Raw genomic sequence first — 56,571 nt, 5'->3', positions numbered from 1 at the left:
AGGATACCGGCAGCCTGGGCCATCGCTTCAATGATCAGCACACCCGGCATGATTGGATGCGCGGGAAAGTGACCATTGAAGAATGGTTCGTTGATGCTGACATTCTTGTAGGCACGAATGCGCTTTTCCTCGACATTGAGCTCCACTACACGGTCCACCAGCAGGAACGGGTAACGGTGAGGCAGGTATTCGCGAATCTCGTTGATGTCCATCATTTCGGGGGGAAGCCTGTAATAAAGATTGGAAGCGCGCGGACTAACGAGCGCCCCTCTAGCAAATCAAGAAGGCAGTCTAGCTGCTGCGTACACTTGATATGGAAATGGTATCAGCCATCTGATGAAACATTACTGCCAGGGGTCACGTCCCCAACACGCTTTTCCAGATGTTTCAGGCGCCGAGCCATGTCGTCGAGTTGCCTCAGACGCGCCGCGCTCTTGCGCCATTCGGCCGCAGGCTGCATCGCCGTGCCGGATGAATAGGCCCCGGATTCGGTAATCGAATGGGTGACCATGGTCATGCCGGTAATGAATACGTTGTCGCAAATCTCGATATGACCGACCAACCCGACACCGCCTGCAAGCATGCAATGCTTGCCGATCTTGGTGCTGCCGGAGATGCCGACACACGCCGCCATGGCCGTGTGATCGCCAATCTGCACGTTGTGGGCGATCTGAATCTGGTTGTCCAGCTTCACACCATTGCCAATCACCGTGTCGGCCAAGGCGCCGCGATCCACAGCGGTATTGACGCCAATTTCCACGTCATCGCCGATCGACACACCACCGACCTGGGCAATCTTCTGCCAGATGCCTTTTTCATTGGCGAAGCCGAAGCCTTCGCCGCCGATTACCGCACCTGACTGAATCACTACACGCTGCCCGATCCGCACATCGTGGTACAGGGTTACGCGTGGGGCGAGCCAGCCACCCGCGCCAATCTCACTGCGGGCACCGATAAAGCAATGGGCACCGATGGTCACGCCGGCGCCAATGCGCGCGCCACTTTCGATCACCACAAAAGCACCGATGCTTGCCGCAGGGTCTACCTGGGCGTCATCGGCAATCACCGCTGAGGGGTGAATACCTGCAGCGGCCTTCGGCTTCGGATCGAACAGATGGGACACTCGCGCATACGCCGCATAAGGATCGGCAACAATCAGCACATCCCCGACAAACATCTCGGCGTCAGCGGCCTTCAGCAATAAGGCTGCGGCCTGGCTTTCGCCCAGATATTTACGATATTGGGGATTTGCGAGGAAGCTCAACTGAGCTGGGCCAGCCTCCTGCAAGGTGGCTAGCCCAGTAATTTCTTTCTCCGGGGAGCCGCGCAAGGTGGCTCCCAGGAACTCGGCCAACTGGCCGAGCTTGATAGTCGCGGTCATGGTTTACTTCAGCTGATTCATGCGCTCGATCACCTGGCGGGTGATGTCGTACTGAGGTTTCACGTCAATCACGGCGCCGCGCTCGAAGACCAGGTCAAAAGCACCTTTCTTGATGACGGCTTCCACAGCGCTGTCGAGTTTCGGCTTCAACTGCTTGAGCATTTCGCGGTCGGCTACGGCCTTGGCTTCGTTCAGCTCCTTGGACTGGAACTGATAGTCACGGGCCTTTTGCTTGAATTCAAGCTCCAGACGCTCGCGCTCGCCTTGCTGCATTTTGTCGCCGCCGGCTACCAGACGATCCTGGATACCCTTGGCACTGCTTTCCAGGGTCTTGAGCTTGGTCAGTTGCGGACCAAACTTCTTCTCGGCATCCACCGCGTATTTCTTGGCCGCGTCGGATTCCAGCAGGGCCATTTGATAGTTCAGAACGGCAATCTTCATTTCGGCAAACGCCGGGGTCGCTACCAGCACAGTTGCCAGGAGAACCAATTGAGTCAACTTACGCACGATGCACTCCTACAGAATCCGTTGTCGTTATCTTGGGTCAGACGCTTAGAACGTCTGGCCGAGGGAGAATTGGAAAATCTGGGTTTCAGCATTATCCGGTTTCTTGATCGGCATCGCCAAGGCGAAGCTCAATGGACCCAGGGCAGTGATCCAGGTCACGCCAACACCCACGGAACTGGCCAGGTTGCTCAGACTTACGTCGTTGCACTGGGTATTGGACTTCAAGCCGGTAGGGTTACGGATCTGCTCGCATTTGGAGTCGAACACGTTACCCACGTCCCAGAAGACCGACGTACGCAGCGAGCGTTGATCCTTGACGAATGGCAGCGGGAACAGGATTTCCGCGCCACCCTGGATCAGCACGTTACCACCAAATGGCAGCGGATCATCGTCGGTATCGGCAATCGTGCCTTGGTTACCGGTCTTGGCGAAGCCACGGCTCGGCGTACCACGCGGACCCAAAGTGCTGTCCTTGAAGCCACGTACCGAGTTGAAGCCACCGGCGTAGTAGTTCTCGTAGAACGGCAGGCCATCGGTCGAACCATAACCATCACCATAGCCCAGTTCGGTGTGCAGGCGCATGGTGTAGTTATCGCTCAACGGCGTGAACAACTGGCCACGGTAGTCGAGTTTGAAGAACGACAGGTCGCTGCCTGGCGTGGTGGCTTCCAGGGTCAAGCTCTGGGAGTGCCCACGGGTCGCCAGCACACCTTTGTTCAGCGTCGATTCGGACCAGCCGGCCGACGCCTTGAAGTTCAGGAACTTGTCACCTTCACGACGGGTGAAGTCGAAAATTTCATCCACGGTGTAGACACCGGTCTTGATCTCGTCCTGCTGCGCGGTCAGGCCGAAGGTCAGGCGCGAGGTCTCACTAATCGGGTAACCGACGTTGACACCCGCACCCAGGCTATCGATCGCATAGCTGGCCACGTCGACATCGAGGTCGTCGTAGTCAGTGGTGCGATAGAAAGCGTTGTAGCCCAGGCTCACGCCATCGGCAGTCCAGTAGGGGTCGACGTAACCAAAGTTATAGCGGCTCTGGTATTCGCTGCGGGTCAGGCCGATGGAAACCTTGTTACCGGTACCCAGGAAGTTGTTCTGGGTGATCGAGCCACCGAGGATCAGGCCGGCGCTCTGCGCAAAACCGACGCTGGCGGTGATGGAGCCGGACGCCTGTTCCTCAACGGAGTAGTTCACGTCAACCTGGTCATCGACACCCGGCACGGCCGGTGTCTCGACGTTGACTTCCTTGAAGAAGCCCAGGCGCTCAAGACGGGTCTTGGATTGGTCGATCAGGTAGGTCGAAGCCCAGCCGCCTTCCATCTGACGCATTTCACGACGCAGCACCTCGTCCTCGGACTTGGTGTTGCCACGGAAGTTGATACGGTTTACGTAGGCACGCTTGCCTGGATCGACGACAAAGGTGATGTCCACGGTGTGATCATCATCGTGCGGTGTCGGCACGCCATTGACGTTGGCGAAGGTGTAACCCTCGTTGCCCAGGCGGCGAGTGATCAGTTCGGACGTGGTGGTCATCAGCTTGCGCGAGAACACTTGGTCTTTCTGTACCAGCAGCAGGGACTTGACCTGGTCTTCAGGCACTTTCAAGTCGCCGCTCAGCTTCACGTCGCGAACACGGTACTTCTCGCCTTCGTTGACGTTGACGGTGATATAGACGTGTTTCTTGTCCGGAGTGATCGACACCTGGGTCGAAGCGATATCCATGTTGATATAGCCACGATCCAGGTAATAGGAACGCAGGCGCTCCAGGTCACCGGAGAGTTTTTCCCGGGCATACTTGTCATCGTTCTTGAAGAACGACAGCCAGTTGGTGGTCTTGAGTTCGAACAGGTCGATCAGGTCTTCATCAGCGAACTTGGTGTTGCCCACCACGTTGATATGCTGGATGGCCGCCACGGTGCCTTCATTGATGTTGACCTTCAGCGCCACGCGGTTGCGCGGCTGCGGTACCACTTCAGTCTCGACCGAAGCGGAATAACGACCTTGGGCAACGTATTGACGTTGCAGCTCGTTACGCACACCTTCAAGGGTGGCACGCTGGAAGATCTCGCCTTCGGCCAGACCGGATTGCTTCAGACCTTTCATCAAGTCTTCAGTGGAGATCGCCTTGTTGCCTTCGATCTCGATACTGGCGACGGACGGTCGTTCGACGACCGTGATGACCAGGACGTTACCTTCACGCCCCAGCTGGATGTCTTGAAAGAAACCGGTTTTGAACAGCGCACGAGTGGATTCCACCAGGCGACGGTCGTCAGCCTGTTCCCCAACGTTCAACGGCAAGGCACCAAAGACGCTACCTGCGGAAACCCGCTGGAGGCCGTTGACGCGAATATCGGAGATGGTGAAGGACTCGGCGTGAACTTCGGCGATCATCAATACGGTGAGAACCGCAGTTAGCAGCAGACGTTTCATGAAGTCCTTTCTTATTCCAACTGGCAATAAACAAACTGCCGCAAAATGCGGCAGATTCGCAATTCAGCGAAGCGTTACAGACGTCCCAGATCGTTGACCAGGGCTAACAACATGACCCCGACCACCAAACTGATACCGATCTGTATCCCCCAACCCTGCACCCGATCCGACAGGGGGCGACCACGCACCCACTCGACCAGATAAAACAACAGATGCCCCCCATCCAACACTGGAATGGGCAACAAATTCAGAACCCCAAGGCTAATACTCAGATAAGCCAGGAAATTCAGGAAATCAGCAACGCCCGACTGGGCAGAAGCGCCCGCCACTTTAGCAATGGTTATCGGTCCACTCAAGTTTTTTACCGAGAGCTCGCCGAACAACATTTTCTTCAGTGAATCGAGGGTCAGCAGACTCATGGTCCAAGTGCGTCGCGCGCCCTCGCCAATCGCAGCCAAAGGCCCGAAACTGACCTCGCGCACCATCGATGGCGGCCAATCGACACCTTTTACGCCAGCGCCCAGGTAGCCGCCGGCCGCCTTGGCCTCCCCGCGCACCGCCAGCGTCACCGGAACGTCGATTTGAGCACCGTCGCGCTCAACTTTCAGCACAATTTTGGTATCCGGACGTACACGAACCAGATCGACTACCTGCTGCCAGTCATTGAGCGACTGACCATCAAGCGCCAGCAACCGGTCGCCGGCTTTCAGTCCGGCGGCCTGCGCCGGCCCCTTCGGATCCAGCTCGGCCAGGACCGGCGGCAACGATGGACGCCATGGCCGGATACCCAGGGATTTGATCGGATCAGGCTCATCGGCGCCCTTGAGCCAATCATTCAAGGCCAGTTCCCGCGGGGTTTCGGCAGTGGAATCCTGCTCGCGCACCATCACGCTCACAGTACCGCTTTCACCCAGGCGGCGGACCAGCTGTAAATTGACCGCGCCCCAACCGGTGGTTGGCTCACCATCAATGGCAACAATTTCCTGCCCGGCTACCAGCCCGCCCTTGGCCGCAATACTGCCGGCCTCGACCGCACCGATAACTGGCCGCACCTGCTGGCTGCCGAGCATGGCCAGGACCCAGAAAAACACCATGGCCAGTAGAAAGTTGGCGATGGGCCCGGCGGCCACAATGGCGATACGCTGACGAACGGTCTTGCGGTTAAACGATTGCTCCAACTGATCAGCCGGCACTTCGCCTTCGCGCTCGTCGAGCATCTTGACGTAGCCACCCAGGGGAATGGCCGCAATCACGAACTCGGTGCCATGGCGGTCATGCCACCGCACCAGCGGCATGCCAAAACCGACGGAAAAACGCAGGACCTTGACGCCACAACGGCGTGCGACCCAAAAATGGCCGAATTCATGGAAAGTGACCAGCACACCCAGAGCAACCAGGGTGCCGACAATCATGTAGAGCGCACTCATCTAATTTCTCCGCATTCCAATCCAGTGCCTACAGGCTAACGTGCGTGGCGCTGCAACCATTGCTCAGCCAAGCCCCGGGCCTTTGCATCGGCCTCGAATACAGCACCTAAATCATTCACTGCGACCACCGGCTCGAGATTCAGGACGTCTTCGATGATACTCGCGATTTGCGGAAAACGAATCCGCCGTTCAAGAAACGCTGCCACCGCGACTTCATTGGCCGCGTTAAGCATCGCCGGCGCACTGCTGCCCACCTCGGCAGCTTCACGCGCCAGACGCAGGCACGGGAAACGCTGCTCGTCAGGTGCTTCGAAATCCAGGCGCGCAATGGCAAACAGATCCAGCGGCGCGACACCGGAGTCAATGCGCTCAGGCCATGCCAAGGCATTGGCAATCGGCGTGCGCATATCCGGATTGCCCAATTGGGCCAGGACCGAGCCGTCCACATAGTCGACAAGGGAATGAATCACACTCTGCGGATGAATCACCACCTCGACCTGTTCGGGTCGCGCATCAAACAACCAGCACGCCTCGATCAGCTCCAGGCCCTTGTTCATCATACTGGCCGAATCCACCGAAATCTTGCGCCCCATCGACCAGTTGGGATGGGCACAGGCCTGATCCGGAGAAACGTGCTCCAACTCGGCCAGCGGCGTTTGTCGGAACGGGCCACCCGAGGCGGTCAGCAAGATACGGCGCACACCCACCGCACTCAAGCCACGGGCAAAATCCCCCGGCATGCACTGGAAGATTGCATTGTGCTCGCTGTCCAGCGGCAACAACACCGCACCGCTTTTGCGTACCGCCTGCATAAAGAGCGTCCCGGACATGACCAGGGCTTCTTTGTTCGCCAACAGGATCTTCTTCCCGGCATCGACAGCCGCCAGGGTCGGACGCAAGCCTGCCGCACCGACAATGGCGGCAACCACCGTGTCGACAGCTGGATCGGCGGACACCTGACACAAGCCTTGTTCGCCCACCAGCACCTGGGTCGATAGCCCGGCAGCCCGCAGATCATCCTGCAGGCCTCGCGCCGCGACCGCATCCGGCACGACCGCAAACTGCGGCACATGACGCACACACAAGGCCAGCAATTCGCTCAAGCGACTGAAACCGGTCAACGCAAACACCTGGTAGCGCTCGGGATGACGGGCAATCACATCCAGCGTACTCAACCCGATCGAGCCGGTAGCGCCGAGCACAGTAACCTGTTGCAGCCGGCTCACGAAGCCGCCATCCACAACAATACGGCAAACACCGGGATCGCCGCCGTCAGGCTATCGATCCGGTCCAGCACGCCGCCATGCCCCGGCAGCAGATTACTGCTGTCCTTGATCCCGGCCTGACGCTTGAACATGCTTTCGGTCAAGTCCCCGACCACCGAGATCAGCACCACCACCGCGGCACCGATCAGCGCCACAAGCACCTGCTTGATGCTCCAGTCACGCACCAACCCCACGACAGCGGTAATCACCAGGGTCAGTGCCAGTCCGCCATACACCCCTTCCCAGCTCTTCCCGGGACTGACCGCAGGCGCCAGCTTGCGCTTGCCGAACGCTCGACCGGAAAAGTACGCACCGATATCCGCGCCCCAGACCAGTACCATCACCGCCATGATCAGCCAGTTGCCCAACGCCATATGCTTGATGTAAACCAGGCCTTGCCAGGCCGGCAACAGAATCAACAGACCAATCACCAGCTTGCAGGCAACGCTGGACCAATGACCACTGGTACGCGGATAGGTCAGCACCAGGAATGTCGCCAGCGCCCACCAGAGTACGGCGGCCCCCAACACCCAAGGCGCCACGTACGGCAGGATGTACATCAGAAACAGCAGCAGCGCCACGACAGCGGCATACACCACGCGAGGCAGCTGCGTAGTGAACCCGGCCAGCCGCGCCCATTCCCAGGCGCCCAGGCTCACGACCACACCGATGAACAGCGCGAAACCGGAACCTTCCAGCAGGAAAAAACCGCACAAGGCAATCGGCAGCAGGATCAGTGCCGTGATGATTCGTTGTTTAAGCATTAAACCCGGGCCCCAGCTTCGATCTGCTCGCTCGTTTTACCGAAGCGACGCTGACGGGAAGCAAAATCGGCCAGCGCGCTGCGCATGGCATCGTGTTTGAAGTCCGGCCAGAACAGGTCGGAAAAGTACAGTTCGGTATAGGCCAACTGCCACAACAGGAAGTTGCTGATGCGATGTTCGCCACCGGTACGGATGCACAAGTCCGGCAACGGCAGATCGCCGGTCACCAGGCAGGTTTGCAACAGTTCAGGCGTGATGTCTTCCGCTTGCAAGTGGCCGGCCTGTACTTCGCGAGCCAGCCGCTGCGCGGCCTGGGCAATATCCCACTGGCCGCCATAGTTGGCTGCGATTTGCAGTACAAAGCGATTGCTGCCGGCGGTGATCGCCTCGGCCTCACGCATGGCCGTTTGCAGCTCCGGACGGAACCGCGAGCGGTCGCCGATGATGCGCAGAGTGATGTTGTTGTCGTTCAGGCGCTTGGCCTCACGACGCAAGGCCTTGAAGAACAGATCCATCAAGGCACTGACTTCCTCGGCTGGCCGCTGCCAGTTTTCACTGGAGAAGGCAAACAAGGTCAATACTTCGACCTTGGCCTCGGCACACACCTCGATAACCGCCCTTACCGCATCGACACCCGCCTTATGCCCGGCAACACCCGGCATAAAGCGTTTTTTCGCCCAGCGATTATTCCCGTCCATGATGATCGCGACATGGCGCGGCACCGCGACGGGTACAGTCTGCTTGGTCTTTTCCATGAAAGCGCCCTGACCCTTATACGGCCATCAGGTCCTTTTCTTTATCTTCGGTAGCCTTGGTGATCTGGGCCTCGGAATCCTTGGTCAGCTTGTCGATATCGGCGACGGCGCGGCGCTCTTCGTCTTCGCTGATTTCCTTGTCCTTGACCAGTTTCTTCAGCTCGCCCAAGGCATCGCGACGAATGTTGCGCACTGCGACACGGGCGTCTTCGGCGGCACTGCGCGCCTGCTTGGTGAAGCCCTTGCGGGTTTCTTCGGTCAGGGCAGGCATGGAGATCAGCAACAACTCGCCGAGGTTAGTCGGGTTGAGGTTCAAGCCGGCGCTCTGGATCGCCTTGTCGACTGCCGCGAGCATGTTGCGCTCGAAAGCCACCACTTGCAGGGTGCGGGAATCCTTTACGGTAACGTTGGCAACACTGCTCAACGGAGTGTCCGCGCCGTAATACGGCACCATCACGCTGCCGAGGATGCTCGGGTGCGCCTTGCCGGTACGAATCTGGCCGAACGCGTGGCTCAGAGACTCCAGGGATTTTTGCATACGCGCTTGGGCGTCTTTCTTGATTTCATTGATCATTGCTGGCCTTCCTCGATCAGAGTCCCTTCCGCGCCGCCATGTACGATATTCAGCAAGGCGCCGGGCTTGTTCATGTTAAATACGCGTAGCGGCATCTTATGGTCGCGGCACAGGCAGATAGCCGTCAGGTCCATCACGCCCAGCTTGCGATCCAGCACTTCATCATAAGTCAGATGATCGAACTTCTCGGCATGCGGGTCTTTGAATGGATCGGCGGTGTATACACCATCCACCTTGGTGGCCTTGAGCACCACGTCCGCATCGATCTCGATCGCACGCAGGCAGGCTGCCGAGTCGGTGGTGAAGAACGGGTTGCCGGTGCCGGCGGCAAAGATCACCACCTCCTTGGCGTTCAGGTGGCGCATGGCTTTGCGACGATCATAGTGATCGGTCACGCCAACCATGGAGATGGCCGACATCACGATAGCCGAGATATTGGCACGCTCCAGGGCGTCGCGCATGGCCAGGGCGTTCATTACAGTGGCCAGCATGCCCATGTGGTCGCCGGTAACCCGATCCATGCCGGCCGCACTGAGTGCAGCACCGCGGAACAGGTTGCCGCCACCGATCACCAGCCCGACCTGGACGCCGATGCCCACCAGTTGGCCGACTTCCAGCGCCATGCGGTCGAGTACCTTGGGATCGATCCCGAACTCTTCCGAGCCCATCAGGGCCTCGCCGCTAAGCTTGAGTAGAATGCGTTTATAGCGAGCCTGATAACCACTGCCCTGCTGAGCCATTGCGAATCTCTCCTGCGGCGTATTTTTAAAAATTCTTGGCGAGCCGTTTACGGCTTGCGTTCACTCTAGCTGGACGCTGCTACAGCGCCATCGGAACACGACTTTGTAAGCCAGTTCCGAAGGGAAACCAAATAAATTGGTCATCCCATTTGAAAAGAGGCTGCGCGCGTAAGCGGGCAGCCTCTTTCGGGCGACAGTTGAAAACTGTCTTATTGCTTGGCGGCAGCCAGCTGGGCAGCAACTTCTTCAGCGAAGTTGTCGACCGGCTTCTCGATGCCTTCGCCTACTTTGAAGTAGGTGAAGGAAACGATTTCAGCACCGGCTTTCTTGGCCAGTTCGCCGACCTTGACCTCAGGGTTCTTGACGAACGCCTGCTCAACCAGGCTCGCTTCAGCCAGGAACTTGCTGATACGGCCCTTGATCATGTTTTCAACGATGTTTTCCGGCTTGCCGGCGATCTTGTCGGCGTTGAGGCTCAGGAACACGGCTTTCTCGCGTTCGATTGCATCAGCGGAGACTTCCGATGGCAGCAGGAATTCAGGGTTGCTGGCCGCCACGTGCATAGCGATGTCCTTGGCCAGTTCAACGTTGCCGCCTTTCAGAACAACGGCAACACCGATCTTGTTGCCGTGCAGGTAACCACCAACCACGTCACCTTCAACACGTACCAGGCGACGGATGTTGACGTTTTCGCCAACCTTGCCGACCAGTACCAGGCGATCAGCTTCTTGAGCTTCGATCAGCGGAGCAACGTCAGTCAGTTTGTCGGCGAACGCTTTTTCAACGCTTGCAGCAACAAATGCCTTGAAGTCGTCCTGCAGGGCCAGGAAGTCGGTCTGCGAGTTCACTTCCAGCAGAACAGCGGACTTACCGTCTTCTTTCAGGGCGATAGCGCCTTCAGCGGCCACGTTGCCGGCTTTCTTGGCAGCCTTGATGGCGCCCGAAGCACGCATGTCATCAATGGCTTTTTCGATGTCGCCGCCGGCCTTGGTCAAGGCCTTTTTGCAATCCATCATGCCTTCGCCAGTACGCTCACGCAGTTCTTTGACCAACGCTGCAGTAATCTCTGCCATTTCAAAATCCTCTTGGATAGGTTTTCAACCATTCCACCCGAGCAAACGGGCGATCAATTCTTCCCGAATCACCCTTGTAGGCCGCTGCACGTTACAGATGATGGTGCCGCACAGCCAACAAATGGTTTTCGAGGTGGCAAAAAGGGGGCCAAGCCCCCTTTTTGCTTACTGAGTCAACGCCAGGGCGTCAATTACTCAGCTGCGGCTACCGGAGCTTCTTCAACGAACTGCTCGGTACCACCAGCAACGTGGTTGCGGCCACGGATAACAGCGTCAGCCATCGAACCCATGTACAACTGGATGGCGCGGATTGCGTCATCGTTGCCTGGGATGATGTAGTCAACGCCTTCCGGGCTGCTGTTGGTATCGACTACGCCGATAACCGGGATGCCCAGCTTGTTGGCTTCGGTGATCGCGATGCGCTCGTGATCAACGTCGATAACGAACAGTGCGTCTGGCAGACCGCCCATGTCCTTGATACCACCCAGGGAGCGGTCCAGCTTCTCAAGATCGCGGGAGCGCATCAGCGCTTCTTTCTTGGTCAGCTTGGCGAAAGTACCGTCTTCGGCTTGCACTTCAAGGTCACGCAGACGCTTGATGGAAGCACGGATGGTCTTGAAGTTGGTGAGCATGCCGCCCAACCAGCGGTGATCGACGTACGGCGAGCCGCAACGTGCTGCTTCTTCAGCAACGATCTTGCCAGCGGAACGCTTGGTGCCGACGAACAGAATCTTGTTTTTGCCCTGGGCCAGACGCTCTACGAAAGTCAGTGCTTCGTTGAACATTGGCAGGGTTTTTTCAAGGTTGATAATGTGAATCTTGTTACGCGCGCCGAAAATGTACTTACCCATTTTCGGGTTCCAGTAACGGGTCTGGTGACCGAAGTGCACACCGGCCTTCAGCATATCGCGCATGTTGACTTGGGACATGATAGTTCCTTGATAAGTCGGGTTTGGCCTCCACGTATCCCAATGACCAACCAGCGGCTTCAAAGCCTCCGGCACCCAGGTCATCGTGTCGACACGTGTGTGGATTTAAGCTTTGCGGGGCATCCCCGGAAAGCGGCGCATTTTATACCACAAGAAGCACGAAAACGAAACACGCAATCGCATCTGCTCGCCCGCACTGTCACCCAAGCTGTTGAATCCGGTAAAAATACCCGCACCTTACAGACCCGAGCAGATCGGGCTGCCGTGGCGAGCGGGCTTGCCCCGCGTAGGACTGCGAAGCAGTCCCAGCAAGCCGAATGCGGTGCATCAGATACTTCGTAGCGGCTGGTTTTGGGGCTGCGAAGCAGCCCAGCGCGGGGCAAGCCCGCTCGCTACAGGGGAATTCGTCAGTTTCTGAAAGTCGTATAGATACCTATTTTATAGCGCTTATAGACCCGAGGCATCTAAACAATTTTGCCTCAACGCTTAAATCCAAGCAGATCGGGCTGCTGTGGCGAGCGGGCTTGCCCCGCGTTGGACTGCGAAGCAGTCCCAGCAAGCCGAATGCGGTGCATCAGATACTTCGTAGCGACTGGTTTTGGGGCTGCGAAGCAGCCCAGCGCGGGGCAAGCCCGCTCGCTACAGGGAATTCGTAGTTTCTGAGAGTTGTATAGATACCTATTTTATAGCGCTTATAGACCCGAGGTATCTAAACAATTTTGCCTCAACGCTTAAATCCAAGCAGATCGGGCTGCTGTGGCGAGCGGGCTTGCCCCGCGTTGGACTGCGAAGCAGTCCCAGCAAGCCGAATGCGGTGTATCAGATACTTCGTAGCGGCTGGTTTTGGGGCTGCGAAGCAGCCCAGCGCGGGGCAAGCCCGCTCGCCACAGGGAAACTCGTCAGTTTCTGAGAGTTGTGTAGAGCTTATAGATAGAAGCGATCGCCAGACGCTCATGGTTTGCCCGCCGCGTCTGTTAGAATCGCGTTTTTTTGGGGCGCGTGCACATTTTGCATCTTTTTGTTGCTCGCCCGTAAACCGTATTGATTTCAGCGCGTCGCGCTAGAGAGAGCCTGTATGACCGTTACCCTTAAAACCGCCGAAGACATCGCCGGCATGCGCGTTGCCGGCAAACTGGCCGCCGAAGTGCTGGAAATGATTGCCGGGCACGTCAAGCCAGGCGTCACGACTGAAGAACTGGACCGCATCTGCCACGATTATATCGTCAACGTGCAAGAGGCTATCCCTGCCCCGTTGAATTACAAGGGCTTCCCCAAGTCGATCTGCACCTCGATCAACCACGTGGTGTGCCACGGCATTCCGGGTGACAAACCGCTGAAGGACGGCGACACCCTGAACATCGACGTCACCGTCATCAAGGACGGCTACCACGGCGACACCAGCCGCATGTTCCACGTCGGTACGGTTCCGGTCTGGGCCGAGCGTCTGTCCCAGGTGACCCAGGAATGCATGTACAAGGCTATTGAATTGGTCAAGCCCGGCTGCCGCCTTGGTGACATTGGCGAAGTCATCCAGAAGCACGCCGAAAAGAACGGTTTTTCGGTGGTCCGCGAGTTCTGCGGCCATGGCATCGGCAAAGTATTCCACGAAGAACCGCAGATCCTGCACTACGGTCGCGCGGGCACCGGCATGGAACTCAAGGCCGGCATGACGTTCACCATCGAGCCGATGATCAATCAGGGCAAGGCCGATACCAAGGTGCTGGGCGACGGCTGGACCGCCATCACCAAGGATCGCAAGCTCTCCGCGCAGTGGGAACACACCCTGCTGGTCACCGAGACCGGCTACGAGATCTTCACCCTGCGCGCCGACGACACGATTCCCCGCGTTTCGGCCTGATGCTTGCAACGCGCTTTCCAGATAGCCCTGTTGTGACCTCCAGATAGATAGAAAGGAAAGCCGATCGATGCCCCAGGTGGATCCCGAACTCTTCGACCGCGGCCAGTTCCAGGCCGAACTCGCACTGAAGGCCAGCCCCATCGCTGCCTTCAAGAAGGCCATCCGCCAGGCCCGCGAAGTGCTGGATGCACGCTTTCGCAGCGGCCGGGACATTCGGCGACTGATTGAGGACCGCGCCTGGTTCGTCGATAACATCCTGCAAAAGGCCTGGGAACAGTTCACCTGGTGCGAAGACGCCGATATTGCCCTGGTGGCGGTCGGCGGCTACGGCCGGGGCGAACTGCATCCCTACTCCGACATTGACCTGCTGATCCTGCTGGACAGCGCTGATCATGAAATATTTCGCGATTCCATAGAGCGTTTTCTGACGCTGTTGTGGGATATCGGCCTGGAAGTTGGCCAGAGCGTGCGCTCGGTGGATGAATGCGCCGAAGAAGCCCGCGCGGACCTGACGGTGGTCACCAACCTGATGGAAAGCCGCACCATCTGCGGTCCGGAACGCTTGCGCCAACGCATGCTGGAAGTCACCAGCACCGCGCATATGTGGCCGAGCAAGGATTTCTTCCTGGCCAAGCGCGCCGAACAGAAAGCGCGGCACCACAAGTACAACGACACGGAATACAACCTTGAGCCCAACGTCAAAGGTTCGCCGGGCGGGCTGCGGGATATCCAGACCATCCTGTGGGTTGCGCGGCGCCAATATGGCACGCTGAATCTGCGCGCCCTCGCGGGTGAAGGGTTCCTGGTGGAAAGCGAAAACGCGTTGCTCGCTTCCTCCCAGGAATTTTTGTGGAAGGTGCGCTACGCCCTGCACATGCTGGCCGGTCGCTCCGAGGATCGTTTGCTGTTCGATCACCAGCGCTCCATCGCCGTCCTCCTCGGGTTCGAGGGCGAAGACGCGAAGACCAGCATTGAAAGCTTCATGCAGCAGTATTACCGGGTAGTGATGAGCATCGCCCAGCTCAGCGACCTGATCATCCAGCACTTCGAAGAAGTGATCCTGGCCCCGGAAGACGAAGCACCGCCACACCCCATCAACGCGCGTTTCCAACTGCACGACGGCTATATCGAGGCGCGCCACGATAACGTGTTCACCCGCACCCCCTTCGCCATGCTGGAAATCTTCGTGCTGATGGCCCAGCAACCGGAAATCAAGGGCGTGCGGGCCGATACTATTCGCTTGTTGCGGGAAAACCGTCACCTGATTGACAACGAGTTTCGCACCGACCTCCGCAACACCAGCCTGTTTATCGAGCTGTTCAAGTGCAAGATCGGCATCCATCGCAACCTGCGTCGCATGAACCGCTACGGCATCCTTGGACGCTACCTGCCGGAGTTCGGCTTTATCGTCGGGCAAATGCAGCACGACCTGTTCCATATCTACACGGTCGACGCCCACACCCTGAACCTGATCAAACACTTGCGCAAAGTGCAGTACACCCAGGTATCAGAGAAATTCCCGCTGGCAAGCAAGCTGATGGCCAAGCTGCCCAAGCCCGAGTTGATCTACCTTGCCGGGCTGTACCACGACATCGGCAAGGGTCGACATGGCGATCATTCGGAAATCGGTGCGGTGGACGCCGAAGCGTTCTGCCAGCGTCATCAGTTGCCACTCTGGGACAGCCGCCTGATCGTCTGGCTGGTGCAAAACCACCTGGTGATGTCCACCACGGCCCAGCGCAAGGACTTGTCCGACCCGCAAGTGATCCATGACTTCGCGCAGATCGTGGAAAACGAAACCCGCCTCGATTACCTGTACGTGCTGACGGTATCCGACATCAACGCCACCAACCCGACGCTGTGGAACTCCTGGCGCGCCAGCTTGTTGCGCCAACTCTACACCGAGACCAAGCGCGCGCTGCGTCGCGGCCTGGAGAATCCGGTCGACCGCGAAGAGCAGATCCGGCGCACCCAAAGCGCGGCGCTGGATATCCTGGTACGCGGCGGCAACGACCCGGACGATGTCGAGCAGCTCTGGTCGCAACTGGGCGATGACTACTTCCTGCGCCACACCGCAGGCGACGTGGCCTGGCACACCGATGCGATCCTCCAGCAACCGGCCGATGGCGGCCCGCTGGTGCTGATCAAGGAAACCACCCAGCGTGAATTCGAGGGCGGTACGCAAATCTTCATCTACGCCCCGGACCAACATGACTTTTTCGCGGTCACCGTGGCGGCAATGGACCAGCTCAACCTGAACATTCACGACGCCCGCGTCATTACCTCCAGCAGCCAGTTCACCCTGGATACCTATATCGTGCTGGACACCGAAGGCGAATCCATCGGTGACAACCCGGAACGGGTGAAAAAGATCCGTGAAGGCCTCACCGAAGCCCTGCGCAACCCTGACGACTACCCGACCATCATCCAGCGCCGGGTACCGCGCCAGCTCAAGCACTTTGCCTTCGCGCCCCAGGTCACCATTCACAACGATGCCCAGCGTCCGGTCACGGTGCTGGAACTCAGCGCACCGGATCGTCCAGGCCTGTTGGCGCGAATCGGCACGATCTTCCTGGAGTTCGACCTGTCGCTGCAGAACGCCAAAATTGCAACCCTCGGCGAGCGCGTCGAAGACGTGTTTTTCATTACCGATGCAGACAACCAGCCGCTTTCCGACCCTGAGTTATGCCGCCGCCTGCAGGATGAAATCGTCCAGCAACTAAGCGTGAACCAGGAGCCCGTGGGCGGTTCAATGCGACTGTCCATATGAACCTATAGCCTCCCTTGTGGGAGCAGGCTTGCTTGCTCCCACATTAAGTTCTGCTGCGCCCGGCAGACTGCATGCTTACAACCGAATTGAACGAGACTTGCGATGAACAACGCCCTGAACCAGCTGCAGCCCTACCCGTTCGAGAAATTGCGCGCCTTGCTGGGCAGCGTCACACCCAACCCCGACAAGCGGCCGATTGCGCTGTCCATTGGCGAACCCAAGCACAAGTCTCCGGACTTTGTCGCCCAGGCCCTGGCCGAGAATCTGCAGCAGATGGCGGTGTACCCGACCACGCTGGGCATTCCCGCCCTGCGCGAGGCCATTGGCCATTGGTGCGAACGGCGTTTCAACGTGCCCCAAGGCTGGCTGGACCCGGCGCGGCATATCCTGCCGGTCAACGGCACCCGTGAAGCGCTGTTTGCCTTCACCCAGACCGTGGTCAACCGGGGCGATGATGCGCTGGTGATCAGCCCGAACCCGTTCTACCAGATCTACGAAGGCGCAGCGTTTCTCGCCGGGGCCACGCCGCACTACCTGCCCTGCCTGGACGAAAACGGCTTCAACCCGGATTTCGCTGCCGTCTCGCCGGACATCTGGAAACGCTGCCAGATTCTGTTCCTGTGCTCCCCGGGCAACCCGACCGGCGCGCTGATTCCCGTCGACACCTTGAAAACACTGATCGCCCTGGCCGACGAACATGACTTCGTGATCGCTGCCGACGAGTGCTACAGCGAGCTGTACTTCGACGAACAGACCCCGCCGCCGGGTTTGCTCAGCGCCTGTGTCGAACTGGGTCGCGAGGATTTCAAGCGTTGCGTGGTGTTCCACAGCCTGTCCAAACGCTCCAACCTGCCAGGCCTGCGCTCCGGTTTCGTGGCCGGTGATGCCGAGATTCTCAAGGCGTTCCTGCTGTATCGCACCTACCACGGTTGCGCGATGCCGGTTCAAACCCAACTGGCAAGTATCGCCGCCTGGCAAGACGAGGCACACGTACGGGCCAACCGTGATCTGTACCGGGAAAAGTTCGACGCCGTGCTGGCGATACTCAAACCGGTGCTGGACGTGCAAAACCCCGACGGCGGCTTCTATCTGTGGCCGAACATAAAAGGTGACGACGCCGCGTTCTGCCGCGAGCTGTTCGCGCAAGAACACGTGACCGTGGTACCCGGCTCGTACCTGTCGCGGGAAGTCGATGGCTTCAATCCCGGCGCCGGCCGCGTGCGCCTGGCACTGGTTGCGCCGCTGGCCGAATGTGTGGAAGCGGCCGAGCGGATTCGCGACTTCATCCAGCGTCGCGGGTAAGTGCGTCAGGGGTCACTTCAAGTGACCCAGATTCGCCTCACTCATATCCAGGTCCGCCAACACCTCACGCAATACGTCATCGCCGATCTGGTGCTGACGGCTGAGGCGGTACAGTTCAAGACGCTGCGCGCGCAGGGCCTTGAGGCGTAACTTGCGCTCCAGTTGATCCATCTGCAATGCCAACGCCTGCGCTTCGGCGGAATCATTGAACACCTCCAGTTGATGGCGATATTCAGCCATGAGCCGCGCCTTGAGTTCCGTCGCCAACGCGGCCTGCGCGGCCTCCTGGGGCGCGACATCCGCCGGATCCTCAGTCTCGAGGGCATGAATCGCCGCTTCGGCGGTTTTCCTCCAGGCATCGCGCACTTCAGCATGGCGCTTGTCGTCCGGACTTTTTTCGATCCCGCGCAGCAGCAGCGGCAAGGCGATACAGGCGGCCACCAGAGATAACAGAATCACCCCGGCGGCGATGAAAATCAGCAGGTCCCGCTCCGGGAACGCTACGCCGGGCGCCAGCAGCAACGGCACCGACATCACACCCGCCAGGGTCACCGCCCCGCGCACGCCGCCCACGGTCAACAACCAGCAGGAGCGCGCCGTCGGCACCAGGGTCAGCTGGCTTTTCCCGCGCAGGCGCCGCAACAGGCCAGACAGGCGCCAGATGCTTTGCACCCAGATAAAACGCAGGACCAACAACACCAGGAAGATCGCGACCACCTCCAGGCAGCGGTAAAACAAGGAGGGCCACAACGTCACTTCATGACTGGTCACAGCCTTGACGATGTCCGGCAGTTGCAAGCCGAGCAGCAAGAAAATCAGGCCATTAAAGGCAAATTCCAGCAATGACCAGACACTGCGATTAAGCAAGCGCGTGCTGGTCTGGCGCGGCAGCAGGTCCAGCCAGCTTTGCATCATCCCCGCCGCCACCGCGGACAAAATGCCCGAAGCGCCCAGCCGTTCGGCCAGTACATAAGCGGCGAAAGGCAGCAGCAACATGAACACCACGTGGGTCGCCGGGTCATCCCAGCCCCGGGCGATCATCCACGCCCGCAGGCGCCCCACCAACCAGCTCAACCCCACGCCGACGGCCAAACCGCCGACCGCCACCAGCACAAAGGTGAGACTGGCATCGGCCAGGGAAAACACCCCGGTCAATGCCGCCGCGAGGGCGAACTTGAAGGTCACCAGACCCGAGGCATCATTCATCAAGGCTTCGCCCTGGAGCATATGCATCAAGGGTGTGGGCAAGCGGTTCTGGGAAATCGCCGACACCGCCACCGCATCCGTCGGCGACAACACAGCCGCCAGGGCGAACGCCACCGGCAACGGAATACTCGGCAGCAACCAGTGAATGAAATAACCGGCCCCCACCACGGTGAACAACACCAGCCCCACCGCCAAGGTCAGGATCGGCCCGCGCAAGCGCCAGAAAGCGCGCTTGGGCATGCGCCAACCGTCCGAGAACAGCAACGGCGGCAGAAACAGAAACAGAAACAATTCAGGGTCCAGCGCCACATGCAGCCCCAGAGTAGGCCAGGCCAGCAAGGCGCCGGCGGCAATCTGCAGCAACGGCAGCGGCAACGGAATAACACGCCCGACCAGGCGCGACATGCTGACCAGCATCAGCAGGATAAGAACGGTGTAGGCGGTTTGCATAACGCAGGATTCCCGGACAATCGACTTGCAACGACACACATCAGGCAACAATTCGCCGTCGTAGTGCCATATTAGCCGCCTATGCTGCTGGCTGGCTTTTGCACATAAGTCGCACGCACCTGAACCAAAGGGGTGACGAGCGGCGCCGAATCCTTCCGGTCGTGGCATAATCCTGGGTCTTTCGTTTCCAACAGCGCTTTCCAGTCACCCAAAGGGGGGCAATTCCTTGACCGTTTCAAGCAAACCATTGCGCCTTTTCGGCATCAAAGCGTGCGACACCATGAAAAAGGCGCGCACCTGGCTCGAAGAGCATGGCGTCAATTATGAGTTTCATGACTACAAAACGGCCGGTATCGACCGCGAACACTTGACCCAATGGTGCGACGAGCACGGTTGGCAGGTGGTTTTGAACCGTGCGGGCACCACCTTTCGCAAACTCGAAGACGAACGCAAAGCCGATCTCGATCAGTCGAAAGCCATTGAATTGATGCTCGCGCAACCCTCGATGATCAAGCGCCCGGTGCTTGATCTCGGTGACAGAACCCTGATTGGCTTCAAGCCAGATAGTTATTCGGCGGCCCTCAAGTAGGCCAGCCCATTTCATTTTTAGAGGTAACAGCATGTCCAATTCCCTGTTCAGCCTGGGCTTCGGCGTCGGCACTCAGAACCGCCAAGGTGCTTGGCTGGAAGTGTTTTACGCGCAACCGCTGCTCAATCCGGCGCCTGAAATCGTTGCCGCCATCGCGCCGATCCTCGGTTACAGCGAAGGTAACCAGGCAATCACGTTTACCGTCACCCAGGCCCTGCAAATGGCTGACGCGCTCAAAGGCGTCGATGCCACACAGGCCGCCCTGCTGAGCCGCCTGGCTGAAAGCCATACCCCGCTGGTCGCCACGCTGCTGGCCGAAGACGCCGCGCTGACCTCCACGCCCGAGGCCTACCTCAAACTGCATCTGCTGTCTCACCGCCTGGTCAAGCCTCACGGCCTGAACCTGGCCGGTGTGTTCCCGCAGTTGCCAAACGTGGCCTGGACCAGCCAAGGCGCAATCGATATCGGTGAACTGGCCGAACGCCAACTGGAAGCGCGTCTGCGTGGCGACCTGCTGGAAGTGTTCTCGGTGGATAAATTCCCGAAAATGACCGACTACGTCGTACCGGCCGGCGTGCGTATCGCTGATGCCGCACGTCTGCGCCTGGGTGCCTACGTGGGCGAAGGCACTACCGTGATGCACGAAGGTTTCGTCAACTTCAACGCGGGCACCGAAGGCCCGGGCATGATCGAAGGTCGTGTATCGGCCGGTGTGTTCGTCGGCAAGGGTTCGGACCTCGGCGGCGGTTGCTCCACCATGGGCACCCTGTCGGGCGGCGGCAACATTGTGATCAAGGTCGGCGAAGGCTGCCTGATCGGTGCCAACGCCGGTATCGGCATCCCGCTGGGCGACCGCAACACCGTGGAGTCGGGCCTGTACGTGACCGCCGGGACCAAAGTGGCGTTGCTCGATGAGCAGAACCAACTGGTCAAGGTGGTCAAGGCCCGTGAACTGGCGGGTCAACCGGACCTGCTGTTCCGCCGCAACTCCGAGACCGGTGCAGTGGAGTGCAAAACCCACAAATCGGCCATCGAACTGAACGCAGCGCTGCACGCTCACAACTAAGCAGCGACTCGATGCCCCTAGCGGGCCGCGCCTTCACCGGGCGGCCCGCTTATACGAGTCTTGATCACCATGCTTGTGCCCTCTCCCTGGCGCGCCGACTTTCCGGCCATTGCCACCCTGCAGCGGCAGGACCAGACCTATCTGGATAACGCCGCGACCACGCAAAAACCTCAAGCCCTGCTGGATGCCATCAGCCATTACTACGCCAATGGCGCCGCCAACGTGCACCGTGCCCAGCATTTGCCGGGGGCTCATGCGACCCAGGCCTTTGAGGACAGTCGCAGCAAAGTGGCGCAGTGGCTCAACGTCGGTGACAACGGGCACATCATCTTCACCCATGGCGCGACATCCGCGCTGAACCTCCTGGCCTACGGCCTCGAGCACTTATTCAACCCGGGCGACGAGATTGTCATCAGCGCCCTGGAACATCACGCCAACCTGCTGCCCTGGCAGCAATTGGCCAAACGCCGCGAGCTTGAACTGGTGGTGCTGCCACTCGATCCCGGCGGTTTCATCGATCTTGAAGTCGCTGCCCGACTGATCGGCCCACGCACTCGCATGCTGGCCGTCAGCCAATTGTCCAACGTGCTCGGCGTCTGGCAGCCGCTGTCGCCCTTGCTCGCGATGGCCAAGGCCCACGGCGCCCTGACGGTGGTTGATGGCGCCCAGGGGATCGTCCATGGTCGGCATGATATACATGCGCTGGGCTGCGACTTTTATGTGTTCTCCAGCCATAAACTCTATGGCCCGGACGGCGTTGGCGTGCTGTATGGCAGCGCCGAGGCCCTGCACCCTATGCGCCATTGGCAATTTGGCGGCGAAATGGTGCAACAGGCTGATTATCAAAGCGCCAGCTTTCGCCCGGCGCCCTTGGGTTTCGAGGCCGGCACACCGCCGATTGCCGGAGTGATTGGCCTGGGCGCCACACTGGATTACCTGAGTTCACTGGATCAAGCGACGGTAGACGCCCACGAGGCGGCGCTGCACGACTATCTGTTGCGGGGCTTGCAGTCACGCAACGGTGTGCGTCTGCTGGGTTCCCCGCAGGTGGCGCTGGCCAGCTTCGTGGTGGACGGCGTGCACAACGCCGACCTCGCCCACCTGCTGACCGAGCAGGGCATTGCCGTACGCGCCGGCCATCACTGCGCGATGCCCTTGCTGAAAAACCTGCAGCTTTCGGGCGCGATCCGGGTTTCGCTGGCGCTGTACAACGACTCGGATGATCTGGAGCGGTTTTTTGAAGCGCTGGATCAGGCACTGGATATGTTGCGATGAGTCTGCCAGCTGATGCCGTGACGGCGCTGCAGGCCTTTCAGGCCATAGGCGGTTGGGAGCAACGTGCCCGCCTGCTGATGCAATGGGGTGAGCGCCTGTCGGCATTGCCCGAGGCGGACAAGGTCGACGCCAATCTGGTGCAGGGTTGCGAAAGTCTGGTGTGGCTGGTCGGACATTTGCAGGACGGGCATTGGCAATTTGCCGCTAGCAGCGAGGCGCGGCTGATCCGCGGGCTGGTGGCGTTACTGCTGGCGCGGGTGAACGGGCTGTCGACGGCTGAGCTGCAGGCTGTTGATTTGCCGGATTGGTTCAATCAACTGGGGCTTTCGCGTCAGTTATCGCCGTCGCGCAGCAATGGCTTGAATGCGGTCCTGCAGCGCATGCGGGCATTGAGCCAGATACAAAACTGAATGTGGGGCAGTGAGATTCAGGCAGGCTTGACCCGCTCCGAAGGCCTGCGCACCCCCGCCACAATCTTGTCCACCGCCTTGGTCGCCGCCACCATGCCGAAGGTCGCGGTGACCATCATCACCGCGCCAAACCCGCCGGCGCAATCCAGCTTTACGCCGTCACCGACGAAACTCTTCTGCAAGCAGATGCTGCCATCGGGCTTGGGGTAACGCAGTTGCTCGGTGGAAAACACGCAAGGCACGCTGTAATGCCGGGTCACGGTACGCGAAAAGCCATAATCGCGACGCAGGGTGGAGCGCACTTTTGACGCCAGCGGGTCGTTGAAGGTGCGGTTCAGGTCACACACCTGAATCAACGTCGGATCAATCTGCCCGCCTGCGCCGCCGGTGGTGATGATCTGGATCTTGCGCCGCTTGCACCAGGCAATCAGCGCTGCCTTGGCGTTGACGCTGTCGATGCAGTCGATCACGCAATCAATCTCAGGGGTGATGTACTCGGCCATGGTCTCGCGGGTGACGAAATCCGCCACCGCGTGCACCTTGCAGTCCGGATTGATCCCACGTAAACGCTCGGCCATCACCTCGACCTTGGGCTTGCCGACGGTGCTGTCCAGGGCGTGCAACTGGCGATTGCTGTTACTGACACAGACATCATCCAGATCGAACAGCGACATTTCGCCGACGCCACACCGGGCGATGGCTTCCGCCGCCCAGGAACCGACACCGCCCACGCCGACGATAGCCACATGGGCCGCTTTCAAGCGCTCCAGGCCGTCAATGCCATATAACCGGGCGACGCCAGCAAATCGTGGATCTTCTGTACTCATGACCATTACCCCAAAAACCGGCGCGCATTATGGACTACAAGAGCGACAAGTTCGAAGCTTGCAGCTACAAGTAAAGAACTTAGGTGTAGTTTCGCGGCCCAATGTCCGGTTTTTCCCGGCTTGCTGTACGGTCAGGGAAAGGCCAGTGTAGGATGCGCGCCGTCCGGCGTAGGCCGACACCTCTTATCGTTCCACACCCTTTGGAACCCGAAATAGCTATGTCTTCGCGTAAATTTGGTCTCAACCTGGTGGTGGTGCTGGCGATTGCCGCGCTGTTCACCGGCTTCTGGGCGCTCATCAATCGCCCGGTCACTACTCCCAACTGGCCCCAGCAAATCTCCGGTTTCTCCTACTCGCCCTTCCAACAGGGCCAGTATCCACAGAAAGGCCAATACCCGACCGACGCACAAATGCACCAGGACCTGGAGATCATCAGTCATCTGACGGACAGCATTCGCACCTACTCGGTGGACGGTCCGCTGGGCAACATTCCCAAGCTGGCGGAAGAGTTCGGGCTGCGTGTCACGCTGGGAATCTGGATCAGCCCGGACCTTGAGCGCAATGAACGCGAAATCCAGCGCGCCATCGAAATCGCCAATACCTCGCGCAGCGTGGTGCGTGTGGTGGTCGGCAACGAAGCCCTGTTTCGTGAAGAAATCACCCCCGAAGCACTGATTGTCTTGCTGGACCGTGTACGTGCGGCGGTCAAGGTGCCGGTGACCACCTCCGAGCAGTGGCATATCTGGGAGCACAACCCGCAACTGGGCAAGCACGTCGACCTGATCGCCGCGCACGTTCTGCCGTATTGGGAACATATCCCGGTGGATCAGGCCGGGCAGTTCGTCCTCGACCGCGCCAAGGATCTGAAGAAGACCTTCCCGAAAAAACCGCTGCTGCTGTCGGAAGTCGGCTGGCCGAGCAACGGACGGATGCGTGGCGGCTCGGATGCGTCCCCGGCCGATCAGGCGATCTACCTGCGAACGCTGGTAAACGAGCTGAACCGTGAAGGCTACAACTACTTTGTGATCGAAGCCTTCGATCAGCCCTGGAAAGCCAGCGACGAGGGTTCGGTAGGCGCCTACTGGGGCGTATTCAACGCCGCGCGCCAGCAGAAATTCAACTTCGAAGGGCCGGTCGTGGCCATTCCCCAATGGCGGGTGCTGGCCATCGGTTCAGTGGTGCTGGCGCTGTTGTCGCTGACCCTGCTGATGATCGACGGCTCGGCCCTGCGCCAGCGTGGCCGGACCTTCCTGACATTTATCGCGTTTCTCTGCGGGTCGGTACTGGTCTGGATCGGTTACGACTACAGCCAGCAATACAGCACCTGGTTCAGCCTGACCGTGGGTTTCCTGTTGGCACTCGGTGCCCTGGGCGTATTTATCGTGCTGCTGACCGAAGCCCATGAACTGGCGGAAGCGGTCTGGACTCACAAGCGTCGGCGTGAATTCCTGCCGGTGGAAGGGGATTCGAACTACCGACCGAAAGTCTCCATCCATGTGCCGTGCTACAACGAGCCGCCGGAGATGGTCAAACAGACCCTCGACGCCCTGGCAGCCCTCGACTATCCGGACTACGAAGTCCTGATCATCGACAACAACACCAAGGACCCGGCCGTCTGGGAGCCGGTGCGTGACTACTGCGCCACCTTGGGCGAGCGCTTCAAGTTCTTCCACGTCTCGCCCCTGGCCGGTTTCAAGGGTGGCGCGCTGAACTACCTGTTGCCGCACACCGCCAAGGATGCCGAAGTGATTGCGGTGATCGACTCGGACTACTGTGTATCCAGGAACTGGCTCAAGCATATGGTGCCGCACTTCGCCGATCCGAAGATTGCCGTGGTGCAATCGCCCCAGGATTATCGCGACCAGCACGAAAGCACCTTCAAAAAGCTCTGTTATGCGGAATACAAAGGTTTTTTCCACATCGGCATGGTCACCCGCAACGACCGTGACGCCATCATTCAGCACGGCACCATGACCATGACCCGCCGCTCGGTGCTGGAAGAACTGGGCTGGGCCGACTGGTGCATCTGCGAGGATGCCGAGTTGGGCTTGCGGGTATTCGAGAAAGGCCTGTCGGCGGCGTATTACCACGACAGCTACGGCAAGGGTTTGATGCCCGATACCTTTATCGACTTCAAGAAACAGCGTTTCCGCTGGGCCTACGGTGCGATTCAGATCATCAAGCGCCATACCGCCAGCCTGCTGCGTGGCAAGGGCAGCGAACTGACCCGTGGCCAGCGTTACCACTTCCTCGCGGGTTGGCTGCCGTGGGTGGCCGATGGCATGAACATCTTCTTCACCGTCGGTGCATTGCTGTGGTCAGCGGCGATGATTATCGTGCCGACGCGGGTCGACCCGCCGCTGCTGATCTTTGCGATCCCGCCATTGGCGTTGTTCTTCTTCAAGGTCGGCAAGATCATCTTCCTCTACCGTCGCGCGGTGGGCGTGAACCTCAAGGATGCGTTCTGCGCCGCCTTGGCTGGCCTGGCGTTGTCCCACACCATCGCCAAGGCCGTGTTGTACGGTTTCTTCACCACCAGTATTCCGTTCTTTCGCACACCGAAAAACGCCGATAACCACGGTTTCTGGGTGGCGATTTCCGAAGCCCGGGAAGAGATGTTCATCATGCTGCTGTTGTGGGGCGCGGCGCTGGGGATTTACCTGGTGCAAGGCCTGCCCAGCAATGACATGCGCTTCTGGGTGGTGATGCTGCTGGTGCAATCGCTGCCGTATGTGGCGGCGCTGATCATGGCGTTCCTGTCCTCGCTGCCCAAACCGGCAATGCCCGAACCGAAGCCGGCCCCGACGGCGTAAAATCTTGCGCAATCCACTAAACGGCGGCCTCTGGTCGCCGTTTTGCTATAAGATAACGGCCGTTTTGCTGAGCTGGCCAAGGCCATGCTCTATGTGGGAGCGGGCTTGCTCGCGATAGCGGTCTGTCAGTAACAGCTGCACTGACTGATTCACCGCAATCGCGGGCAAGCCCGCTCCCACATTGGATTTGCGCCGATTTTCACATTCGTCTTGCGCCCATAACACGCTTTCCGGAGTTTCCCCATGACGGCCCATGCCGACCTTTCGCCGACCCTCCAACTCGCCATCGACCTGATCCGCCGCCCGTCGGTGACGCCGATCGATGCCGATTGCCAGAAGCTGATGATGCAGCGCCTGGGCGACGCCGGCTTCAAGCTTGAGCCGATGCGCATCGAAGAGGTAGACAACTTCTGGGCCACCCACGGCAAACACACAGGCCCGGTCCTGTGTTTCGCCGGCCACACCGATGTGGTCCCGACCGGTCCGGTACAGGCCTGGCAGAACGATCCATTCGATGCGTTGATCGACGAACACGGCATGCTCTGCGGCCGTGGCGCGGCGGACATGAAAGGCAGCCTGGCCGCGATGCTGGTGGCTTCCGAACGTTTCGTGAAGGATTACCCGGACCACAAAGGCTCGGTGGCCTTCCTGATCACCAGCGACGAGGAAGGCCCGGCGCACCATGGCACCAAGGCGGTGATCGAACGCCTGGCGGCGCGCAAGGAACGGCTGGACTGGTGCATCGTCGGCGAACCATCGAGCACCAGCCTGGTGGGCGATGTGGTGAAAAACGGACGTCGCGGCTCCCTCGGCGCCACCTTGAGCGTGCGCGGCGTGCAAGGCCATGTGGCTTATCCGCACTTGGCGAAAAACCCGATTCACCTGGCCGCCCCAGCCCTGGCCGAACTGGCCGCCGAACATTGGGACGATGGCAACGCCTTCTTCCCGCCGACCAGTTTCCAGATTTCCAATCTCAACTCCGGCACCGGCGCCACCAACGTGATCCCCGGTGAGCTGACGGCGGTATTCAACTTCCGTTTCTCCACCGAGTCGAGCGTCGAAGACCTGCAGCAGCGGGTCGCGGCGATTCTCGACAAACACGGCCTGGACTGGCACGTGGAATGGGCGTTGTCGGGCCTGCCGTTCCTCACCGAACCGGGCGCCTTGCTGGATGCGGTATCAGCCAGCATCAAGGCGATCACCGGGCGCGAGACCCAGGCATCTACCAGCGGCGGCACCTCCGACGGACGCTTCATCGCCACCCTCGGCACCCAGGTGGTTGAGTTGGGGCCGGTCAACGCGACCATCCACCAGGTCAACGAGCGCATCCTCGCCAGCGACCTCGATGTACTGACCGAAATCTATTACCAGACCCTGATCAAGTTGCTCGCCTGATGCTCGCCTGTCCCCTTTGCGGTGCGCCGCTGAACGCAGTGGAGAATGGCGTCGCCTGCCCGGTCGGGCACCGTTTCGACCGGGCGCGCCAGGGTTATCTGAACCTGTTGCCGGTGCAGCACAAGAACAGCCGCGACCCGGGCGATAACCTGGCCATGGTGCAAGCGCGTCGCGACTTCCTCAACGCCGGGCACTACGCGCCGGTGGCCAGGCGCCTGGCCGAGTTGGCCGCTGAACGCGCGCCCCAACGTTGGCTGGACATCGGTTGCGGCGAGGGTTACTACACCGCGCAAATCGCCGATGCCCTGCCCCGCGCCGATGGCTATGCCCTGGATATTTCCCGGGAAGCGGTCAAGCGCGCCTGCAAACGCAACCCGGCGCTGACCTGGTTGATCGCCAGCATGGCCCGTGTGCCATTGGCCGATGCCAGCTGCCAGTTTCTTGCCAGCGTATTCAGCCCGCTGGACTGGCAGGAAGCCAAGCGCCTGCTCAGCCCAGGTGGCGGCTTGATGAAAGTCGGACCGACCAGCGGCCACCTGATGGAACTGCGCGAACGCCTGTACGACGAAGTTCGTGAGTACACTGACGACAAACACCTGGCCCTGGTGCCGGACGGCATGAGCCTGCAACACAGCGAAATCCTCGAGTTCACCCTCAGCCTGGCCGATCCCAAGGACCGCGCCAACCTGCTGGCGATGACGCCCCACGGCTGGCGCGCCAGCGCTGAACGGCGGACGGAGGTCATCGAGCATGCCCAACCGCTGCGGGTCACCGTGTCGATGCGCTACGATTATTTCGTGCTTCAATAACCTTTTTTCGAGCCTCAGGGCTCCACCGGAATATCCATGCGCCAACCTGATATCGAGATTTACCTCAAAGACGCCGACGTCGACTACAAGGCCATCGCCGCCTGGCTGGGCGCCGCGCTGGGTCCTTGCACCGACTGGGTGCAGAAAGGCCAGACCTACAAATGCAAGGCGGGCGACGTGCCGGTCACCTGGCTGCCCAAAGCCGTCGGCAAATGGAACAGTCTGTTCCTGGAAAGTGACCAGACCCCGTGGGACGACGACATCGCCTGCGCCCGCGCAGCCTTTGCCGCGCTGAACGTTGAAGTGCGTTGCGCGCCGGGCAGCTGGGTCGAGGCAGAAGGTGAAGAAAGCGCCGACACCTGGATTCGCATCAGCGAAGACGGTGAAGAACAGATCACCTGGAAAACCGCCTGAGCCAATACGGTCAGTGTGGGAGCGGGCTTGCTCGCGATAGCGGTCTGTCAGTAACAGGAGCACTGACTGATTCACCGCAATCGCGAGCAAGCCCGCTCCCACATTGATAGAGCGGTGCGACTTTCTACAGGCCCACCACATCCTCGGCCTGCAAGCCTTTCTCGCCGCTCACCACGGCGTACTCCACCTGCTGGCCCTCGACCAAAGAGCGATGCCCTTCACCACGAATGGCGCGGTAGTGCACAAATACATCCTTGCCGTCTTCCCGCTGGATAAAGCCATAACCCTTGGCGTCGTTGAACCACTTCACATTGCCGGTCTCGCGCGTTGTCATCAGTTTGCTCCCACTTGCATTTTATTGTTGAGTCAGTGCAATTGAACTGCCGAGTATATGACAGGCTCAAAAACCTTCAACTCAAGTTTACTTCGGCGCTTTTTTGCCGATTTTCGATGAATACGGCACACTACCCACCCGAGCGCCCGCTCGGTTTTTTCCACCTGAAGCAGCACGCCTATGACCCGCTCCCCGTTCCGCCGTCTGGTGTTTGGCACCTTGCGCCGACTGTTGTACCTCTGGGTTCGCTCCGAGACCATCAACCAGTCGTCCCTTACCCTGAATCTCGACCGCAGCCGGCCGGTGTTTTACGTTCTGCAATCGCCCTCCCTGACTGAATTGGCCGTGGTCGATACCGAATGCACCAAGGCCGGCTTGCCACGCCCGGTGCTGCCCGTTTCGGTCGGTCCGTTGCTGGAGCCCGCGGCGTTCTTTTACCTCACGCCCGATCCGGATTGGCTTGGTCGCCAGGACAAGCGCGGCGCGCCGCCGACCCTGACGCGGCTGGTCAACGCCTTGACCGACCGCGCCGAAGAGAATGCACAAATCATTCCGGTCAGCGTGTTCTGGGGCCAGTCGCCCGCCAGCGAATCGAGCCCCTGGAAGCTGCTGTTCGCCGATAGCTGGGCGGTCACCGGGCGCCTGCGTCGACTGCTGAGCATCCTGATCCTGGGGCGCAAGACCCGCGTGCAATTCTCCGCGCCAATCAACCTGCGCGAATTGATCGAGCACAATAAAGGCCACGAACGCACCGTGCGAATGGCCCAACGCATCCTGCGGGTTCACTTTCGCAACCTGAAAACCGCGGTGATCGGCCCCGACCTGTCGCACCGACGCAACCTGGTGAAGGGCCTGGTGAATATGCCATTGGTGCGCCAGGCGATCCTCGACGAAGCCGAACGGGAAAATATCGCCCCGGAAAAAGCCAAGGCCCAGGCCCTGCGCTACGGCAACGAAATTGCCTCGGACTACACCTACACCGCGATCCGTTTCCTGGAAGTGGTGCTGAGCTGGTTCTGGAACAAGATCTACGACGGGATCAAGGTCAACAACATCGAAGGCGTGCAAAAGGTCGCCCAGGGTTACGAGGTGATCTACGTGCCCTGCCATCGCAGCCATATCGACTACCTGTTGCTCTCCTATCTGCTGTTCAAGAACGGCCTGACCCCGCCGCACATCGCCGCCGGGATCAACCTCAACATGCCGCTGATCGGCAGCCTGCTGCGCCGTGGCGGGGCATTTTTCATGCGGCGCACGTTCAAGGGCAATCCGCTGTACACCTCGGTGTTCAACGAATACCTGCACACCTTGTTTACCAAGGGTTTTCCGGTGGAGTATTTCGTCGAGGGCGGGCGTTCGCGCACCGGGCGCATGCTGCAACCGAAAACCGGCATGCTGGCGATCACCCTGCGCAGCTTCCTGCGTTCCTCGCGCATGCCTATCGTCTTCGTGCCGGTGTACATCGGCTATGAGCGCGTCCTCGAGGGCCGTACCTACCTTGGCGAGCTGCGGGGCGCGAGCAAAAAGAAGGAGTCGATCTTCGACATCTTCAAAGTCATCGGCGCGCTCAAGCAGCGCTTTGGCCAGGTCGCGGTCAACTTCGGCGAACCGATCAAGTTGGCGCAGTTCCTGGATCAGGAGCAACCGGACTGGCGCACCCAGGAGCTGGGGCCCCACTACAAGCCGGCCTGGCTCAACGAAACCACCAACCGCCTCGGCGAGCAGGTGGCGCGCCACTTGAACGAAGCGGCGGCCATCAACCCGGTCAACCTGGTGGCCCTGGCATTGCTGTCGACCACGCGCCTGGCGCTGGATGAACAGGCCATGGCGCGCCAGCTTGAGCTGTACCTGACACTGTTGCGTCGCGTGCCCTACTCGCCCCATACCACCTTGCCCGAGGGTGACGGCTTGGCGCTGATCAAACACGTCAAGGACATGAACCTGCTGTCGGAGCAGAGCGACGCGTTGGGCAAGATCTTGTACCTGGACGAGCAGAACGCCGTCCTGATGACCTACTACCGCAACAACGTGCTGCACATTTTCGCCCTGCCGGCGCTGTTGGCCAGTTTCTTCCAAAGCACCTCGCGCATGAGCCGCGAGCAGATTCTGCGCTACACCCACGCGCTCTACCCGTACCTGCAATCGGAGCTGTTTATCCGCTGGTCGCTGGAAGAGCTGGACAGCGTCATCGACCAATGGCTGGAAGCCTTTGTCGAACAAGGCCTGCTGCGCTTCGAAAAAAACCTGTTCCTGCGCCCGGCACCGAGTTCGCGTCACTTCGTGCTGTTGACCCTGCTGTCCAAGAGCATCGCCCAGACCCTGCAACGCTTCTATATGGCCATCTCACTGTTGCTCAACAGCGGCCAGAACAGCATCAGCGCCGAGGAACTGGAAGACCTGTGTACGATCATGGCCCAGCGCCTGTCGATCCTGCATGGCCTCAACGCACCGGAGTTTTTCGACAAGAGCCTTTTCCGACATTTTATTCAGACGTTGCTGGAACAAGATGTGTTGCGGCGTGATGAAGCCGGCAAATTGAGTTATCACGACTTGCTCGGCGAACTGGCCGAAGGCGCTGCCAAGCGTGTGTTGCCGGCCGATATTCGCCTGTCGATTCGCCAAGTGGCCCTGCACCGCGTTGATGGCGCGGCCGACCAACCGGGCCCGGCTGAAGAAACCCACTAGATTGAACCAGGCGCCAGGCTATTTCTGGCGCCGTTGACAAGGAGCTGCACCATGAAAAAAATCATTCTCCTGGGCCTGACTGCCCTGCTCGGCGCTTGCCAATCCATGCAACCTGCCCCTAAAGCCAGCCTTGATGGCGAAGTGTTCTACCTGCAACGCATCGCGCTGCCGCCGACCGCCACCCTGAGCGTCAGCCTGCAGGACGTGTCCCTGGCGGACGCTCCCGCCGTGACCCTGGCCGAGCAGAAAGGCCCGATCAAAGGCCAGGTGCCATTGCCGTTTCACCTGAGCTACGACCCGGCCCAGGTCAAGCCTGGCCATACCTATTCGGTCAGCGCGCGTATCGAGCTGGATGGCAAACTCATGTTTATCACCACCGAGCGCCATGCCGTGCAGTTGAACGGCCAGGATCAACAACCGCTACGCCTGCGCGTTGACGCCGTCGCCCGCTGAACCCTTCGAATCCCTGTTTCACCCACCTGAGGAAGCGTCATGCTCCGTAACTCTCTTCGCCTCACCGCGCTCTGCGCCGGCCTGCTGTTTGGCGCCAACGCCATGGCCCTGTCCCTTGGCGACCTGTCCCAAGGCGACGCCACCGGCGGCCTCAAGGACGCACTGACCCAAGGCGCACAGATTGCCGTCAAGCAATTGGGGACACCCGGTGGCTTCAGCAATAACCCGCAGGTAAAAATCGAACTGCCGGGCAAGCTGGGCAAAGTTGCCGGAAAAATGAAAATGCTCGGCATGGGCGATCAAGTCACGCAGCTCGAAAACAGCATGAACCAGGCCGCGGAATCGGCCGTGACCCAAGCCCAGCCGATCCTCGTGAGCGCGGTCAAAAACATGAGCGTGACGGATGCTAAGGGTATCCTCAGCGGCGGTCAGGATTCGGCGACGCAGTATTTGAACAAAAGCAGCCGCGAGCAGATTCGCGCCAAGTTCCTGCCTATCGTCAAGGCGTCCACCGACAAGATCGGCCTGGTCCAGCAGTACAACGGTTTCGCAGGGCAGGCAGCGGCCCTGGGCGTGGTCGACAAGAACAGCGCCAACATCGAAAGCTACGTGACCGAGAAAGCCCTGGATGGCCTGTTCGAGATGATTGCCAAGCAGGAAGAAAGCATTCGCCAGAACCCGGCGGCGGCCGCGACCAGTCTGGCGAAGAAGGTCTTCGGGGCGCTGTAGGCGTGCACTAGCACCTCGTACAACGCGGCTGAAATCAGGGTAATGCCGCTCAGCCAAGAAAGTCGCGTGCCGAACACCACCCCGTGGTAGTGGGCTTGTCCTGTGGCGAGGGGGTTTATCCCCCGTTGGGCTGCGCAGCAGCCCCAAAAAGGCCGCCCCCCGTTCGTCCAGTCAAACCGGGATGGCAGGTTTAGGGGCTGCTGCGCAGCCCAACGGGGGATAAACCCCCTCGCCACAGGGCAAGCCTTCTCTCTGGCTACACCACGTCTTTCTTGACCTTGAACCACGCCGCATACAACGCCGGCAGGAACAGCAACGTCAATGCTGTCGCCACAATCAAGCCGCCCATGATCGCCACGGCCATCGGCCCGAAGAACACACTGCGCGACAATGGAATCATTGCCAGCACCGCCGCGAGGGCTGTCAGCACAATCGGACGAAAGCGACGCACGGTGGCTTCGATAATCGCCTGCCACGGCGCCAGTCCGGCCTTGATGTCCTGCTCGATCTGATCCACCAGGATCACCGAGTTACGCATGATCATCCCCGACAGCGCAATGGTCCCCAGCATGGCGACAAAGCCGAAAGGTTGGCGGAATATCAGTAGGAACAAGGTCACGCCGATCAAGCCCAATGGCGCTGTCAGGAACACCATGATCGTGCGTGAGAAACTGCGCAGTTGCAGCATCAACAAGGTCAGCACGACCACGATAAACAGCGGCACACCGGCCTTGACCGAGTTCTGCCCACGCGCGGAATCCTCGACCGTGCCGCCCACTTCCAGCAAGTAGCCATCCGGCAGTTCGGCGCGTACACCGTCCAGTGTCGGCAGGATCTGCTGCACCAGCGTCGCCGGCTGCTCCTTGTCGTAAATGTCGGCGCGCACAGTCACGGTCGGCAGGCGATTGCGGTGCCAGATGATGCCTTCCTCAAACCCGTATTCGAGGGTCGCAACCTGCGATAACGCAATGCTCTTGCCGTTATCCGTCGGTACCGCCAGGCTCGGCAGCAGCGCCAGTTCAGTGCGCTCATGCAGCGTGCCGCGCAGGAGAATCTCGATCAACTCGTTGTCCTCCCGGTATTGGCTGACGCTGGAGCCGGTCAAGGAACTCTGGAGGAATGTCGACAGATCGGCGGTGCTCACGCCCAAGGCCCGTGCACGGTCCTGATCGATATTGAGGTAAACAATCTTGCTGGGCTCTTCCCAATCCAGGTGCACGTTGACCACATGGGGATTTTCCCGAACCCTGGCCGCGACTTTACGTGCCAGCGCCCGCACCTCTTCGATGTGTTCGCCGGTGACCCGGAACTGTACCGGATAGCCTACGGGTGGGCCGTTTTCCAGGCGCGTGACCCGTGAGCGCAGCGCCGGGAATTGCTCGTTGAGGGTTTCGATCAGCCAGCTACGCAGGCTTTCACGTTCTTCGATGGTCTTGGCCAACACCACGACCTGGGCAAAGCTGGCCGCGGGTAATTGCTGGTCGAGCGGCAGGTAGAAGCGTGGCGATCCGGTGCCGACGTAGGCCACGTAACTGTCGATACCCGGGTGATCCTTGAGCAGCGCCTCAAAACGCTTGACCTGCTCGGCGGTGTTACTCAGAGACGCACCTTCGGCCAGCTTCAAGTCGACCATCAATTCCAGCCGCCCGGAGGCCGGGAAGAATTGTTGCGGAACAAAACGGAACAGCGCCACCGAGCCGATAAACAACAGCAGGGTCAGCAGGATCACTGTCTTGCGTCGACGTACACACCATTCCACCCAACGTCTTACCCGCTGATAAAACGGCGTGCCGTAGGGATCCGGCCCGTCCGTACCGTGCTTGGCCGCATGCAGCTTCGCCAGGTCCGGCAGCAGTTTTTCTCCCAGGTACGGCACAAACACCACGGCGGCGACCCAGGAGGCCAGCAACGCAATGGTCACCACCTGAAAGATCGAGCGGGTGTATTCGCCGGTGCTCGATTGCGCGGTGGCAATCGGCAAAAAGCCGGCCGCCGTGATCAGCGTGCCGGTGAGCATCGGAAACGCGGTGCTGGTCCAGGCGAAACTCGCCGCCTTGAGGCGGTCGTAACCCTGCTCCATTTTGATCGCCATCATTTCCACGGCGATGATCGCGTCGTCCACCAGCAAACCCAGGGCCAGTACCAACGCGCCGAGGGAGATTTTGTGCAGACCGATGCCCAGGTAGTACATGGAGGCAAAGGTCATCGCCAACACCAGCGGAATCGCCAGCGCCACCACCATGCCCGTACGCACGCCGAGGGAGAAAAAGCTCACCAGCAATACAATCGCCAGCGCCTCGGCCAGCACCTGAACGAACTCACCGACACTGGTTTTCACCGCCGCCGGTTGATCGGACACCTTGCGCAGTTCCATGCCCGCCGGAAGATTGTTCTGCAAGCGAGCGAATTCGCTTTCCAGGGCCTTGCCCAATACCAGGATGTCACCGCCATCGCGCATCGCCACGGCCAGGCCGATCGCGTCGTCGCCCATGAAGCGCATGCGCGGCGCCGGTGGGTCGTTGAACCCGCGATGGACCTCGGCTACATCACCGATGCGAAAGGTGCGCTCAGCCACCCGGATCGGGAAATTGCGGATCTCTTCCACGGTCTTGAAATTACCCGATACCCGCAGTTGCACGCGCTCGCTCGGGGTTTCAAAAAAACCTGCGGTGGAAACCGCGTTCTGTTCCTGAAGCGCCTGCTGCACGGCCGCCAGCGGCAAGCCAAGGGTGGCGAGCTTGACGTTGGACAGTTCGATCCAGATTTTCTCGTCCTGCACGCCCAGCAGCTCGACCTTGCCCACATCCGGCACCCGCTGCAGCTGAATCTGGATGCGGTCGGCGTAGTCCTTGAGCACGGCGTAGTCGAAACCCTCGCCGGTCAGCGCGTAGATATTACCGAAGGTGGTGCCGAATTCATCGTTGAAAAATGGCCCCTGGATATCCGGCGGCAAGGTCTGGCGAATGTCGCTGATTTTCTTGCGGACCTGGTACCACAGCTCTGGGATCTGCGCTGAATGCATCGAATCCCGCGCCATGAAGGTGACCTGGGATTCACCGGGGCGGGAGAAGGACACGATGCGATCGTACTCGCCGGTTTCCATCAGTTTCTTTTCAATGCGCTCGGTCACCTGGCGCGAGACTTCCTGGGCCGTGGCGCCTGGCCAGTTGGTCTTGATCACCATGGCCTTGAACGTAAACGGAGGATCCTCGCTTTGTCCCAGCTTGGCGTAGGACAACGTACCGACAACCGCCAGCAACAGCATCAGAAACAGTACGATCTGGCGATTACGCAACGCCCATTCGGAAAGATTGAAACCCATCGGTGACTACTCCTTGTTGGCCGCCAGATTTACTGCCCGATTGGAACGATCTACCGGGCGCACCTGCTGGCCCTCATGGAGTACATGAACCCCCGCGGCGACCACCCAGTCGGAGGGATTCAGCCCCTCCAGTACCGGGACGCTTTTTTCCGCGAAGGCACCGATTCGCACGGGCATGCGCTTAAGGGTGTTATCGGGCTTGACCAACCAGACGTAGGATTCACCGTTCTGCGCACTGAGCGCGGAAAGCGGCACCGACAGCGCCACAACGCCTTCGGTCTGAATGAATACACGGGCGCTCTGCCCCAGTTCTGCCGGGACTTCGCCGGCACTGAAGGCAATACGTGCGGCGAAGGTGCGTGACTTGGGATCAGCCGCCGGGGACAGTTCGCGAATCCGCCCCTCGAAGCGTTTATCCGGCTGGCTCCACAGTTCGACGGAAACGGGCTGACCGATCTCGAAACGACCGAACGTCTGCTCGGGAAGGCTGATCAGCACCTCGCGCTCACCATCGGTGGCCAGGGTAAAGACAGTCTGCCCGGCAGCAACCACTTGGCCGACTTCCACGGCACGCTTGGCCACCACCCCATCCCACGGCGCACGTAACACCGCATAACCGGCCTGGTTACTCGCCACGTCAAATTCGGCCTTGATCTGTTTGAGCCGCGCCAGACCTGAACGGTAGAGGTTTTCGGAATTATCGTACTGGGAGCGACTGACCATCTGACGGTCCATCAGGGTCTTGTAGCGATCACGTTCGGCACGCACCAGGCTCAAGTTGGCCTCGGCAGCCGCGACCTGGGCCCGGGTCGCTTCCAGTTGCAGGCGCACATCCTGAGGATCAAGTTCCGCCAGCGGCTGGTTAGCCTTGACCCGCTCGCCCTCCTCCACCAGCCGCCGGATGACCTTGCCGCCAATGCGAAAGGCCAGGTCCGGCTCATAGCGGGCGTGCACCTCACCGGGATAACTCTCCATCGCCTGCGCCGAAGGCTCTGGATGCACTACCATGGCCGGGCGCACCGTGGCGGGGGCCGTTTCTTCATGGCCACAGGCAGTCAGCAGGAAAAGCAGGCTGGCAGGCAAAGCGAGGTGCAGGAAAGTGCTGCGCATGCTGAAGGACCTTTCGCTAAGGAAGCTAGGAATAATTATACTGAGCAGTATGTTATTAATACCAAACTCACCAGTCCAGTATTAAACTGAAAATGTCCGACAATCCTGTAAACACCAATAGCCCCGGGCGTCCCAAGGACATGGCAAAACGCCAGGCAATCCTCGACGCGGCACAAACCCTGTTCTTGAGCAACGGGTATGCAAGCACCAGCATGGATGCCGTGGCCCTTGAGGCCGGCGTGTCAAAACTGACCGTCTACAGCCACTTCACCGACAAGGAAACCCTGTTCACCGCAGCCGTGGTGACCAAGTGCGAAGAACAATTGCCGGTAATGTATTTCGAGCTACCCGAAGGCGTATCGGTCGAACAGGTGCTGCTCAACATCGCCCGCGGTTTTCACCAACTGATCAACAGCGATGAGTCGGTCAACCTGCACCGCCTGATGATGACGTCGGGCAGTCAGGACGCTAAGTTGTCGCGGACGTTCTTCGAGGCCGGCCCCATGCGTATGTTGCAGGGCATGGAGCGCTTGCTGAGCAAGATCGACCAAAGCGGCGCATTGCGCATCGAAAAACCGCGGATCGCGGCCGAGCACTTTTTTTGTCTGCTCAAGGGCACGGCCAATTTCTGCTTGCTGTATGGCTGCGGCGAACGGCTGAGCGATGCCGCCGCCGAAGAGCATGTGCGGGAAGTGGTGGGATTGTTTATGCGGGCGTATAGGGCTGAGGCAGTTGCAAGCCATTAGCTACAAGCGGCAAGAAGGGCTCGCTTATAGCTAATGGCTTGCAGCTTGTAGCTTGTAGCTCAACTCTTGAGTGCCTTTTTAGGATAAATGTCATAGCGGCTGGATTTGCCGTCCAGCGCGTGGCTCGGCTTCGGCCCTTCAATACACGGCGCCTTGCGCGGACGCTTGACCACCACCCGGTGGCTGGCCAATTCCAGCGCCGCCGCCAGCAAGGCGGGTGCATCCGGATCATCGCCCACCAGCGGCCGGAACAAACGCATTTCCTTCTTCACCAGCGCGGTTTTCTCACGATGAGGAAACATCGGGTCGAGATAGATCACCTGGGGCGCTTCGCCCTGCCAGTTGCGCATCACCTCGATGGAGTTGCCTTTGAGCAAGGTCATGCGCGCCACAATCGGTGCCACCTCAAAGTCTTCGGCCCCACGTGCCAGGCCATCTTCCAGCAAGGCCGCAATCAACGGCTGACGCTCGATCAGGCTCATCTCGCAGCCCAGGCTGGCCAGCACGAAGGCATCCTTGCCCAGTCCCGCCGTGGCATCCAGCACCCGTGGCCGCACGCCTTGGGCCACGCCTACCGCCTTGGCAATCATCTGCCCGCTGCCACCGCCATACAGCCTGCGATGGGCCGCGCCGCCCTCGACAAAATCCACCCGAACCGGGCCAGGGGCGTCAGGCCCCAGTTGTTGCAGTTGCAGGCCAGGTTCACCCACCTGCAGGGAAAACTCCGCGTCGGCCAGTTGCAAAGGCAAACCTAGCTGCTCGGCCCAGTGTTGGGCACGTCCTGCAAAACTCTCGGCCAAGGCCTCGACCCGAATGCGGCTGGCCGCGGGTTGTTCGCTCATCTGTCGCTACGCTCAAAAATATTAAGGATCGGCAAACCGCGGCCGATAAAAAAAATGATCAGGTATTTTGCCAGAGCTGAGCGTCGACCGAGAAAAATGTCAGACATTCATTCGTTATTCACCGGTGTACTGCCGACCCACAACCACTACGGCCTGCGCAATACCCAAGCGCTGGCCGGCGTCAGTCATGTGTGGCAGGACTTCTTCGCCCGGGCGTTGGCCGAGCAGCTTGGCCAGGCGCCAGGTACAGCGGTGGCCGAAGAAACACAACCGGCGGATGCCTCGGTGGAGCCGAACGTCGGCAGCGATCTGCTGAACCAGATCGTTACCCAGCGGCATTGCGATGTGCAGGACACTGTAATCGCTCCGCCTGAACCACTGTTCCTGCCGATCGCCGAATTTGAACTGGAATTGCTGCCCCCGGCCGCTACGCCGTTTGCGGACGAAGAAATCGTCGCGCAACAACGTCAACAGCAGTTTGAAAGCACTTGGGTACGGCCTATCGTACTGAGCGCCGGGCAACCCCTGCCCGCGCCAGGTCCGGCGCCGCAACCCAAGCCGCTGTCGCTGCCGATCGCCGAGTTCGAACTGGCGCTGCTGCCACCTCCAGCCGAGCCGTACCCGACTGAAGAACTGCTGGCCCAGCAAAAAGCCCTGGACTTCGATTGCGGCTGGGCACGTCCGCTGATCATCAACAACCTGCGTCTGGCGGCCTGATCCAGCTCACCCTCGCTCCTACAAAAAAGCCTTTGAGCGGCATTGGCGTCAGCGACATACCCACCACGGCCCCATGTCCAGATGGAAGTGGTTGCGATGGGCGGCGTTGTAGTCCGGGCTCAACACCACATTGAAATCATCGCAGGCACTGTCGCGCAGCTGACGCAGGAAGCGTGCTTTGGCGCCATCTCCCGTCCAATCCTTGAGTACGTTTATGCGGCGGCCATCCGCCAGGCGGAACCCGGCGATATCCAGGGCGTTGGCGGAAGCATGCTGGCTAAGACGTCCGTCGGTGCGGTTGTACATATTGCGACAGGCAAAACTACCCAGGTGATCGACGCGCGTCACCGCTTGGCCAAACACGGCCCGGGCCGTCGGTTGCAAGCTGTGGCGTTCGAACAAGGCGAACGCTACCGCCAGCGGGCAACTGGCCAGAAAACTGCTGCTCAAGCCCACCTCAGCGCCCTGGACCCGTAGCGTATTACGCAACGGACAGGCCACATCAGCGGGGCTGTCGGCTTGATGGCTGACCCGCAGTCCCGAGGTTTTCAGCACCTGATCACAGAGCGCTGGATCACGCTGTAACCGTCCCAGCTTGAAGCGCGTCAACGGGCCGGGTGGTGCCCGCACGTCAAGCGGCGCCCATGGATTCCACTGCGCCTCCAGCGGCACCCAACCGCGCCACACCCCCAGCAACAAGCCGCCGCCCAGCACCAGCAACAGTCCGAGGAATTTGAGCCAGCGCATGCCTCAGCCCTTGCACAATTGATTGGCCTGACTGAACGGCATCGAACGCTCGGTAAAGGAAAAGGTGCCTGTCTCATGAATTTCCCGGGCCGCCCGGAAGAACTCGCCATACGCCGCCAAGGCCATGGCCGAGCCGACGCTGATACGTTTGACCCCCATCTCGTTCAACTGCGCCACCGAGAGTTTGAGCCCTCCCGACATCAATACATTCACCGGTTTGGGCGCCACAGCGCGCACCACCGCCACGACCTCTTCGGCACTGCGCAAACCGGGTGCATACAGCACATCGGCCCCCGCCTCGGCGTAGGCCTGCAAACGACGAAGCGTATCGGGAAAATCCAGGCGCCCGTGCAGGAGATTCTCAGCGCGGGCGGTCAACATGAACGGAAACGGCAAGCTACGCGCAGCGGCCACGGCGGCCTCAATCCGCTCTACGGAAAGATCAAACGGATAGATCGGGTCGACGGCAATGCCCGTGGCATCTTCGATCGAACCTCCGACAATCCCGGTAGCCGCCGCGCGTAAAATCGTCTGCGCGCAACCTTCGGGGGTATCGCTGAATCCGTTCTCCAGATCAGCAGCGACGGGCAGCGCGGTGGCCTGGGCAATCATCCCGGCGTTGCCAAGGGTGTCTGCCAAAGACAACGCACCCTCGGCATCGGGACGCCCGAGACTGAACGCAAAGCCGGCACTGGTGGTGGCCAGCGCCTCGAAGCCGAGGCTGGCGAGCATTTTGGCGGAACCGGCGTCCCACGGATTGGGCATCACGAATGCACGGTCACGCTCGTGCAGGGCTTTGAAGGTTTCGGCGCGAAGGGTTTGAGCATCCATGACTGACTCCTGGCGAGGAAAAGAGAAGGCCTTCTAGAGTAACCCCAGTTGCTCCACGGCGGGTCCACGATTCAATTGCGCCAGGGCCGGTAATCCGGGCAAGCGGACCATCAGTCGTTCATGAAAGCGCATGGCCAGCTGTGCCGCCAGGCGATTGTCGGAGGTGTGCAGGAACACGTAAGGGGTACGCCCTTCTTCGATCCAGCCGGCGACCTTTTCGATCCACGGTGTCAGGAATGGCTCATTGGCTTCCAGCTCGGGATGACCAATAAAACGCACCTGGGGAAATTGCGTCAACGCCGCCGGACGGGGCGGCACCTGAGGCTTTTTGGATTGTGCGTGGAGCACCGCGGGCGATGTCGAAGTGCAGCTGAACAACGCGCGAGGGTCAAGGCAGATGCGTTCCACCCCACGGTCACGCAGCAGGCGATTGAGCATGCGCTCGGCGTCGCCTTTGTCGAAAAACGCCCGGTGGCGCACTTCCACCGCCAGCGGCCACTCCACACCATCGATAAAGCCCGCCAGTTCCCCCAGGCGCTGCGGGGTAAAAGTGGCCGGCAATTGCAACCAGAGTGGCGAAATCCGTGCTCCAAGCGCGCTCATCAAACCGAGAAAGCTTTCCGCTGCCGGTAGCTGCTCGCGCAAGTCGGCGCTATGGCTGATATCACCGGGAAACTTGGCGGTAAACCGAAAATGCGCGGGCATGATCTCGGCCCAGCGTTGCACGGTGGCCACCGAGGGCCGCGCATAGAACGTGGTATTGCCTTCGACGGCGTTGAAAACTTGGCAATAGAGCCCGAGAAACTCATTGGCGCGGGCATCCTGTGGATACAGGTAGTCGCGCCAGGCGTTTTCACTCCAGGATGGACAACCGAGGTAGTACGGCAACAGCATCAGATATGGATATCGAGGCCCAGCACTTCCATATCCCATTCGACAAAGCCGGCAGTGGTCAGGTAGCTGGCCAGGGCCGTGGCAACGCTTTTGCTCATCGAGCGCGGGAACACCATGTCTTGCTGGCGCGCTGGCACGCCACTGACACGGCTACCGCCGGCGCCTTGGGCACGAGCGGACACGGCAGGACCGGGAGACGTTTCAGCGTGGACTTCAATAAAGTCGGGAGAGTCTTCGACGGACTCGTCTACCGTCACGTTCGCCTTGCGCGGCTTACGCTTGAGTGGGTAGGACTGGGATGAAAAGCCGTCTATGCGCATACATGCAGACTCTGTATCAGTGATGGCAATTTAGCGGCACTTTCCATGGCGCGCAAATGCTCTGGTGATAACTAGAACACATAAATGCAAAAAGGTTTAAAAGCGGGCGCAATTTCTGACGATTGGTGGTGATTGGCGACGATCAGGCGGTTACTTTTCAGCCTGGCGCTCAGCTTTGGTCGCCGCCACTTTATCGCGCAGGTACACCGGTTGCGCCTGATCGGCGGGAATCGCTTCACCCCGCTCCCAGGCAAATCGCGCCAGGCTCAGCAAGTCTTCAGCGTGGGGCAACATGGCGGCATCCTGGCCGCTGAGGTGCACGGCGATCCGCTCGGCATAACCCCAGCCGGTACCCGCGCCAAACCAGTCGCCATGGGCGTCGTCCGGCAAGGCCGCCATTTCCGGCGGCTGGACCGCTTCCACACCCACCAGACGCATTTCCCCGGCAGTTTCCCGGTAGCAGCCCCAATAGACTTCATCCATCCGCGCATCAATGGCGGCCGCGACCTGTTGTACACCGTGTTCACGCAACGCCCGCTGGGCCAGCACCGCCAGGTTGGACACGGGCAATACCGGCCGCTCCAACGCAAAAGCCAGCCCTTGCACCACACCGATGGCAATTCGCACACCGGTGAACGCGCCAGGGCCACGGCCAAAAGCGATCGCGTCCACCGCCGATAACGTCGTGCCCGCATCGATCAACAACTGCTTGATCATCGGCAGCAACTTTTGCGCGTGCAGGCGCGGGATCACCTCGTAGTGGCTCGTTACCTTGCCATCGTGCAGCAAGGCAACGGAGCAAGCTTCAGTCGCGGTGTCCAGGGCCAGCAAGGTGCTCATCGGTGTGTGCGTCCAAATTGAAAAAAGTGCGCCAGTATAAACAACAACGGCCCGCAAGCGGGCCGTTGAACGTCAAGCCAATCGTTTGATCAGTTCAACGCTTCCAACACCTTGGCGGTGATGGCTTCGACCGAACCGACGCCCGCGATGTGGCTGTACTTCGGCTTGCCTTGGGCAGCCGACAGTTTCTGGTAGAAATCCACCAGTGGCTTGGTCTGGGAATGGTAGACCGACAGGCGATGACGCACGGTTTCTTCAGTGTCGTCCTTGCGCTGTACCAGGCTGTCGCCGGTCGCGTCATCCAGTCCTTCGACTTTCGGCGGGTTATAGACGATGTGGTAGACGCGGCCCGAGGCTTCGTGAACACGGCGGCCGGCAATGCGCTGGACGATTTCTTCGTCTTCAACGGCGATTTCGAGCACATGGTCCAACTCTACGCCGGCCTTCACCAGGGCTTCAGCCTGGGGAATGGTGCGGGGGAAACCGTCGAACAGGAAACCGTTGGCGCAATCGGCCTGGCTGATGCGTTCCTTGACCAGGTTGATGATCAGGTCGTCGGAGACCAGCCCGCCGCTGTCCATCACGCTCTTGGCGACCAGGCCCAACTCGGTGCCAGCCTTGACAGCCGCACGCAGCATGTCGCCGGTGGAGATTTGTGGAATGCCGAACTTTTCAGTGATGAACTTTGCCTGAGTACCTTTACCGGCCCCGGGAGCTCCCAGCAGAATGACGCGCATCGATGTGCTCCTCAATTTTTTATAGAGATGACGCTCGGATTCGCCGCATGGGGCCAATCTCGTAAAATATGCTCGTAAGAATACGGGTCCAGGCCGCCCAAACGGCCAAAGGCTGATCAAGATACACAGCAGACCCTAACCATACAAGCCGCCAAAAGTCGGAAGAACCCGTGCCGGGCGAGCCTTTTAGTCGAGGTACCCCTTGGTGCAACCCCGACACAAAAGCGCCGGCGCCCTCGTTTCGGGTCAGCCGGCGGTTTTATCTGCAAGCCCTTGAGAACACGCCAAAAATGTCAGCCGGTGTTACGCAACCCCGCGGCGATTCCGGCCACGGACACCAGCAGCGCCTGTTCCAGAGGGCTGTCCTGCGCCGCCTCCCGTTTGCGGGAACGGGCCAGGAGTTCGGCCTGCAGCAGGTGCAACGGGTCGAGGTAGGTGTTACGCAGACGGATGAACTCCAGAGTGTCGGGACTGTGGGCGAGCAACTGCGACTGGCCGGTCAAGCCAAGCACTACATCGCAAGCCTGCGACAATAGGTCGCGTAAGTGCGCGCCCAATGGGCGCAGATCGTCCTGCACCAGGCGTTCGTCATACAGCCGGGCCAGATCGGCATCCGCCTTGGCCAGGACCATTTCCAACATATCGATACGGGTACGGAAGAACGGCCATTGCTCGCGCATCTGTGCCAGGACCTCACCTTCGCCGCGCGCCAGGGCTTTGCTCAGGGCTGCTTCCCAGCCGAGCCACGCAGGCAGCATCAGGCGGGTCTGGGTCCAACCGAAGATCCATGGAATCGCGCGCAAGCTCTCGATTCCCCCGGCACGCCGCTTGGCCGGGCGACTGCCCAAGGGCAGACGGCCCAGTTCCTGTTCCGGCGTGGACTGGCGGAAGTACTCGACGAACTGCGGATTTTCCCGCACCACCGCACGGTAAGCGCTGACGCCATCCGCCGCCAGTTCATCCATCAGGTTGCGCCATGCCGGTTGTGGAGGTGGCGGAGGCAGCAAGGTCGCCTCCAGTACCGCCGCCAGGTAAAGATTGAGGTTTTGTTCAGCAATGTCCGGCAAGCCGAACTTGAAGCGGATCATTTCCCCTTGTTCGGTAGTGCGGAAACGCCCGGCCACCGACCCCGGCGGTTGCGACAGAATCGCCGCGTGAGCCGGACCGCCCCCACGCCCGACAGTGCCACCACGGCCGTGAAACAACAGCAGTTCGACTTGTTGCTCGCGACAGATGTCCACCAGCCGTTCCTGGGCGCGGTATTGCGCCCAGGCGGCCGCCGTGGTGCCCGCATCCTTGGCCGAGTCCGAATAGCCGATCATCACTTCCTGTGGCCCTTGCAACCGTGAACGATAGCCCGGCAGCAGCAACAGGCGTTCGATCACCGGGCCGGCATTGTCGAGGTCGGCCAAGGTCTCGAACAACGGCACTACGCGCATCGGCCGCTGCACGCCGGATTCCTTGAGCAACAGTTGCACCGTCAACACGTCGGACGCCGCGCCGGCCATGGAAATAACGTAGGAACCGAGGGACGCCGCTGGCGCCGCGGCAATTTCCTTGCAGGTATTCAGCACTTCCGCGGTGTCGGCCGAGGGCTTGAAGTACCCCGGCAGCAACGGGCGACGATTAGCCAGTTCACGCATCAGGAAGGTGATGCGCGCGTCCTCGTCCCAGTCCTCATAGCGACCCAGGCCCAGGTAGTCGGTAATTTCGGTCATGGCCGCCGAATGCCGACTGGAATCCTGGCGCACATCCAGGCGCACCAGGAACAGGCCAAACGTCACCGCGCGGCGCAGGCAATCAAGCAAGGGACCGTCGGCAATCACCCCCATCCCGCACGCGTGCAGGGATTGGTAGCACAGCTCCAGCGGCTCCAGCAGATCGCGATTGTCTTGCAGTACATCGGCGGATGCCCGGGTGCTGGCCGTCAAGGACGCGTGCGCCCAGTTGCGCGTCGCACGCAGGCGTTCGCGCAGTTGCTTGAGCAACGCCCGGTAAGGTTCGACACTGTCACCGACCTTGGCCAGCAACTCAGGGCTGGCGCGTTGCATCGACAGTTCGGACGCCAGGTGGTCGATATCACGCAAATACAGGTCGGCGGCCATCCAGCGCGCCAACAGCAACACTTCGCGGGTCACCGGGGCGGTGACATTGGGGTTGCCGTCGCGGTCGCCGCCCATCCACGAGGCAAAGCGGATCGGCGCCGCTTCCAGGGGCAAGCGCAGGCCGGTGGCGGCGTGCAAGGCCTGATCGGCCTTGCGCAGGTAATTCGGGATCGCGTGCCACAACGAGTGCTCGATCACCGCAAAGCCCCACTTGGCTTCGTCCACCGGCGTCGGTCGGGTACGCCGGATTTCTTCGGTGTGCCAGGCTTCGGCGATCAACCGTTGCAGACGCTGGCGAATCTGCTCGCGCTCGGCGCCGGTCAAGTCGCGGTGATCCTGCAGGGCCAACTGCGCGGCAATCGCATCATATTTCTGGATCAGCGTACGCCGCGCCACTTCAGTCGGGTGAGCGGTGAGGACCAGTTCGATATCCAGGCGCGCCAGTTGCCGGGCCAGGGATTCGCCGCTGTGACCTTCACGCTGCAATCGCGCCAGCAATTCCGGCAACACCCGCGCCTCGAACGGCGCCGGCCGGGACTCGTCGCGGCGGTGGATCAGTTGATATTGCTCGGCAATGTTGGCCAGATTGAGGAACTGGTTGAAGGCGCGTGCCACCGGCAGCAGCTCGTCCTCTTGCAATTGATTGAGGCTGGCACTGAGTTTTTCGCCGGCTGCCTGATCCGAAGCCGCGCCACGCCGATCGGCCTTGGCACCTTTGCGAATCTGCTCGATCTTGTCGAGAAAATCGTCGCCATACTGCTCTCGAATCGTGTTGCCCAACAATTCACCCAACAGGTGAACATCTTCACGCAAGCGTGCATCGATATCGCTCATCAGCCAATCTCCAGCCAGAAATCCGGGGGCGCCTCGATCCACAAGAGTGCCGTCGCCGCCCGCGTCTGACAAGGACCCGTGCAATCGACTTTAAACCTTGTGGCTTGCAGCTAGTCTCAACAGTACCGGGACAGCAAAACAAACTCCCGGCTCGGCCAACGGGGACATGCCCCTTGCCACAGGACACTCATCACCGCCCGCCAATCGTGGGCTTTACTGAGGTTGCCATGAAAATCCGAGAACTGGCCCAACATTGGGAAGAAAATGCCAAGGGTCGCCTGACCAAAACCGAATATGCCATCCATTTGGACATGGAAGCCGCCGCAAGATTGGCGGCGCTCAGCGAGATGTACCCCAAGCGCCACCCCGAGGAACTGCTCGGCGAACTGATTGGTGCGGCCCTCGAGGAGCTGGAAGCAAGCTTTCCTTACATTCAGGGCAAGCAGGTGGTGGCCACTGATGAAGAGGGTGATCCTTTGTATGAGGATGTAGGACCTACCCCAAGGTTCCTGTCGCTTTCGCGCCGTTATCTGCATGATCTGGCCTCTGTTCCCGATGAGCAGAAACACTGACGAACATCCGCCGAGGCCCCTTGCCTCCCGGTTTCCGGGCCTGTTCAAGGCCCTGAATCCGGGTTCGTCCGACAAAAATACCAGCACTGACGCGCTGACCATTCGGTCAGATTTCTTCAGGATTTATTTTCAGGCAAATCGCCATCTTCGCTGAACTATTCAAAAAAGCCTCGGGTCACAGCCAGTACGCCATCACTGGAACAGCCGTTTGAAAAAGCTTTCTGAGCATTGCCGCCAGAACCGCAAACGTTGACCACCGATGATGGATCTGATGTTTTTTCAGGAATTATCCAATGGAGTTGAAGACGATGAAGACCAGCACTGCCAAATCCTCGTTTAACCACCTGCGCGGGCTCAAATTGGCCGCGCTGGCTATCGGCACCAGCTTCGTTCTGGCTGGCTGCGCCGGCAATCCGCCGACCGAACAGTACGCGGTGACTCAATCGGCCGTGAACAGCGCCGTGAGCGCCGGCGGTACCGAATACGCCGCAGTGGAAATGAAAGCGGCCCAGGACAAGCTCAAGCAAGCCGAACTGGCCATGCATGACAAGAATTACGAAGAAGCCCGTCGCCTGGCCGAACAAGCCGAGTGGGACGCTCGTGTTGCAGAGCGTAAAGCCCAGGCTGCCAAAGCTGAACTGGCGGTGAAGGATTCCCAGAAAGCTGTTCAGGAGCTGCGTCAGGAAGGCATGCGCCCTGCTGCTATCCAGCAGAAGTAAGCGCGACCTCTGATTGCACTGCACCCGAAATCGAATTGAAAGGACGATACCACTATGCGTAAACAATTGATGATCCCTGCCCTGCTGGCGATGAGCGTTGCACTGGCGGCTTGCTCCACCCCGCCGAACGCGAACCTGGAAAATGCACGGACCAACTACACGGCCCTGCAAGCCAACCCACAGGCGACCAAAATCGCCGCCCTGGAAACCAAGGATGCAGGTGAGTGGCTGGATAAAGCCGAAAAGGCCTACCGTGACAAGGAAGACGAGAAGAAAGTCGACCAGTTGGCTTACCTGACCAACCAGCGCGTTGAAGTCGCCAAGGACACCATCGCCCTGCGCGAATCCGAAGCCAAGCTGAAAAACGCCGGTGACGAGCGCGCTCGCGCCCTGCTCGAAGCTCGTGATGCGCAGATCAAGCAACTGCAAAGCAGCCTGAACGCCAAGCAGACCGAGCGCGGTACGCTGGTGACCTTCGGTGACGTACTGTTCGCCACCAACAAGGCCGACCTGAAATCCAGCGGCCTGGTCAACATCAACAAACTGGCGCAATTCCTTCAGGAAAACCCGGACCGCAAGGTGATCGTCGAAGGTTACACCGACAGCACCGGCAGCGATGCCTACAACCAGACGCTGTCCGAGCGCCGCGCGACTTCGGTGCAGGTTGCACTGATCAAAATGGGCGTTAACCCAGGCCGCATCGTAACCGCCGGCTACGGCAAAGCCTATCCGGTTGCCGATAACGCCAGCGTATCGGGCCGTGCCATGAACCGCCGTGTCGAAGTGACCATCTCCAACGACAACCAGCCGGTCAAGCCACGCTCCTCGGTCCAGTAATCGACTGACGCTGCATGAAAAAGCCCCGCCTTCTCCAGGCGGGGTCGCTTACCAAAAGCCTCCCTTGTCGGCAATGCCGTTCAGTCAAACAAATGAAGTGCCTGATACTGCCTTTGTGGCGAGGGGGCTTATCCCCCGTTGGGCTGCGTAGCAGCCCCAGTAAGCCGAATGCGGTGTACCAGATACTCCGTAGCGGCTGGTTTTGGGGCTGCTGCGCAGCCCAACGGAACAAGCCCCCTCGCCACGGGAAATGGGTAACCCCAGACACTTTTAACTGAACGGGCTTGCTTCTTGCCGGAGGCTTTTTTGTATATCAACCGAAGTTCAGGCTCCGACCACTGTCGTGACCGGGCATCATTGCCTGCAGCCCTTGTTGTCCGGTCATCATTTGCCGCAGTTTCTGCATGTCCAACTCGCCTGCGCCAGCCGTACGTTGGGCGCCGTCACCGCCCATCAACATTTCAAGCAACTTCTTGAGCATTTCCCCATTGTTGGGGCCTTGCTGCTGCAAACCGGCCTGTTGCCCCTGGCCCAGAATGTTGCCCATGCCACCCAGCAGGTTGCCGATGCCACTCACGCCCATACTCATAGTGATTCCCCTGCATTAACGGTTCATAAGATCTCGATCAGCCATGCTGACAAGGCTTATGTGGCGCCCTACAGGTGATGGTTCCACTCTGCGTATTTACCTGCAGGCACAACCAACGTCGGCCACGGGAAAAGGTATGCATGCCGATAGGAAACATCGGCACCATGCCTGGACATGGGGATTCACGCCGGGACAGTCGATCTATTCCTGCAACTGCGGGGTTTCCTGTCCCATGCACCGAACCGCTTGCTTCTTGTTGTTCACCAGCACACCGCTCAGGCCTTTCTGCTCGGTATCGAACATCACCAGCACACCGTCGACGCACTGGGCCACTTGGGCAGCCGGGGTCAGGGAGATTTTATAGTCCTCGCCCGGGACAGTCTTGAGCATGGTGAAGTCGCTGAGCAGCAGCGCATCCTCGGGCTTGGCGAAGTGCAGGTAGCCGTAATACCACAGGCAACCCACGGTGCCGAGGATGGTGCCGATACCAGTGAGAATCAGGGGGATCATGTTGCGTTCTTCGCTCATTGCGGGTTCTCTGCGGGTGCTGTCGTGGATTTTTTCACGGCCGGGTAATTGGGAATTTCACCCAGGCGACGAAGGCCATTGAAATGTTGCGGGTCGTCAAGATAGCGCAGCATCACCGTTTGCCAAGTCTTGTCGGCGAAGGTCTGCACGTGACCACCCCGGGTCAGCTGCAGCACCCTCGGCGGGGGCGCAGCTTGATACAGTCGGATGCCGTTGGAAAGGGGCACGATCGGATCATCCAGGCTATGGAACAGCAGTTTCGGCACACCGTTGACTCGTCCGATCGCCTTGATCGCACTGTCGGCATCCGGCACCAGCCAGGACAACGGCACCTGGAACGGCCATGTTAACCAGGACGTGCTCAAGGCGAATTGCCCTACATCACGATAACTGGCCGGGACGCCGTCCAACACCAGCGCCTTGAGGCGTTGCTGACGCTCGGGATGCTCCGCCAGATAATGCACCGCCAACGCACCCCCCAGGCTCTGGCCAAGCACCACCAGCGGCTGGCCCTGGGTTTCGGGCGCCTGGTCGATCCAGCGGAAGGCGGCGTCCAGGTCCTGGTAAATCGCCGGCAGCGACGGCTTGCCCTCGGATAAGCCATAACCGCGATAGTCCAGCAACAGTACTTGATAACCCTGTTCCGGCAGCCACCAACTTCCGCCCAAATGCCAGGACAGGTTGCCACCGTTGCCGTGCAGGTGCAGCACAGTGCCCTTGAGCGGCACGCCCGCCTTGGCCGGCAGCCACCAGGCATGCAGCGTGATGCCATCGGCGGTGGCGAGCGTGACGTCGCGGTAGTGCAAACCAGCCTTTTCAGGGGTGAATGGCAGACCGGGCTCGGGATAGAACAGCAGCGAACTGCAGCCGCCCAAGGTCAGTAACAGGCAAAGAATGCCGAGGATTCTCATCCGTTGAAACCTCATGAATAAACCTGAATAGACCACTCGCCCTTTGGAGCATAGGTATCTATACAACTTTTAAAAACTGACGAATTTCCCTGTGGCGAGGGCGACACGGGTCAAAGGATGTTCGAGTAATCGGCCTCGATCCGGTCCAGGCTCAAGTGATTGAGGAAGTTGGAGAAACACATCCACGCTGCCAATGCGTTCATGTCGCGGAACTGCTCCGGCAAGTATTTGGGCGGCACCACCAGGCCTTCGTCGACCAACTGGCGCAAGGTACGCATGTCTTCCAGGGTCGTTTTGCCGCAAAACAGCAGCGGCACTTGCTCCAGCTTGCCTTTGCGCACGGCCAGCTGGATGTAGTTGTAGACCATGATAAAGCCCTTGAGGTAGGACAAATCCTTGGTAAACGGCAGTCCGGTCGGCGTCGAACCGCGAAACACCCGGCTGGCGTTGCCATAGCTTTCGGCCATTTCAAAACCTTGTTCGCGGAAGAACTCAAATACCTGCAGGAAGTCGGCGCCCTCCTCCACCATGTGGATCGCACGGGTACGGTTGGTCAGTTTGCGCAGGCGACTGGGGTAAGAGGCAAATGTAATGATCTCCATCAGAATCGCCAGGCCTTCCTGGGTCACCGTGGACGACGGCGGTCCTTTGGACAGGAACGTGCAGATCGGCTGGTTCTGCCCGTTCAGCGTCGTCCCCACATGAACCAGCCCTTCGTGGACTTCGAGGGCGCGCACGTCGCGCTCGTTGAACATCGCATCGGCGCGGATCTTGATGTAATCGGCCCCGGCCGCCGCGTCGGCGACAATGCCATCTGACTCAAATACACGAATGGTTTCCTCGGCCTCGCCGAACACCTTGTTCAAACGACTTTGCAGCAGACTGACCGCGTCCTTGGCGCTCAAGGTCTTGGCTTCGTCCTTGAGATCGCCACGGCCGTCGATGTTGTTCAGGTAATCGGAGAGCATCAGTCCCAGGTCGGACAAGGTCGGATCACCGGCATGGAAGGCGTCGGACGCGGCGCCGTAGAGTTCCTGGGAGATCAGCCCGAAATCCTCGGTGCCCCGCGCTTCCAGCATGCGCACCACCATGCGGTACTCCTTGCACATGCGCCGCATGATCTGCCCGACCGGGTTGAACTGGCCCAACTGACGGGTGATATCGCGCTCGATGTTCTGGAACTCCAGCTTTACCGCGCTTGAATCGAACGACAACGCTCGGTTCAGATAATAGTCGCGGTCCACGGCCGGCATGTCCTTGCCCTTGGCCTTGAGGAATCCCTGGCGAATATTGTCATCCCACTTCACAGCGTCGAGGACGCGAATCGGTGTTTGCGCCAGCACGATTCGATCGGACAATATGCGTATCGTCTGCTGGTAATCGTCCACCCGGTGCTTCCTCTCTAAAGGTTATTTGCCCACGCGCTGATAGCGCACGGCTTCGACAAAGACATCGGCGTTGGCCGGATCATCCAGATAAGCAAAAACCGCGTCCATGGGGCTGTCCACCAGCACGCCATCGCCTTCGACGGTCTCCACGGTGCTGGCGCTCAGGAGCTTTTGCGCCACGGCCTGATTGATCTGCTCGAGATCAAGGTTGTAGACCACCAATTCGTGTTTTTCGCTGAGTTCAAAGCCGGCCAATATGAAATGGCCGCCAAAGTCCTTGGGCACTGGCGCCGACAGGTACCAGCGACGCCCATGGCGAGACACGGTGAACAGGTACTCGTCACGTTGGCCCGGTTTGGCGTCAGGGTAGCTCACGGCTTTGTAGCGCTGCCCGCCAGCAGGGCTGATCCGCAGGTTGAGCGGCTCGCCCCAGGCATTCTTGCTGGCCCACTTGCCGAGCAGGCCATCAGGCGCCGCTTCGCTGGCGGGCAGGGGATCCTTGAAGGTCACCAGGCAGCCGCTGAGCAGCAGGAACGACAACGCGATCACGACGACACGCCAGGCTTTCATTAAAGGGTGACCTCCTGCGGGGACGGCGGTTACACCGAAGCCAGCACCAAATGCATATAACGCTTGAGAATCTCAAGCATCTCTTCGCCGGTCAGCGACTCTGGTTCGAACAGCAGGCCCTGATATTCCATCCGACTGATAATCGCCGTCAACACTTTGGCATCCTGCTGCGGTTCGCGGGACCCCAATACCTGGAAAAACTGCGCGGTGCCCTGCAACAGAATCTGCTGGTGGGAACGCACCAGCTCGGCCAGGCGCGGATTCAAAAGGGCTTCCTGGCGAAACGCCTGCTCGGCCATCAGGTACTCGCGACGATTAAGCAATTGGCGCAGCACGTAATCGGCGGTCAGCCGCGCAATGTCATCGGCCAGTTGCGAGCGCGACTCGGCACTGCCATCACCGTAGGCGACCATTTCCCGTAGCAGGCCTTCATTGCGTGCCCACAACTTGCCCATGAACGCCGCGCTGCGCTCAACGTATTGGGCAAAGGTATCGGTGAGCAGATCATCGATATCCTTGAAGTAGTAGGTGGTGGCTGAGAGCGGTACGCCGGCCTCGGCCGCTACCGCGCGATGGCGCACGGCCCGCACCCCATCGCGCACGACAATGCGCATGGCCGCATCGAGAATCTCTTGCCGACGCTGTTCGCTGCCCTGGCGACTGGCCTTGCGGCCCTGATATTGAACACTTTCGGCCACGGCGGCGGCAATGCCGGCGGCACCTTCTTGAGCCATTACGCGCTTCACGACACCCATCCTTGAAATGACCAAAACCTGGCGCTGTTCGCTTGACGCTGAAGTACGCCCCATAAAAAAGCCGCCTTATAAAAGGCGGCTTCGGATTTCGCTAAGGTTACGCTTGCGGCCGCATGTGCGGGAACAAGATGACATCACGGATCGACGGTGAATTGGTCAGCAGCATCACCAGGCGGTCGATGCCGATACCTTCACCCGCCGTCGGCGGCATGCCGTATTCCAGGGCACGGACGAAGTCGGCGTCGTAGTGCATGGCTTCATCGTCGCCCGCATCCTTGTCAGCCACCTGGGCCATGAAACGCTCGGCCTGGTCTTGCGCATCGTTAAGTTCGGAATAGGCGTTGGCGATTTCGCGACCGCCGATGAACAGCTCGAAACGGTCGGTGACGTTCGGGTTTTCGTCGTTACGGCGGGCCAGCGGCGATACTTCGAACGGGTACTGGGTAATGAAGTGCGGCTGTTCCAGCTTGTGCTCCACCAGCTCTTCGAAAATCATCACTTGCAGCTTGCCCAGCCCTTCGAAACCCAGCACCTTGGCGCCGGCTTTCTTGGCAATGGCGCGGGCCTTGTCGATGTCGTTGAGGTCATCGGCCGTCAGCTCGGGGTTGTACTTGAGGATCGAGTCGAACACCGACAGGCGTACGAACGGCTCGCCGAAGTGGAACACCTTGTCGCCGTACGGCACGTCGGTGGTGCCAAGGACCAACTGGGCCAATTCGCGGAACAGCTCTTCGGTCAGGTCCATGTTGTCTTTATAGTCGGCGTAGGCCTGGTAGAACTCCAACATGGTGAATTCAGGGTTGTGACGAGTCGAAACGCCTTCGTTGCGGAAGTTGCGGTTGATCTCGAAGACCTTTTCAAAACCGCCAACCACCAGGCGCTTGAGATACAGCTCAGGCGCGATACGCAGGAACATTTCCATGTCCAGCGCATTGTGATGGGTTTCGAACGGCTTGGCCGCGGCACCACCGGGAATGGTCTGCAACATCGGTGTTTCCACTTCCAGGAAGTCGCGCTGCATCAGGAAGCTGCGGATGTGTGCAATCACTTGCGAGCGCACGCGGAAGGTCTGGCGCACGTCTTCGTTGACGATCAGGTCAACATACCGCTGGCGGTAACGCTGTTCGGTGTCGGACAGGCCGTGATGTTTGTCGGGCAGCGGACGCAGGGACTTGGTCAGCAGGCGCACGTTGGTCATCTCGACGTACAGATCACCCTTGCCGGAACGGGCCAGGGTGCCCTCGGCGGCGATAATGTCGCCCAGGTCCCAGGTTTTCACCGCCGCCAGGGTTTCTTCAGGCAAGGTCTTGCGATTGACGTAGACCTGGATACGACCGGACATGTCCTGGATCACCATGAACGAGCCACGGTTGAGCATGATGCGGCCTGCAACCTTGACCGCAATCGCAGCCTCTGCCAGCTCTTCCTTGGTCTTGTCGGCGTACTGTTTCTGCAAGTCTTCACAGTAGGCGTCACGACGGAAGTCGTTGGGGAAGGCATTGCCCTTGGCACGCTCGGCAGCAAGCTTTTCCTTGCGCTGGGCGATCAGGGAGTTTTCTTCCTGTTGCAGGGCTTGCGGATCGAGTTGTTGGTCGCTCATGTCTTTTGAAATTCCATCACGGGTTCGTTGCCCCCAGCCTTCGGCTGGGGGGCGCGGGCAAGAACTGGATGTCCCGCCCGCTCCTACAGTCTTACAAGCCTTGTTTGAGGCTGGCCACCAGGTACTCGTCGATGTCGCCGTCGAGCACCTTGTCGCAGTCGCTGCGTTCGATGTTGGTGCGCAGGTCCTTGATTCGCGACGCGTCGAGCACGTAGGAACGAATCTGATGACCCCAGCCGATGTCGGACTTGGTGTCTTCCAGGGCCTGGGAGGCGGCGTTGCGCTTCTGCACTTCCTGTTCATACAAACGCGCCCGCAACATTTTCATCGCGGTGTCTTTGTTCGCATGCTGGGAACGTTCGTTCTGGCAACTGACCACGGTGTTGGTCGGTACGTGGGTGATACGTACGGCCGAGTCGGTGGTGTTTACGTGCTGGCCACCGGCGCCCGAGGAGCGGTAGGTGTCGATACGCAGATCCGACGGATTGATGTCGATCTCGATGTTGTCATCGATTTCCGGCGACACGAACACCGCCGAGAACGAGGTATGGCGACGGTTGCCGGAGTCGAACGGACTCTTGCGCACCAGTCGGTGCACGCCGATTTCGGTACGCAGCCAGCCAAAGGCGTATTCACCCTTGATATGCACGGTCGCGCCCTTGATCCCGGCGACTTCACCGGCCGAGAGTTCCATGATGGTCGCGTCGAACCCGCGTTTGTCAGCCCAGCGCAGGTACATGCGCAGCAGGATGTTGGCCCAGTCCTGGGCCTCGGTGCCACCGGAACCGGCCTGGATGTCCAGGTAGGCGTTGTTGGCATCCATC

The 56,571-nt window shown here is 59.9% G+C and carries 52 protein-coding genes (2 of these 52 only partly in view); 19 read left to right on the top strand and 33 right to left on the bottom strand.

Annotation, left to right across the window (positions count from 1 at the left end; genetic code table 11):
- From fabZ to rpsB, 12 genes are all read right to left on the bottom strand, one after another.
- A protein-coding gene (gene fabZ / locus AC6CIA_RS05585) for a 3-hydroxyacyl-ACP dehydratase FabZ (protein WP_084377164.1) crosses the window boundary here: on the bottom strand, positions 1–215 show its start. The gene continues 226 nt to the left of window position 1, outside the view; only the first 215 of its 441 coding nucleotides appear in the window; the start codon lies at positions 213–215; its stop codon lies beyond the left edge, outside the window.
- Between the two features lie 110 nt (positions 216–325).
- The gene (lpxD, locus tag AC6CIA_RS05580) at positions 326–1,381 is read right to left on the bottom strand and encodes a UDP-3-O-(3-hydroxymyristoyl)glucosamine N-acyltransferase (protein ID WP_498311001.1); all 1,056 of its coding nucleotides are present in this window, start codon (positions 1,379–1,381) and stop codon (positions 326–328) included.
- Between the two features lie 3 nt (positions 1,382–1,384).
- Positions 1,385–1,888: an OmpH/Skp family outer membrane protein gene (locus AC6CIA_RS05575; protein WP_057958698.1), complete on the bottom strand. Its 504-nt coding sequence runs from the start codon at positions 1,886–1,888 to the stop codon at positions 1,385–1,387.
- A 45-nt stretch (positions 1,889–1,933) separates the two neighbouring features.
- Entirely contained in the window at positions 1,934–4,321 is a 2,388-nt protein-coding gene (gene bamA / locus AC6CIA_RS05570; protein ID WP_498310999.1) for an outer membrane protein assembly factor BamA, read from the bottom strand.
- 74 nt (positions 4,322–4,395) lie between these two features.
- Positions 4,396–5,748 carry a sigma E protease regulator RseP gene (rseP, locus tag AC6CIA_RS05565; RefSeq protein WP_498310997.1) on the bottom strand — a complete coding sequence of 451 codons (1,353 nt, stop codon included), beginning with the start codon at positions 5,746–5,748 and terminating at the stop codon, positions 4,396–4,398.
- Positions 5,749–5,783: 35 nt separating this feature from the next.
- Positions 5,784–6,974 carry a 1-deoxy-D-xylulose-5-phosphate reductoisomerase gene (ispC, locus tag AC6CIA_RS05560; protein ID WP_498310995.1) on the bottom strand — a complete coding sequence of 397 codons (1,191 nt, stop codon included), beginning with the start codon at positions 6,972–6,974 and terminating at the stop codon, positions 5,784–5,786.
- Positions 6,971–7,777, bottom strand: coding sequence for a phosphatidate cytidylyltransferase (locus AC6CIA_RS05555; RefSeq protein WP_498310993.1), 807 nt, complete (start codon positions 7,775–7,777; stop codon positions 6,971–6,973). The genes ispC and AC6CIA_RS05555 overlap by 4 nt, the downstream gene beginning before the upstream one ends.
- Positions 7,777–8,532 (bottom strand): polyprenyl diphosphate synthase, encoded by a 756-nt coding sequence (gene uppS / locus AC6CIA_RS05550; protein WP_339529027.1) that lies wholly within the window; start codon positions 8,530–8,532, stop codon positions 7,777–7,779. Before uppS ends, AC6CIA_RS05555 begins: the two co-directional genes overlap by 1 nt.
- A gap of 16 nt (positions 8,533–8,548) precedes the next feature.
- Entirely contained in the window at positions 8,549–9,106 is a 558-nt protein-coding gene (gene frr / locus AC6CIA_RS05545; RefSeq protein ID WP_498310991.1) for a ribosome recycling factor, read from the bottom strand.
- Entirely contained in the window at positions 9,103–9,846 is a 744-nt protein-coding gene (pyrH, locus tag AC6CIA_RS05540; protein WP_003172271.1) for a UMP kinase, read from the bottom strand. The genes frr and pyrH overlap by 4 nt, the downstream gene beginning before the upstream one ends.
- Positions 9,847–10,055: 209 nt before the next feature.
- Positions 10,056–10,919, bottom strand: coding sequence for a translation elongation factor Ts (gene tsf, locus AC6CIA_RS05535; RefSeq protein WP_498310989.1), 864 nt, complete (start codon positions 10,917–10,919; stop codon positions 10,056–10,058).
- A gap of 191 nt (positions 10,920–11,110) precedes the next feature.
- Positions 11,111–11,848, bottom strand: coding sequence for a 30S ribosomal protein S2 (gene rpsB, locus AC6CIA_RS05530; protein WP_003189158.1), 738 nt, complete (start codon positions 11,846–11,848; stop codon positions 11,111–11,113).
- Positions 11,849–12,923: 1,075 nt separating this feature from the next.
- On the opposite strand from rpsB, the gene map reads away from it, so the two are divergent.
- From map to dapC, 3 genes are all read left to right on the top strand, one after another.
- Positions 12,924–13,706 carry a type I methionyl aminopeptidase gene (gene map / locus AC6CIA_RS05525; protein WP_498310987.1) on the top strand — a complete coding sequence of 261 codons (783 nt, stop codon included), beginning with the start codon at positions 12,924–12,926 and terminating at the stop codon, positions 13,704–13,706.
- Positions 13,707–13,773: 67 nt separating this feature from the next.
- Positions 13,774–16,476, top strand: coding sequence for a [protein-PII] uridylyltransferase (locus AC6CIA_RS05520; RefSeq protein WP_498310986.1), 2,703 nt, complete (start codon positions 13,774–13,776; stop codon positions 16,474–16,476).
- A 102-nt stretch (positions 16,477–16,578) separates the two neighbouring features.
- Positions 16,579–17,778 (top strand): succinyldiaminopimelate transaminase, encoded by a 1,200-nt coding sequence (dapC, locus tag AC6CIA_RS05515; protein ID WP_498310984.1) that lies wholly within the window; start codon positions 16,579–16,581, stop codon positions 17,776–17,778.
- 12 nt (positions 17,779–17,790) lie between these two features.
- On the opposite strand, the gene AC6CIA_RS05510 is transcribed toward dapC, so the two are convergent.
- Complete coding sequence (locus AC6CIA_RS05510; protein WP_498310982.1) at positions 17,791–19,434, bottom strand: Na+/H+ antiporter; 1,644 nt, start codon at positions 19,432–19,434, stop codon at positions 17,791–17,793.
- A gap of 280 nt (positions 19,435–19,714) precedes the next feature.
- Here AC6CIA_RS05510 and AC6CIA_RS05505 point away from each other — a divergent pair, with 280 nt between their 5' ends.
- From AC6CIA_RS05505 to AC6CIA_RS05490, 4 genes are all read left to right on the top strand, one after another.
- Positions 19,715–20,023: an arsenate reductase gene (locus AC6CIA_RS05505; protein ID WP_498310980.1), complete on the top strand. Its 309-nt coding sequence runs from the start codon at positions 19,715–19,717 to the stop codon at positions 20,021–20,023.
- Positions 20,024–20,054: 31 nt separating this feature from the next.
- A complete protein-coding gene (gene dapD / locus AC6CIA_RS05500; RefSeq protein ID WP_498310978.1) occupies positions 20,055–21,089 on the top strand; it encodes a 2,3,4,5-tetrahydropyridine-2,6-dicarboxylate N-succinyltransferase in 1,035 nt (344 codons plus the stop codon).
- Positions 21,090–21,158: 69 nt separating this feature from the next.
- Complete coding sequence (locus AC6CIA_RS05495; RefSeq protein WP_498310976.1) at positions 21,159–22,364, top strand: aminotransferase class V-fold PLP-dependent enzyme; 1,206 nt, start codon at positions 21,159–21,161, stop codon at positions 22,362–22,364.
- On the top strand, positions 22,361–22,774 hold the full coding sequence (locus AC6CIA_RS05490; protein WP_498310974.1) for a SufE family protein: 414 nt from the start codon (positions 22,361–22,363) through the stop codon (positions 22,772–22,774). The genes AC6CIA_RS05495 and AC6CIA_RS05490 overlap by 4 nt, the downstream gene beginning before the upstream one ends.
- A gap of 17 nt (positions 22,775–22,791) precedes the next feature.
- On the opposite strand, the gene tcdA is transcribed toward AC6CIA_RS05490, so the two are convergent.
- Positions 22,792–23,601, bottom strand: a complete 810-nt coding sequence (gene tcdA, locus AC6CIA_RS05485) for a tRNA cyclic N6-threonylcarbamoyladenosine(37) synthase TcdA (protein ID WP_422630790.1) — start codon at positions 23,599–23,601, stop codon at positions 22,792–22,794.
- Positions 23,602–23,819: 218 nt separating this feature from the next.
- Between tcdA and AC6CIA_RS05480 the strand changes: the two genes are divergently transcribed.
- The 4 genes from AC6CIA_RS05480 (at position 23,820) to AC6CIA_RS05465 (ending at position 29,032) form a co-directional block, all read left to right on the top strand.
- Positions 23,820–26,414: a glycosyltransferase gene (locus AC6CIA_RS05480; protein WP_498310972.1), complete on the top strand. Its 2,595-nt coding sequence runs from the start codon at positions 23,820–23,822 to the stop codon at positions 26,412–26,414.
- Positions 26,415–26,657: 243 nt separating this feature from the next.
- Positions 26,658–27,809 (top strand): succinyl-diaminopimelate desuccinylase, encoded by a 1,152-nt coding sequence (gene dapE / locus AC6CIA_RS05475; protein WP_498310970.1) that lies wholly within the window; start codon positions 26,658–26,660, stop codon positions 27,807–27,809.
- The gene (locus AC6CIA_RS05470; RefSeq protein WP_498310968.1) at positions 27,809–28,618 is read left to right on the top strand and encodes a putative RNA methyltransferase; all 810 of its coding nucleotides are present in this window, start codon (positions 27,809–27,811) and stop codon (positions 28,616–28,618) included. Before dapE ends, AC6CIA_RS05470 begins: the two co-directional genes overlap by 1 nt.
- Positions 28,619–28,654: 36 nt before the next feature.
- Positions 28,655–29,032, top strand: coding sequence for a hypothetical protein (locus AC6CIA_RS05465; RefSeq protein ID WP_498310967.1), 378 nt, complete (start codon positions 28,655–28,657; stop codon positions 29,030–29,032).
- 124 nt (positions 29,033–29,156) lie between these two features.
- Here the strand turns inward: AC6CIA_RS05465 and AC6CIA_RS05460 are convergent, their stop codons facing one another.
- Positions 29,157–29,366: a cold-shock protein gene (locus tag AC6CIA_RS05460; protein ID WP_084377209.1), complete on the bottom strand. Its 210-nt coding sequence runs from the start codon at positions 29,364–29,366 to the stop codon at positions 29,157–29,159.
- A gap of 180 nt (positions 29,367–29,546) precedes the next feature.
- Between AC6CIA_RS05460 and plsB the strand changes: the two genes are divergently transcribed.
- Genes plsB through AC6CIA_RS05445 form a run of 3 tightly spaced genes read left to right on the top strand, consistent with a single transcriptional unit; the run spans position 29,547 to position 33,233 of the window.
- Positions 29,547–32,051 (top strand): glycerol-3-phosphate 1-O-acyltransferase PlsB, encoded by a 2,505-nt coding sequence (gene plsB, locus AC6CIA_RS05455; protein WP_498310965.1) that lies wholly within the window; start codon positions 29,547–29,549, stop codon positions 32,049–32,051.
- Positions 32,052–32,102: 51 nt separating this feature from the next.
- The gene (locus AC6CIA_RS05450) at positions 32,103–32,504 is read left to right on the top strand and encodes a YbaY family lipoprotein (RefSeq protein WP_084377213.1); all 402 of its coding nucleotides are present in this window, start codon (positions 32,103–32,105) and stop codon (positions 32,502–32,504) included.
- 39 nt (positions 32,505–32,543) lie between these two features.
- Positions 32,544–33,233 (top strand): DUF4197 domain-containing protein, encoded by a 690-nt coding sequence (locus AC6CIA_RS05445; protein WP_498310964.1) that lies wholly within the window; start codon positions 32,544–32,546, stop codon positions 33,231–33,233.
- A gap of 256 nt (positions 33,234–33,489) precedes the next feature.
- Here the strand turns inward: AC6CIA_RS05445 and AC6CIA_RS05440 are convergent, their stop codons facing one another.
- Complete coding sequence (locus AC6CIA_RS05440; protein ID WP_498310963.1) at positions 33,490–36,555, bottom strand: efflux RND transporter permease subunit; 3,066 nt, start codon at positions 36,553–36,555, stop codon at positions 33,490–33,492.
- 6 nt (positions 36,556–36,561) lie between these two features.
- Positions 36,562–37,665: an efflux RND transporter periplasmic adaptor subunit gene (locus AC6CIA_RS05435; protein WP_498310961.1), complete on the bottom strand. Its 1,104-nt coding sequence runs from the start codon at positions 37,663–37,665 to the stop codon at positions 36,562–36,564.
- 92 nt (positions 37,666–37,757) lie between these two features.
- On the opposite strand from AC6CIA_RS05435, the gene AC6CIA_RS05430 reads away from it, so the two are divergent.
- On the top strand, positions 37,758–38,411 hold the full coding sequence (locus AC6CIA_RS05430; protein ID WP_498310960.1) for a TetR/AcrR family transcriptional regulator: 654 nt from the start codon (positions 37,758–37,760) through the stop codon (positions 38,409–38,411).
- 59 nt (positions 38,412–38,470) lie between these two features.
- Here AC6CIA_RS05430 and AC6CIA_RS05425 read toward each other — a convergent pair whose 3' ends face one another.
- A complete protein-coding gene (locus AC6CIA_RS05425) occupies positions 38,471–39,253 on the bottom strand; it encodes a class I SAM-dependent methyltransferase (RefSeq protein WP_498310959.1) in 783 nt (260 codons plus the stop codon).
- Between the two features lie 96 nt (positions 39,254–39,349).
- Between AC6CIA_RS05425 and AC6CIA_RS05420 the strand changes: the two genes are divergently transcribed.
- Positions 39,350–39,970 carry an energy transducer TonB gene (locus AC6CIA_RS05420; RefSeq protein ID WP_498310957.1) on the top strand — a complete coding sequence of 207 codons (621 nt, stop codon included), beginning with the start codon at positions 39,350–39,352 and terminating at the stop codon, positions 39,968–39,970.
- Between the two features lie 48 nt (positions 39,971–40,018).
- Here the strand turns inward: AC6CIA_RS05420 and AC6CIA_RS05415 are convergent, their stop codons facing one another.
- The 7 genes from AC6CIA_RS05415 to ppc form a co-directional block, all read right to left on the bottom strand.
- Positions 40,019–40,717: an extensin-like domain-containing protein gene (locus tag AC6CIA_RS05415; RefSeq protein WP_498310955.1), complete on the bottom strand. Its 699-nt coding sequence runs from the start codon at positions 40,715–40,717 to the stop codon at positions 40,019–40,021.
- 3 nt (positions 40,718–40,720) lie between these two features.
- Complete coding sequence (locus AC6CIA_RS05410; protein ID WP_498310954.1) at positions 40,721–41,548, bottom strand: isocitrate lyase/PEP mutase family protein; 828 nt, start codon at positions 41,546–41,548, stop codon at positions 40,721–40,723.
- A 33-nt stretch (positions 41,549–41,581) separates the two neighbouring features.
- On the bottom strand, positions 41,582–42,442 hold the full coding sequence (locus AC6CIA_RS05405) for a DUF72 domain-containing protein (RefSeq protein ID WP_498310952.1): 861 nt from the start codon (positions 42,440–42,442) through the stop codon (positions 41,582–41,584).
- Entirely contained in the window at positions 42,442–42,762 is a 321-nt protein-coding gene (locus tag AC6CIA_RS05400; RefSeq protein WP_498310951.1) for a hypothetical protein, read from the bottom strand. Before AC6CIA_RS05400 ends, AC6CIA_RS05405 begins: the two co-directional genes overlap by 1 nt.
- Positions 42,763–42,912: 150 nt before the next feature.
- A complete protein-coding gene (tsaB, locus tag AC6CIA_RS05395) occupies positions 42,913–43,602 on the bottom strand; it encodes a tRNA (adenosine(37)-N6)-threonylcarbamoyltransferase complex dimerization subunit type 1 TsaB (RefSeq protein ID WP_498310950.1) in 690 nt (229 codons plus the stop codon).
- An 89-nt stretch (positions 43,603–43,691) separates the two neighbouring features.
- On the bottom strand, positions 43,692–44,339 hold the full coding sequence (adk, locus tag AC6CIA_RS05390) for an adenylate kinase (protein ID WP_339531629.1): 648 nt from the start codon (positions 44,337–44,339) through the stop codon (positions 43,692–43,694).
- A 293-nt stretch (positions 44,340–44,632) separates the two neighbouring features.
- Entirely contained in the window at positions 44,633–47,278 is a 2,646-nt protein-coding gene (gene ppc / locus AC6CIA_RS05385) for a phosphoenolpyruvate carboxylase (RefSeq protein WP_498310949.1), read from the bottom strand.
- A gap of 227 nt (positions 47,279–47,505) precedes the next feature.
- On the opposite strand from ppc, the gene AC6CIA_RS05380 reads away from it, so the two are divergent.
- The 3 genes from AC6CIA_RS05380 (at position 47,506) to lptF (ending at position 49,406) form a co-directional block, all read left to right on the top strand.
- Entirely contained in the window at positions 47,506–47,850 is a 345-nt protein-coding gene (locus tag AC6CIA_RS05380) for a pilin assembly protein (protein WP_498310948.1), read from the top strand.
- Between the two features lie 293 nt (positions 47,851–48,143).
- A complete protein-coding gene (locus AC6CIA_RS05375) occupies positions 48,144–48,569 on the top strand; it encodes a DUF4398 domain-containing protein (protein WP_339531632.1) in 426 nt (141 codons plus the stop codon).
- 54 nt (positions 48,570–48,623) lie between these two features.
- Positions 48,624–49,406: a lipotoxin F family OmpA-related lipoprotein LptF gene (gene lptF, locus AC6CIA_RS05370; RefSeq protein ID WP_498310947.1), complete on the top strand. Its 783-nt coding sequence runs from the start codon at positions 48,624–48,626 to the stop codon at positions 49,404–49,406.
- A gap of 313 nt (positions 49,407–49,719) precedes the next feature.
- On the opposite strand, the gene AC6CIA_RS05365 is transcribed toward lptF, so the two are convergent.
- From AC6CIA_RS05365 to prfB, 8 genes are all read right to left on the bottom strand, one after another.
- Complete coding sequence (locus AC6CIA_RS05365) at positions 49,720–49,995, bottom strand: hypothetical protein (protein ID WP_498310945.1); 276 nt, start codon at positions 49,993–49,995, stop codon at positions 49,720–49,722.
- 201 nt (positions 49,996–50,196) lie between these two features.
- Positions 50,197–50,523 (bottom strand): PA3694 family proteiin, encoded by a 327-nt coding sequence (locus AC6CIA_RS05360; protein WP_084377248.1) that lies wholly within the window; start codon positions 50,521–50,523, stop codon positions 50,197–50,199.
- Positions 50,520–51,434 carry an alpha/beta hydrolase gene (locus tag AC6CIA_RS05355; protein ID WP_498311208.1) on the bottom strand — a complete coding sequence of 305 codons (915 nt, stop codon included), beginning with the start codon at positions 51,432–51,434 and terminating at the stop codon, positions 50,520–50,522. Before AC6CIA_RS05355 ends, AC6CIA_RS05360 begins: the two co-directional genes overlap by 4 nt.
- A gap of 110 nt (positions 51,435–51,544) precedes the next feature.
- Positions 51,545–52,822 carry a flavohemoglobin expression-modulating QEGLA motif protein gene (locus AC6CIA_RS05350; RefSeq protein ID WP_498310943.1) on the bottom strand — a complete coding sequence of 426 codons (1,278 nt, stop codon included), beginning with the start codon at positions 52,820–52,822 and terminating at the stop codon, positions 51,545–51,547.
- A gap of 21 nt (positions 52,823–52,843) precedes the next feature.
- A complete protein-coding gene (locus AC6CIA_RS05345) occupies positions 52,844–53,392 on the bottom strand; it encodes a hypothetical protein (RefSeq protein ID WP_498310941.1) in 549 nt (182 codons plus the stop codon).
- A 29-nt stretch (positions 53,393–53,421) separates the two neighbouring features.
- Positions 53,422–54,138 carry a TetR/AcrR family transcriptional regulator gene (locus tag AC6CIA_RS05340; RefSeq protein WP_339531637.1) on the bottom strand — a complete coding sequence of 239 codons (717 nt, stop codon included), beginning with the start codon at positions 54,136–54,138 and terminating at the stop codon, positions 53,422–53,424.
- A 106-nt stretch (positions 54,139–54,244) separates the two neighbouring features.
- On the bottom strand, positions 54,245–55,747 hold the full coding sequence (gene lysS, locus AC6CIA_RS05335; RefSeq protein WP_498310939.1) for a lysine--tRNA ligase: 1,503 nt from the start codon (positions 55,745–55,747) through the stop codon (positions 54,245–54,247).
- Positions 55,748–55,838: 91 nt separating this feature from the next.
- The gene (gene prfB, locus AC6CIA_RS05330; protein ID WP_339531639.1) for a peptide chain release factor 2 occupies positions 55,839–56,571 on the bottom strand (it continues 363 nt past the right edge of the window). Within the gene, positions 55,839–56,571 belong to an annotated coding region that runs on past the window's edge; the region does not span the whole gene.

Source organism: Pseudomonas sp. GQ91 (genome assembly GCF_059758795.1).
Note: the sequence above shows the minus strand (reverse complement) of the source record. Positions and strands in the feature narration are given on the sequence as shown.

What these genes read in the sequence shown, in the direction of transcription:
- lpxD (WP_498311001.1), bottom strand. Translation starts at nt 1,381, where the DNA reads ATGACCGCGACTATCAAGCTCGGCCAGTTGGCCGAGTTCCTGGGAGCC.
- bamA (WP_498310999.1), bottom strand. Translation starts at nt 4,321, where the DNA reads ATGAAACGTCTGCTGCTAACTGCGGTTCTCACCGTATTGATGATCGCC.
- rseP (WP_498310997.1), bottom strand. Translation starts at nt 5,748, where the DNA reads ATGAGTGCGCTCTACATGATTGTCGGCACCCTGGTTGCTCTGGGTGTG.
- AC6CIA_RS05555 (WP_498310993.1), bottom strand. Translation starts at nt 7,777, where the DNA reads ATGCTTAAACAACGAATCATCACGGCACTGATCCTGCTGCCGATTGCC.
- uppS (WP_339529027.1), bottom strand. Translation starts at nt 8,532, where the DNA reads ATGGAAAAGACCAAGCAGACTGTACCCGTCGCGGTGCCGCGCCATGTC.
- frr (WP_498310991.1), bottom strand. Translation starts at nt 9,106, where the DNA reads ATGATCAATGAAATCAAGAAAGACGCCCAAGCGCGTATGCAAAAATCC.
- pyrH (WP_003172271.1), bottom strand. Translation starts at nt 9,846, where the DNA reads ATGGCTCAGCAGGGCAGTGGTTATCAGGCTCGCTATAAACGCATTCTA.
- tsf (WP_498310989.1), bottom strand. Translation starts at nt 10,919, where the DNA reads ATGGCAGAGATTACTGCAGCGTTGGTCAAAGAACTGCGTGAGCGTACT.
- rpsB (WP_003189158.1), bottom strand. Translation starts at nt 11,848, where the DNA reads ATGTCCCAAGTCAACATGCGCGATATGCTGAAGGCCGGTGTGCACTTC.
- map (WP_498310987.1), top strand. Translation starts at nt 12,924, where the DNA reads ATGACCGTTACCCTTAAAACCGCCGAAGACATCGCCGGCATGCGCGTT.
- AC6CIA_RS05520 (WP_498310986.1), top strand. Translation starts at nt 13,774, where the DNA reads ATGCCCCAGGTGGATCCCGAACTCTTCGACCGCGGCCAGTTCCAGGCC.
- dapC (WP_498310984.1), top strand. Translation starts at nt 16,579, where the DNA reads ATGAACAACGCCCTGAACCAGCTGCAGCCCTACCCGTTCGAGAAATTG.
- AC6CIA_RS05510 (WP_498310982.1), bottom strand. Translation starts at nt 19,434, where the DNA reads ATGCAAACCGCCTACACCGTTCTTATCCTGCTGATGCTGGTCAGCATG.
- AC6CIA_RS05505 (WP_498310980.1), top strand. Translation starts at nt 19,715, where the DNA reads ATGAAAAAGGCGCGCACCTGGCTCGAAGAGCATGGCGTCAATTATGAG.
- dapD (WP_498310978.1), top strand. Translation starts at nt 20,055, where the DNA reads ATGTCCAATTCCCTGTTCAGCCTGGGCTTCGGCGTCGGCACTCAGAAC.
- AC6CIA_RS05495 (WP_498310976.1), top strand. Translation starts at nt 21,159, where the DNA reads ATGCTTGTGCCCTCTCCCTGGCGCGCCGACTTTCCGGCCATTGCCACC.
- AC6CIA_RS05490 (WP_498310974.1), top strand. Translation starts at nt 22,361, where the DNA reads ATGAGTCTGCCAGCTGATGCCGTGACGGCGCTGCAGGCCTTTCAGGCC.
- tcdA (WP_422630790.1), bottom strand. Translation starts at nt 23,601, where the DNA reads ATGAGTACAGAAGATCCACGATTTGCTGGCGTCGCCCGGTTATATGGC.
- AC6CIA_RS05480 (WP_498310972.1), top strand. Translation starts at nt 23,820, where the DNA reads ATGTCTTCGCGTAAATTTGGTCTCAACCTGGTGGTGGTGCTGGCGATT.
- dapE (WP_498310970.1), top strand. Translation starts at nt 26,658, where the DNA reads ATGACGGCCCATGCCGACCTTTCGCCGACCCTCCAACTCGCCATCGAC.
- AC6CIA_RS05470 (WP_498310968.1), top strand. Translation starts at nt 27,809, where the DNA reads ATGCTCGCCTGTCCCCTTTGCGGTGCGCCGCTGAACGCAGTGGAGAAT.
- AC6CIA_RS05465 (WP_498310967.1), top strand. Translation starts at nt 28,655, where the DNA reads ATGCGCCAACCTGATATCGAGATTTACCTCAAAGACGCCGACGTCGAC.
- AC6CIA_RS05460 (WP_084377209.1), bottom strand. Translation starts at nt 29,366, where the DNA reads ATGACAACGCGCGAGACCGGCAATGTGAAGTGGTTCAACGACGCCAAG.
- plsB (WP_498310965.1), top strand. Translation starts at nt 29,547, where the DNA reads ATGACCCGCTCCCCGTTCCGCCGTCTGGTGTTTGGCACCTTGCGCCGA.
- AC6CIA_RS05450 (WP_084377213.1), top strand. Translation starts at nt 32,103, where the DNA reads ATGAAAAAAATCATTCTCCTGGGCCTGACTGCCCTGCTCGGCGCTTGC.
- AC6CIA_RS05445 (WP_498310964.1), top strand. Translation starts at nt 32,544, where the DNA reads ATGCTCCGTAACTCTCTTCGCCTCACCGCGCTCTGCGCCGGCCTGCTG.
- AC6CIA_RS05440 (WP_498310963.1), bottom strand. Translation starts at nt 36,555, where the DNA reads ATGGGTTTCAATCTTTCCGAATGGGCGTTGCGTAATCGCCAGATCGTA.
- AC6CIA_RS05435 (WP_498310961.1), bottom strand. Translation starts at nt 37,665, where the DNA reads ATGCGCAGCACTTTCCTGCACCTCGCTTTGCCTGCCAGCCTGCTTTTC.
- AC6CIA_RS05430 (WP_498310960.1), top strand. Translation starts at nt 37,758, where the DNA reads ATGTCCGACAATCCTGTAAACACCAATAGCCCCGGGCGTCCCAAGGAC.
- AC6CIA_RS05425 (WP_498310959.1), bottom strand. Translation starts at nt 39,253, where the DNA reads ATGAGCGAACAACCCGCGGCCAGCCGCATTCGGGTCGAGGCCTTGGCC.
- AC6CIA_RS05420 (WP_498310957.1), top strand. Translation starts at nt 39,350, where the DNA reads ATGTCAGACATTCATTCGTTATTCACCGGTGTACTGCCGACCCACAAC.
- AC6CIA_RS05415 (WP_498310955.1), bottom strand. Translation starts at nt 40,717, where the DNA reads ATGCGCTGGCTCAAATTCCTCGGACTGTTGCTGGTGCTGGGCGGCGGC.
- AC6CIA_RS05410 (WP_498310954.1), bottom strand. Translation starts at nt 41,548, where the DNA reads ATGGATGCTCAAACCCTTCGCGCCGAAACCTTCAAAGCCCTGCACGAG.
- AC6CIA_RS05405 (WP_498310952.1), bottom strand. Translation starts at nt 42,442, where the DNA reads ATGCTGTTGCCGTACTACCTCGGTTGTCCATCCTGGAGTGAAAACGCC.
- AC6CIA_RS05400 (WP_498310951.1), bottom strand. Translation starts at nt 42,762, where the DNA reads ATGCGCATAGACGGCTTTTCATCCCAGTCCTACCCACTCAAGCGTAAG.
- tsaB (WP_498310950.1), bottom strand. Translation starts at nt 43,602, where the DNA reads ATGAGCACCTTGCTGGCCCTGGACACCGCGACTGAAGCTTGCTCCGTT.
- adk (WP_339531629.1), bottom strand. Translation starts at nt 44,339, where the DNA reads ATGCGCGTCATTCTGCTGGGAGCTCCCGGGGCCGGTAAAGGTACTCAG.
- ppc (WP_498310949.1), bottom strand. Translation starts at nt 47,278, where the DNA reads ATGAGCGATATCGATGCACGCTTGCGTGAAGATGTTCACCTGTTGGGT.
- AC6CIA_RS05380 (WP_498310948.1), top strand. Translation starts at nt 47,506, where the DNA reads ATGAAAATCCGAGAACTGGCCCAACATTGGGAAGAAAATGCCAAGGGT.
- AC6CIA_RS05375 (WP_339531632.1), top strand. Translation starts at nt 48,144, where the DNA reads ATGGAGTTGAAGACGATGAAGACCAGCACTGCCAAATCCTCGTTTAAC.
- lptF (WP_498310947.1), top strand. Translation starts at nt 48,624, where the DNA reads ATGCGTAAACAATTGATGATCCCTGCCCTGCTGGCGATGAGCGTTGCA.
- AC6CIA_RS05365 (WP_498310945.1), bottom strand. Translation starts at nt 49,995, where the DNA reads ATGAGTATGGGCGTGAGTGGCATCGGCAACCTGCTGGGTGGCATGGGC.
- AC6CIA_RS05360 (WP_084377248.1), bottom strand. Translation starts at nt 50,523, where the DNA reads ATGAGCGAAGAACGCAACATGATCCCCCTGATTCTCACTGGTATCGGC.
- AC6CIA_RS05355 (WP_498311208.1), bottom strand. Translation starts at nt 51,434, where the DNA reads ATGAGAATCCTCGGCATTCTTTGCCTGTTACTGACCTTGGGCGGCTGC.
- AC6CIA_RS05345 (WP_498310941.1), bottom strand. Translation starts at nt 53,392, where the DNA reads ATGAAAGCCTGGCGTGTCGTCGTGATCGCGTTGTCGTTCCTGCTGCTC.
- lysS (WP_498310939.1), bottom strand. Translation starts at nt 55,747, where the DNA reads ATGAGCGACCAACAACTCGATCCGCAAGCCCTGCAACAGGAAGAAAAC.